Annotated in this window: 57 protein-coding genes and 4 tRNA genes (2 of these 61 running past the window's edge); 32 read left to right on the forward strand and 29 right to left on the reverse strand. The window is 68.3% G+C overall.

Annotated features, from left to right (window positions below):
* The 3 genes from DVH23_RS10440 to eis all read left to right on the forward strand — a co-directional run.
* Positions 1-218: the end of an Lrp/AsnC family transcriptional regulator gene (locus tag DVH23_RS10440; protein ID WP_114577374.1), read on the forward strand. Its footprint begins 268 nt before the window's first position; only the last 218 of its 486 coding nucleotides appear in the window; its start codon lies beyond the left edge, outside the window; it ends in the stop codon at positions 216-218.
* On the forward strand, positions 215-1,369 hold the full coding sequence (locus DVH23_RS10445; RefSeq protein ID WP_114577375.1) for an aminotransferase class I/II-fold pyridoxal phosphate-dependent enzyme: 1,155 nt from the start codon (positions 215-217) through the stop codon (positions 1,367-1,369). Before DVH23_RS10440 ends, DVH23_RS10445 begins: the two co-directional genes overlap by 4 nt.
* A gap of 144 nt (positions 1,370-1,513) precedes the next feature.
* The gene (gene eis, locus DVH23_RS10450; protein WP_114577376.1) at positions 1,514-2,764 is read left to right on the forward strand and encodes an enhanced intracellular survival protein Eis; all 1,251 of its coding nucleotides are present in this window, start codon (positions 1,514-1,516) and stop codon (positions 2,762-2,764) included.
* Between the two features lie 27 nt (positions 2,765-2,791).
* Here the strand turns inward: eis and DVH23_RS10455 are convergent, their stop codons facing one another.
* Positions 2,792-4,600 carry an asparagine synthase-related protein gene (locus DVH23_RS10455; RefSeq protein WP_114577377.1) on the reverse strand — a complete coding sequence of 603 codons (1,809 nt, stop codon included), beginning with the start codon at positions 4,598-4,600 and terminating at the stop codon, positions 2,792-2,794.
* 240 nt (positions 4,601-4,840) lie between these two features.
* On the opposite strand from DVH23_RS10455, the gene DVH23_RS10460 reads away from it, so the two are divergent.
* On the forward strand, positions 4,841-6,289 hold the full coding sequence (locus DVH23_RS10460; protein WP_114577378.1) for a GAF domain-containing protein: 1,449 nt from the start codon (positions 4,841-4,843) through the stop codon (positions 6,287-6,289).
* Positions 6,290-6,372: 83 nt separating this feature from the next.
* Here DVH23_RS10460 and purL read toward each other — a convergent pair whose 3' ends face one another.
* From purL to DVH23_RS10505, 9 genes are all read right to left on the reverse strand, one after another.
* Positions 6,373-8,538 (reverse strand): phosphoribosylformylglycinamidine synthase subunit PurL, encoded by a 2,166-nt coding sequence (gene purL, locus DVH23_RS10465; RefSeq protein WP_114577379.1) that lies wholly within the window; start codon positions 8,536-8,538, stop codon positions 6,373-6,375.
* Positions 8,539-8,777: 239 nt separating this feature from the next.
* Positions 8,778-8,851 (reverse strand) — tRNA-Thr (locus tag DVH23_RS10470).
* A gap of 11 nt (positions 8,852-8,862) precedes the next feature.
* Positions 8,863-9,414: a GNAT family N-acetyltransferase gene (locus tag DVH23_RS10475; RefSeq protein ID WP_114577380.1), complete on the reverse strand. Its 552-nt coding sequence runs from the start codon at positions 9,412-9,414 to the stop codon at positions 8,863-8,865.
* Positions 9,415-9,524: 110 nt separating this feature from the next.
* Complete coding sequence (locus tag DVH23_RS10480; protein WP_114577381.1) at positions 9,525-10,091, reverse strand: cyclic nucleotide-binding/CBS domain-containing protein; 567 nt, start codon at positions 10,089-10,091, stop codon at positions 9,525-9,527.
* An 81-nt stretch (positions 10,092-10,172) separates the two neighbouring features.
* Complete coding sequence (locus DVH23_RS10485) at positions 10,173-10,928, reverse strand: GTP cyclohydrolase III (RefSeq protein ID WP_114577382.1); 756 nt, start codon at positions 10,926-10,928, stop codon at positions 10,173-10,175.
* Positions 10,929-11,002: 74 nt separating this feature from the next.
* On the reverse strand, positions 11,003-11,323 hold the full coding sequence (locus DVH23_RS10490; RefSeq protein ID WP_114577383.1) for a DUF5785 family protein: 321 nt from the start codon (positions 11,321-11,323) through the stop codon (positions 11,003-11,005).
* 236 nt (positions 11,324-11,559) lie between these two features.
* Positions 11,560-11,958, reverse strand: coding sequence for a hypothetical protein (locus tag DVH23_RS23550; protein ID WP_157972387.1), 399 nt, complete (start codon positions 11,956-11,958; stop codon positions 11,560-11,562).
* Positions 11,959-12,270: 312 nt separating this feature from the next.
* A tRNA-Ser gene (locus DVH23_RS10500) sits at positions 12,271-12,354 on the reverse strand.
* Positions 12,355-12,377: 23 nt separating this feature from the next.
* The gene (locus DVH23_RS10505; RefSeq protein ID WP_114577385.1) at positions 12,378-13,076 is read right to left on the reverse strand and encodes a hypothetical protein; all 699 of its coding nucleotides are present in this window, start codon (positions 13,074-13,076) and stop codon (positions 12,378-12,380) included.
* Positions 13,077-13,087: 11 nt separating this feature from the next.
* Here DVH23_RS10505 and DVH23_RS24575 point away from each other — a divergent pair, with 11 nt between their 5' ends.
* The 3 genes from DVH23_RS24575 to DVH23_RS10520 all read left to right on the forward strand — a co-directional run bounded on the left by DVH23_RS24575 (position 13,088) and on the right by DVH23_RS10520 (position 15,286).
* Positions 13,088-13,483: a hypothetical protein gene (locus tag DVH23_RS24575; protein ID WP_232833743.1), complete on the forward strand. Its 396-nt coding sequence runs from the start codon at positions 13,088-13,090 to the stop codon at positions 13,481-13,483.
* 560 nt (positions 13,484-14,043) lie between these two features.
* Positions 14,044-14,229: a hypothetical protein gene (locus DVH23_RS23555; RefSeq protein ID WP_157972388.1), complete on the forward strand. Its 186-nt coding sequence runs from the start codon at positions 14,044-14,046 to the stop codon at positions 14,227-14,229.
* Between the two features lie 247 nt (positions 14,230-14,476).
* A complete protein-coding gene (locus tag DVH23_RS10520) occupies positions 14,477-15,286 on the forward strand; it encodes an MOSC domain-containing protein (RefSeq protein WP_114577387.1) in 810 nt (269 codons plus the stop codon).
* A 6-nt stretch (positions 15,287-15,292) separates the two neighbouring features.
* Here DVH23_RS10520 and DVH23_RS10525 read toward each other — a convergent pair whose 3' ends face one another.
* Positions 15,293-15,658 carry a cupin domain-containing protein gene (locus tag DVH23_RS10525; protein ID WP_114577388.1) on the reverse strand — a complete coding sequence of 122 codons (366 nt, stop codon included), beginning with the start codon at positions 15,656-15,658 and terminating at the stop codon, positions 15,293-15,295.
* A gap of 138 nt (positions 15,659-15,796) precedes the next feature.
* Here DVH23_RS10525 and DVH23_RS10530 point away from each other — a divergent pair, with 138 nt between their 5' ends.
* The gene (locus tag DVH23_RS10530; RefSeq protein WP_114577389.1) at positions 15,797-17,464 is read left to right on the forward strand and encodes a spermidine synthase; all 1,668 of its coding nucleotides are present in this window, start codon (positions 15,797-15,799) and stop codon (positions 17,462-17,464) included.
* A 76-nt stretch (positions 17,465-17,540) separates the two neighbouring features.
* Positions 17,541-19,112: a tryptophan 7-halogenase gene (locus DVH23_RS10535; RefSeq protein WP_114577390.1), complete on the forward strand. Its 1,572-nt coding sequence runs from the start codon at positions 17,541-17,543 to the stop codon at positions 19,110-19,112.
* Positions 19,113-19,116: 4 nt separating this feature from the next.
* Here DVH23_RS10535 and DVH23_RS10540 read toward each other — a convergent pair whose 3' ends face one another.
* Positions 19,117-19,383, reverse strand: a complete 267-nt coding sequence (locus DVH23_RS10540) for a zinc ribbon domain-containing protein (protein ID WP_114577483.1) — start codon at positions 19,381-19,383, stop codon at positions 19,117-19,119.
* A 165-nt stretch (positions 19,384-19,548) separates the two neighbouring features.
* Here DVH23_RS10540 and eif1A point away from each other — a divergent pair, with 165 nt between their 5' ends.
* Both eif1A and DVH23_RS10550 read left to right on the forward strand, forming a co-directional pair.
* Positions 19,549-19,833, forward strand: coding sequence for a translation initiation factor eIF-1A (gene eif1A / locus DVH23_RS10545; protein WP_224827122.1), 285 nt, complete (start codon positions 19,549-19,551; stop codon positions 19,831-19,833).
* A 105-nt stretch (positions 19,834-19,938) separates the two neighbouring features.
* Positions 19,939-21,141 carry an MFS transporter gene (locus DVH23_RS10550; RefSeq protein WP_114577391.1) on the forward strand — a complete coding sequence of 401 codons (1,203 nt, stop codon included), beginning with the start codon at positions 19,939-19,941 and terminating at the stop codon, positions 21,139-21,141.
* Positions 21,142-21,146: 5 nt separating this feature from the next.
* Here DVH23_RS10550 and DVH23_RS10555 read toward each other — a convergent pair whose 3' ends face one another.
* Complete coding sequence (locus tag DVH23_RS10555; protein WP_114577392.1) at positions 21,147-21,629, reverse strand: hypothetical protein; 483 nt, start codon at positions 21,627-21,629, stop codon at positions 21,147-21,149.
* 93 nt (positions 21,630-21,722) lie between these two features.
* Here DVH23_RS10555 and DVH23_RS10560 point away from each other — a divergent pair, with 93 nt between their 5' ends.
* From DVH23_RS10560 to DVH23_RS10570, 3 genes are all read left to right on the forward strand, one after another.
* Positions 21,723-22,658: a 3-keto-5-aminohexanoate cleavage protein gene (locus tag DVH23_RS10560; protein WP_114577393.1), complete on the forward strand. Its 936-nt coding sequence runs from the start codon at positions 21,723-21,725 to the stop codon at positions 22,656-22,658.
* A 209-nt stretch (positions 22,659-22,867) separates the two neighbouring features.
* Entirely contained in the window at positions 22,868-23,353 is a 486-nt protein-coding gene (locus DVH23_RS10565) for a DUF456 domain-containing protein (RefSeq protein ID WP_114577394.1), read from the forward strand.
* A 479-nt stretch (positions 23,354-23,832) separates the two neighbouring features.
* Positions 23,833-24,015: a hypothetical protein gene (locus tag DVH23_RS10570; protein WP_114577395.1), complete on the forward strand. Its 183-nt coding sequence runs from the start codon at positions 23,833-23,835 to the stop codon at positions 24,013-24,015.
* A gap of 22 nt (positions 24,016-24,037) precedes the next feature.
* Here the strand turns inward: DVH23_RS10570 and DVH23_RS10575 are convergent, their stop codons facing one another.
* Positions 24,038-25,762: a glutamate--tRNA ligase gene (locus tag DVH23_RS10575; RefSeq protein ID WP_114577396.1), complete on the reverse strand. Its 1,725-nt coding sequence runs from the start codon at positions 25,760-25,762 to the stop codon at positions 24,038-24,040.
* Positions 25,763-26,148: 386 nt separating this feature from the next.
* Here DVH23_RS10575 and DVH23_RS10580 point away from each other — a divergent pair, with 386 nt between their 5' ends.
* Entirely contained in the window at positions 26,149-28,485 is a 2,337-nt protein-coding gene (locus DVH23_RS10580) for a glycoside hydrolase N-terminal domain-containing protein (protein ID WP_114577397.1), read from the forward strand.
* Positions 28,486-28,530: 45 nt separating this feature from the next.
* On the opposite strand, the gene DVH23_RS10585 is transcribed toward DVH23_RS10580, so the two are convergent.
* From DVH23_RS10585 to mvk, 5 genes are all read right to left on the reverse strand, one after another.
* Positions 28,531-29,523: an alpha/beta hydrolase gene (locus DVH23_RS10585; protein ID WP_114577398.1), complete on the reverse strand. Its 993-nt coding sequence runs from the start codon at positions 29,521-29,523 to the stop codon at positions 28,531-28,533.
* A gap of 191 nt (positions 29,524-29,714) precedes the next feature.
* On the reverse strand, positions 29,715-30,764 hold the full coding sequence (idsA3, locus tag DVH23_RS10590) for a geranylfarnesyl diphosphate synthase (protein ID WP_114577399.1): 1,050 nt from the start codon (positions 30,762-30,764) through the stop codon (positions 29,715-29,717).
* A gap of 1 nt (position 30,765) precedes the next feature.
* Positions 30,766-32,115 (reverse strand): ribonuclease J, encoded by a 1,350-nt coding sequence (locus tag DVH23_RS10595; protein WP_114577400.1) that lies wholly within the window; start codon positions 32,113-32,115, stop codon positions 30,766-30,768.
* Between the two features lie 218 nt (positions 32,116-32,333).
* On the reverse strand, positions 32,334-33,083 hold the full coding sequence (locus DVH23_RS10600; RefSeq protein ID WP_114577401.1) for an isopentenyl phosphate kinase: 750 nt from the start codon (positions 33,081-33,083) through the stop codon (positions 32,334-32,336).
* The gene (gene mvk, locus DVH23_RS10605; protein ID WP_114577402.1) at positions 33,080-34,057 is read right to left on the reverse strand and encodes a mevalonate kinase; all 978 of its coding nucleotides are present in this window, start codon (positions 34,055-34,057) and stop codon (positions 33,080-33,082) included. The genes DVH23_RS10600 and mvk overlap by 4 nt, the downstream gene beginning before the upstream one ends.
* Before the next feature lie 89 nt (positions 34,058-34,146).
* Here mvk and DVH23_RS10610 point away from each other — a divergent pair, with 89 nt between their 5' ends.
* From DVH23_RS10610 to asd, 9 genes are all read left to right on the forward strand, one after another.
* A complete protein-coding gene (locus DVH23_RS10610) occupies positions 34,147-35,706 on the forward strand; it encodes a hypothetical protein (protein ID WP_114577485.1) in 1,560 nt (519 codons plus the stop codon).
* Positions 35,707-35,737: 31 nt separating this feature from the next.
* Positions 35,738-36,778, forward strand: a complete 1,041-nt coding sequence (gene cofD / locus DVH23_RS10615) for a 2-phospho-L-lactate transferase (RefSeq protein ID WP_114577403.1) — start codon at positions 35,738-35,740, stop codon at positions 36,776-36,778.
* On the forward strand, positions 36,775-37,551 hold the full coding sequence (locus tag DVH23_RS10620; protein WP_114577404.1) for a tRNA-dihydrouridine synthase: 777 nt from the start codon (positions 36,775-36,777) through the stop codon (positions 37,549-37,551). The genes cofD and DVH23_RS10620 overlap by 4 nt, the downstream gene beginning before the upstream one ends.
* Positions 37,548-38,405, forward strand: coding sequence for a triphosphoribosyl-dephospho-CoA synthase (locus DVH23_RS10625; protein WP_114577405.1), 858 nt, complete (start codon positions 37,548-37,550; stop codon positions 38,403-38,405). The genes DVH23_RS10620 and DVH23_RS10625 overlap by 4 nt, the downstream gene beginning before the upstream one ends.
* The gene (locus DVH23_RS10630) at positions 38,402-39,079 is read left to right on the forward strand and encodes a DUF447 domain-containing protein (protein WP_114577406.1); all 678 of its coding nucleotides are present in this window, start codon (positions 38,402-38,404) and stop codon (positions 39,077-39,079) included. The genes DVH23_RS10625 and DVH23_RS10630 overlap by 4 nt, the downstream gene beginning before the upstream one ends.
* A gap of 132 nt (positions 39,080-39,211) precedes the next feature.
* On the forward strand, positions 39,212-39,838 hold the full coding sequence (locus DVH23_RS10635) for a cation:proton antiporter (protein ID WP_394342628.1): 627 nt from the start codon (positions 39,212-39,214) through the stop codon (positions 39,836-39,838).
* A gap of 168 nt (positions 39,839-40,006) precedes the next feature.
* Positions 40,007-40,198, forward strand: coding sequence for a 30S ribosomal protein S17e (locus DVH23_RS10640; RefSeq protein WP_114577407.1), 192 nt, complete (start codon positions 40,007-40,009; stop codon positions 40,196-40,198).
* Between the two features lie 90 nt (positions 40,199-40,288).
* Complete coding sequence (locus DVH23_RS10645; protein WP_114577486.1) at positions 40,289-41,272, forward strand: aldo/keto reductase; 984 nt, start codon at positions 40,289-40,291, stop codon at positions 41,270-41,272.
* 105 nt (positions 41,273-41,377) lie between these two features.
* Positions 41,378-42,418, forward strand: a complete 1,041-nt coding sequence (asd, locus tag DVH23_RS10650; RefSeq protein WP_114577408.1) for an aspartate-semialdehyde dehydrogenase — start codon at positions 41,378-41,380, stop codon at positions 42,416-42,418.
* Here the strand turns inward: asd and DVH23_RS10655 are convergent.
* Entirely contained in the window at positions 42,409-42,621 is a 213-nt protein-coding gene (locus DVH23_RS10655) for a hypothetical protein (RefSeq protein WP_114577409.1), read from the reverse strand. The two genes, asd and DVH23_RS10655, sit on opposite strands and share 10 nt — an antisense overlap.
* Positions 42,622-42,889: 268 nt before the next feature.
* On the opposite strand from DVH23_RS10655, the gene DVH23_RS10660 reads away from it, so the two are divergent.
* The 7 genes from DVH23_RS10660 to DVH23_RS10690 all read left to right on the forward strand — a co-directional run bounded on the left by DVH23_RS10660 (position 42,890) and on the right by DVH23_RS10690 (position 49,509).
* On the forward strand, positions 42,890-43,411 hold the full coding sequence (locus DVH23_RS10660) for a (2Fe-2S)-binding protein (RefSeq protein ID WP_114577410.1): 522 nt from the start codon (positions 42,890-42,892) through the stop codon (positions 43,409-43,411).
* Complete coding sequence (locus DVH23_RS10665; protein WP_114577411.1) at positions 43,408-45,852, forward strand: xanthine dehydrogenase family protein molybdopterin-binding subunit; 2,445 nt, start codon at positions 43,408-43,410, stop codon at positions 45,850-45,852. Before DVH23_RS10660 ends, DVH23_RS10665 begins: the two co-directional genes overlap by 4 nt.
* On the forward strand, positions 45,849-46,736 hold the full coding sequence (locus DVH23_RS10670; RefSeq protein WP_114577412.1) for a xanthine dehydrogenase family protein subunit M: 888 nt from the start codon (positions 45,849-45,851) through the stop codon (positions 46,734-46,736). Before DVH23_RS10665 ends, DVH23_RS10670 begins: the two co-directional genes overlap by 4 nt.
* 221 nt (positions 46,737-46,957) lie before the next feature.
* Entirely contained in the window at positions 46,958-47,308 is a 351-nt protein-coding gene (locus tag DVH23_RS10675; RefSeq protein ID WP_114577413.1) for a winged helix-turn-helix transcriptional regulator, read from the forward strand.
* Positions 47,309-47,681: 373 nt separating this feature from the next.
* Positions 47,682-48,866 (forward strand): ComEC/Rec2 family competence protein, encoded by a 1,185-nt coding sequence (locus DVH23_RS10680; RefSeq protein WP_114577414.1) that lies wholly within the window; start codon positions 47,682-47,684, stop codon positions 48,864-48,866.
* Positions 48,809-49,111, forward strand: a complete 303-nt coding sequence (locus DVH23_RS10685) for a DUF3006 family protein (RefSeq protein ID WP_114577415.1) — start codon at positions 48,809-48,811, stop codon at positions 49,109-49,111. Before DVH23_RS10680 ends, DVH23_RS10685 begins: the two co-directional genes overlap by 58 nt.
* Before the next feature lie 128 nt (positions 49,112-49,239).
* A complete protein-coding gene (locus tag DVH23_RS10690; protein ID WP_114577416.1) occupies positions 49,240-49,509 on the forward strand; it encodes a HalOD1 output domain-containing protein in 270 nt (89 codons plus the stop codon).
* Between the two features lie 102 nt (positions 49,510-49,611).
* Here DVH23_RS10690 and DVH23_RS10695 read toward each other — a convergent pair.
* From DVH23_RS10695 to DVH23_RS10730, 8 genes are all read right to left on the reverse strand, one after another.
* Positions 49,612-49,683, reverse strand: a tRNA-Ala gene (locus DVH23_RS10695).
* A gap of 48 nt (positions 49,684-49,731) precedes the next feature.
* On the reverse strand, positions 49,732-50,373 hold the full coding sequence (locus DVH23_RS10700; protein ID WP_114577417.1) for a rhomboid family intramembrane serine protease: 642 nt from the start codon (positions 50,371-50,373) through the stop codon (positions 49,732-49,734).
* Positions 50,374-50,614: 241 nt separating this feature from the next.
* Positions 50,615-50,923: a 30S ribosomal protein S10 gene (gene rpsJ, locus DVH23_RS10705; protein ID WP_114577418.1), complete on the reverse strand. Its 309-nt coding sequence runs from the start codon at positions 50,921-50,923 to the stop codon at positions 50,615-50,617.
* A complete protein-coding gene (tuf, locus tag DVH23_RS10710) occupies positions 50,924-52,192 on the reverse strand; it encodes a translation elongation factor EF-1 subunit alpha (RefSeq protein WP_114577419.1) in 1,269 nt (422 codons plus the stop codon). It abuts the gene before it with no gap.
* Between the two features lie 144 nt (positions 52,193-52,336).
* On the reverse strand, positions 52,337-53,278 hold the full coding sequence (locus tag DVH23_RS10715) for a homoserine dehydrogenase (protein ID WP_114577420.1): 942 nt from the start codon (positions 53,276-53,278) through the stop codon (positions 52,337-52,339).
* Complete coding sequence (locus DVH23_RS10720; RefSeq protein ID WP_114577421.1) at positions 53,278-53,841, reverse strand: amino acid-binding protein; 564 nt, start codon at positions 53,839-53,841, stop codon at positions 53,278-53,280. Before DVH23_RS10720 ends, DVH23_RS10715 begins: the two co-directional genes overlap by 1 nt.
* Before the next feature lie 420 nt (positions 53,842-54,261).
* Positions 54,262-54,334: transfer RNA gene (locus tag DVH23_RS10725), tRNA-His, on the reverse strand.
* A 61-nt stretch (positions 54,335-54,395) separates the two neighbouring features.
* Entirely contained in the window at positions 54,396-54,989 is a 594-nt protein-coding gene (locus DVH23_RS10730; protein WP_114577422.1) for a metal-dependent hydrolase, read from the reverse strand.
* Between the two features lie 175 nt (positions 54,990-55,164).
* Here DVH23_RS10730 and DVH23_RS10735 point away from each other — a divergent pair, with 175 nt between their 5' ends.
* Positions 55,165-55,443: a hypothetical protein gene (locus DVH23_RS10735; RefSeq protein ID WP_114577423.1), complete on the forward strand. Its 279-nt coding sequence runs from the start codon at positions 55,165-55,167 to the stop codon at positions 55,441-55,443.
* Here the strand turns inward: DVH23_RS10735 and DVH23_RS10740 are convergent, their stop codons facing one another.
* Positions 55,444-55,956, reverse strand: the final stretch of a protein-coding gene (locus tag DVH23_RS10740) for a potassium channel family protein (protein ID WP_114577424.1). 693 nt of this gene lie beyond the right edge of the window; 513 of the gene's 1,206 nt are visible here — the last part of the coding sequence; its start codon lies beyond the right edge, outside the window; it ends in the stop codon at positions 55,444-55,446.

Here is a 55,956-nt window from a genome sequence, read left to right on the forward strand (position 1 = left end):
AGGTGACCGCCCTCCGACTCGTCAGCGGCGACTACGACTTCGATATGGAGGTCGAGGGCGACTCGCTGGGGGAGGTCTCCCGATTCATCAGCGAGAAGGTCGCGCCCGTCCCCGAGATCACCCAGACCGTCACCCACTACGTGATGACCTCCTACAAGGAACACGGGCTCGAACTCGGCGACGGCGACGACGACGACCGGCTCTCGTACTCGCCATGAGCTTCGAGCCGGCAGGGCGAGTGCGGGAGGTTCCACCCTCGGGGATCCGCCGATTCTTCGAGATCGCCGAGGAACGCGACGACGTCATCTCGCTGGGCGTCGGCGAGCCCGACTTCGCGACGCCGTGGGCCGCCCGCGAGGCCGCGATCGACTCCCTGGAGCGCGGCCGGACCTCCTACACGGCCAATCGGGGAATGGCCGACCTCCGGGCGGCGATCTCGGGCTACGTCGCCGACCGGTTCGACCTCTCGTACGACGCGAGCGAGGAGATCCTCGTCACGGCGGGCGCCAGCGAGGCCGTCGACCTCGCCTTCCGGGCGTTCGTCGATCCCGGCGACCGGGTCGCCGTCGCCCAGCCCTCATACATCTCCTATGAGCCCGGAATAACGTTCGCCGGCGGCGACGTTCTTCCAGTGGCGACCCGCGAGGCCGACGAGTTCCGGCTCACGCGCGAGGCCCTGGCCGAGGCCGGCGCCGAGGAGGCCGAGGCGCTGGTCTACTGCTACCCGAACAACCCGACGGGAGCGGTGATGAGTCGCGAGCAGTTGGAGCCGATCGCCGACTTCGCCCGCGAACACGACCTGCTGGTGTTCGCCGACGAGATCTACGCCGAACTCACCTACGACGGCGAGCACGCCTCGATCGCCACCCTGCCGGGGATGCGCGAGCGGACGGTCGTCTTCAACGGGTTTTCGAAGGCCCACGCGATGACCGGGCTGCGACTGGGGTACGCGCTGGCTCCCGCCGAGGCGATCGGGACAATGAACCGGATCCACCAGTACACGATGCTGTCGGCGCCGACGACCGCCCAGTACGCGGCGATCGAGGCCATAGAGTCGTGTGCGGGCGACGTCCGGGAGATGGTCGAACAGTACGACCGCCGGCGCCGGTTCGTCCTCGCGCGATTCGAGGAGATCGGGATGCCCTGTTTCGAGGCCCGCGGGGCCTTCTACGTCTTCCCGCAGGTTCCAGAGGGATGGGACGCCGATACGTTCGCCGAGGAACTCCTCACGGAGCACGGGGTCGCGGTCGTCCCCGGGAGCGTCTTCGGCTCCGGCGGCGACGGCCACCTCCGGGTGTCGTACGCGACCGGGATGGAGGAGCTCCGGGAGGCGCTCGCGCGGATCGAGCGCTTCGTCGGCGGGCGATGAGTCGGCGGGCGATGAGTCGGCGGGCGATGAGTCGGCGGGCGATGAGTCGGCGGGCGATGAGTCGGCGGGCGATGAGTCGGCGGTGACGTCCCCTGGTACCGTGGATCACGAACGTTCTTGACGCCTCCCCGAGCAGTCGGGACCATGACGGAGTACCGTCCCCTCCCCGACGACCGACGGGACGTCCTCTTCGAGTACGTCAGCTACGCCTTCAGCCCGACCGACGGCCCGCCGGAGTACGACCCCGACGAGCACGACACGCCCAGGGCGCGCATGGGGAGCCCGCGGGGGCTGTACCCCGACGGCGCGCCCGCCGAGGCCGACCCGCTCTCGGTCTGCAAACACCACTGGTTCGACGCACGGGTCCGCGGGGACCTCCACCCGGTTCCGGGGCTGTCGGCGGTCGCGACGCCCCCCGAACACCGCCGGTCGGGGTACGTCCGGGACCTCCTGGAGGGCGCCCTCGAGGAGTACCGCGACCGGAACGCCCGGTTCTCGGTCCTCTGGCCGTTCCGGTACCGGTTCTACCGCCAGTACGGCTGGGACACCGCCAACCGGACGCTCGCGATCGACTGTGAGCCCGAGGCGCTGGCGTCGGCGGCGGCCGACGGGAACGCGGGAGACGGTGGACACGGTAGGGAAGACGGCCAGTACCGGCGGATCGAGGCCGGCGACTACGACCGTCTTGAAGCCGCCTACGAGGCCGATTCGCGCCGATATGGCCTCTCGATCGATCGCACCGACAAGTGGTGGCGCCACCGGGTCTTCGAGCGCTGGGACGACGACCCGTTCGTCTACGGCTGGGAGCGCGCGGGCGAGATCCGGGGCTACCTCGTCTACCGGATCTCGGGGGAGTGGGGCGACCGGACGATGCACGTCGACGAACTCGCCGCCGTCGATAGCGAGGCCTACCGCCGACTGCTCGCGTTCTGTGGCGACCACGACTCCCAGGTGAACGCGGTCCGGTTGCGCGAGCCCGAAGACTCCCTGCTCCCGGATATCGCGACCGATCCCGACGAACTCGACTGTGAGCTCGAGGACGGCCCGATGGTCCGGATCGTGGACATCGCCCAGTCGCTATCGGCGCTTTCGTACCCCGAGACCGATCTCGACGTGAGACTCGCCGTTTCCGACCCGCTCGCCGACTGGAACGACGGCGTCTTCGCCCTCTCGATCGACGACGGCGTGGCGACCTGCGAGCGGATCCACGACGAGCCCTCGTCCGGGGACGCCGACGCCCGCCTCGACATCGCCGCGCTCTCGCAACTGGCCGTCGGCGCCCGGTCGGCCGGCCGCCTCGAGCGGACGGGCCGGCTCGAGGGGGCGCCGGCGGCGGTCGACGCCCTGGGGAGGGCGTTTTCCGAGACGGAGGTCTATCTCCGGGACGGGTTCTGAGCGGTTCGAAACCGGGTTCCCGAGGAGCTATGGTCGCTTGGAGACCGATGACCTGTCGGCTCTGTTGTCATCCGCATACGCCATCTCGACGTCCCCGTCCTCGGGCACCCAGTTGAGCGTGGAGACGAGGGTCAACAGGAGGTACTGCTGGGGGGTGCTGTACGCGCCCGACCAGGTGACCCGCTGGACGGCCTCGCCCGAGAAGCAGTCCGCGAGCGTCGATGGGATCCCCGTCTCCTCGGCGAGGGGGGTCGGGGGCGAGCCGCCCGACGAACTCCCCTCGCCGAGGAGACCCAGAACGCGCCGTTTGAGGAACGGGCGGTCCGAGAGCCAGTCGTAGCCGGCGCGTTTGACCCGATACTCCAGGGAGTCGATCGGCGTCCCGAAGTCGAAGTAGTCGACGTCGGTCGCAGCCGGCGCGAGCTCATCCAGAAAGAGTCGGTAGAGCTCCGTTCCCTGCTTCTGGTTGGGCGGGCAGGCCATCGCGTCCATGAAAAAGGGCGGGTAGTAGAAGGGGGTGGTCGACCAGACGTAGTAGCGGGTGCGGTCCTCGCCGTGGAACGACCAGTTCGGGCCCTGCTCGCGGACGACGAAGTGGACGTACCGTCCCTCGACGGTCGACTCCGGGTAGGCCTCGAAGCGCTCGCGGACCGACTCGACGAGCGCGTCTGCGTCGACGTCGACGATCTCGGTCACCTCCTCTACGTCGAACAGCGCCATCCGGTCAATCACCGCGTCCACGAGGTCGTCGACCGACTCGACGGGTTTCGAGGGCATGATATTCTTGACCGTCTTGTCGCCCCCGTCGCCGGTGACGAACATGGCTCCGGGGTGGTCGGCCGCTACCTGGTCGGCGAAATCGAGCCCGAGGGTCTGGCTCAGGCTGTTCATCCCCTGTTTGGTCTCGAGAAGCCACTCGCGGTAGCCGTCGGTCCGTTCGGCGACGTACAGCTCCCAGGGGACGTCGAGGGCGTTGGCGACCTGGCGCGCGATGTCGACCTCGCCATCGTTGCCGCCGTCCTTCCGGGCGGAGGTCGCCGCGAGCAGGGTGCCGTCGGCGTGGGTGTAGCCGGCGATCGACGCCCGCGAGTCGAGGCCGCCGCTCAGGGAGACGACGGTCTCCTCGGTTACGCTCGCGCGGTTCCGACACGACTGGATGAACTGATCGGCAAGGTGCTCTGCGTTCTCCTCGAGGCTTCGGCTCCGGTCGCCGTCGTCGAAGCGGTACTCGTGGACCGACTCCACCGTGTCCGCCCCGACGTCGATCAGCGAGCCCGGCGGGAGCTGTTCGACCCCCTCGAACAGCGTCCGCGTCCCGAGGGGGTGGCCGAACCAGAGGAACTGGCCGAGCGCGAGCGTGTTCGGTTCGAGTTCCTCGCCGGCCGACCGCGCGAGCTTCCGGATCACCTTGAGTTCGCGGGTGACGACGGTCGTCCCGCCGATGGTCGCCCGGTAGGTCGGGAGGCGCCCGAACATATCGTTCATCACCCGGGTCGAGCCGTCATCCCCGACGACGACGACGAGGAAGTCGCCGTCGCGGCCCGCCAGCCATTCCGAGAGCTCGTCGAGTCGCCCCTCCTCGACCAGCTCCGCCGCAGCCGTCAGTTCACCCTCGACTTCGTCGGTCCCGTAGAGATGGCCCTCGAGAACGACCGTATGCGAATCGGTCTCGATGACGCGTACCGGATACTCGTCGTAGCCGGTGTAGGCGACGACTCGATCGTCGTCGTCGACTACGTTCTCTCGGGTGTAGCGGTCGTCGAAACGGACCGAACGGAGGGCGTCCTCGACGGCATCGTCGTCGAGTCGGTCATGGGCGACCGTCACTCCTGGCATGGATCGCCGTATGCCACTCCAGAGGATTAACCTGTCGATACCCGGTATCGAGCCCGGCAGCCGGCAATACGTCCGATATCCTGCCTCGGCTCCGGATCGCCGACCGGAGCCGGCAGTCGGGGCGGCTCCCGACCTACGGGGTGGCATCGTTCCCCGCGGGGACGGCCGGGGGAGTGAAGTTCCACCCCCCGGATAGTAGCCACATCCGATGACTCCTCCGCGTGCGGCGGGTGATCGGGGGTGAACGACGCGCCGGAAGCGCCGCCGTCCGTCGTGGAGGCGATCCGGGACGGCGTGGTCGTGGTCGGCGGCGACGACCGGGTGCGGTCGGTAAACGCCGCCGTCGAGTGCGCCATGGGCGTCGACCGCGGGGCCGTCGTCGGTGCCTCCCTCGAGCGTCTGCTGTCGGCCGGGGAGGTCGCCCCCCGGGAGGCCGCCGAACTCCACCGGGCGATCGAGAAGCTGCGGGACGGCGGCGATCCGACCGAGATCGAGTTGACGTACACGGACGGCGAGGGACGCGAGCGCGTCGGTATCGTCCGGCTCACGGCGCTTGGGGGCGGGCCGGCGGTCGCGGCGATCGTCCGGGACGTCACCGAGCGCCGGGACCACGAGCGGATACTCGCCTCGCTCCACGGGGTGACCCGCCGGCTGGTGCGGGCCGACGACCCCCGAGAGATCTGTGCGATCGCCGTCCACGCGGGCGGCGACCTGCTCGATCTGCCGATCAGCGGCGTCTGGCTCGTCGACGACGACCACGGCAGGTTGGAGCCGGTCGCCGGCACCGCGGGCGCCCACGACGAGTTCGGGGGGCTCCCCCGATTCGCCCCCGGCGAGGGGCTCGTCTGGGACGCCTTCGAGGCCGGCGAACTCCAACTGTACGGCGACCTCCGGGAGGTCGATGGGCTCTACAACCCCGAGACGCGGCTCCGCTCGGAGATCATCGCGCCCATCGGGGCCCACGGCGTCCTGATGACCGGCTCGTTCGAGGCCCACGCCTTCGACGAGGCCGACCGCGACCTCCTGGCGACGCTCGTCGAGAACGCCCGCGCGGCCCTCGATCGGGCCGACCGGGACCAGCTCCTCCGCGAGCGCGCCGACCGGATCGCGAGCCAGGCCGATCGCCTCGAGACCGTCGCGGGCGCGCTCTCGACGGACGTCGACCGCGAACTCGAGGCGATCGAGGCCGCCCTCGCCGGGACGGACGGGGAACCCCAGGTCGGAGAGCGCATCGACCGCATCCGCGAACTCGTCGCCGACGTCGGCGCGGTCGCGGGCGAGGCGACCGGCGTCGGCCGGCGCGAGCGGGTCGAGCTCGGGGCGGCCCTCGAGACCGCCGTGGCGGAGTCGCGGGCCGATCCCGACCGGATCGTCGTGGAGAACGGGGGAAGCCTGCGGGCGGCCCCCGGCCGACTCCGGTCGCTGCTCGCGTCGGTCCTCAACGGCGCGCTCGAGCGGGCCGGCGGCTCCGAGGGGATTCGGGCCGTCCGGGTCGGAACCGTAGACGGGGACGAACGGGGGTTCTACGTCGCCGCCGACGGGGAGGACGGAGGGACCGAACGCCGAACGTGGGGAGCCGACGGGCTCGACCTCGCGGTCGCGCGGGCGATCGCCGACGCCCACGGCTGGCGGCTATCGGTCGGCGAGGGCCGCGTCTCCGTTCGGGGAGTGGCGACTCTCGAACCCTGATACGGTCGGCGGAACGTCAGTGGACCCTCGATCGCAACACGTCACCGCGGTCGATCGGTAACTCGTTTCTTCCGACCGTATGACTACTCGAGTTCGGCGGCGATCGTCGAGCGGCGCTCGCGGATCCCGGCCGCGTCGTAGGTGAGGTCGGTTTCGCCGACGTCGACCCGGAGGACCCCGTCGTCGGTTCCCTCGCCGATCCGCGCCACGGGGGCGATTCCCGCGAACGCCTCCCGGACGGCGTCAGGGTCGGTCGTCTGGACGAGGACGCGGCCGGCGCCCTCCGCGAACAGCGCGGCGGCGGGGTCCCCGGAGAGGCTGACCTCGAGACCCGCCTCATCGGAGACCATCTCGGCGAGGGAAACGGCGAGGCCTCCGTGGGAAACGTCGTGGGTCGCGAGCGTTGCGGGGTGGTCTGCGACCGCCGCGAGCGCATCGACGAACCCGGCGGGATCGTCGGGAATCGCAGGGAACCGGTCGCTCCCGCCGAACCGCGCGAGGTACTCCGAGCCGCCCAGTCGCTCCGGTCGACGGCCGATCAGGAGGAGATCGCCCTCCGGACTCGCCGAAAGCGGCGGGGCCTCGTATCCTCGCTTCGTGCCGACCATCGCGAGCGTCGGCGTCGGCGGGATCGGCCCCGTCGTGGAGTCGTTGTACAGCGAGACGTTGCCGCCGACGACGGGGACCGAGAGCTCCAAACACGCCTCCGCGAGCCCCGTGACCGTTGCCGAGAAGCCGCCGTAGACGTCGGGCTTCTCGGGGTTGCCCCCGTTGAGGCAGTCGACCGCCGCGAGCGGGCGGGCACCCTTGGCCGCGAGGTTCGTCGCGTTCTCGACGGCGATCGCGCGGGCGCCGGCCTCGGGGTCGGCGGCGGTCCAGTTGGGCGCGGCCCCCGCCGAGACCGCGAGCCCGGTCCCGGTCTCGTCGTCAGGGGTGTTCTCCCTGCCGGTCTCCCGGATCGCGACGACGGCGGCGTCGTCGCCCGGCCCCACGCTCGTGCGGACGCCGACCTCGTGGTCGTACTGGCGGTACACCCACTCCTTCGAGGCCGTGTTCGGGCTCGAGAGGACCGTCTCGAAGGCCTCCTCGATATCGGGATCGGGGAGGTCGGTCTCGGGTTCCGGCGGCGACTCCGCGGGGAGGTCGTTCATCGGGGCGCCATCTCCGAGGAACTCGGCGTCGACGTCGACGACGGTCTCTCCCTCGAAGGTACACCGGTAGTTCCCCTCGGTGACCTCGCCGATGACCGACGCGCCCAGGTCGAAGCGCGTGGCGACCGCCTCGACGCGCTCGACGTTCTCGGGGGCGACCTCGTAACACATCCGCTCCTGGGACTCCGCCAGGAGGATCTCGAGTGCGTTCATCTCCGGTTCGCGCTGGTGGACCGCCTCGAGGTCGATGTCGGCACCCAGTCCGCCCTTGGCGACGAGTTCGCTCGAGGCGCCCCCGAGGCCGGCGGCACCGAGGTCCCGAGCGGATTCGACGAGGCCCTCCTCGACGAGGACCTCGTTGGCCTCGATCAGCAGCTTTTCTGCGTACGGGTCGCCGACCTGGACCGCGGGCCGGTCCTCGGTCTCTGCGTCCTCGGCCAGATCCTCGCTGGCGAACGAGGCTCCCCCGAGTCCGTCCCGGCCGGTGGCGTTCCCGACGAGCACCAGTTTGTTTCCGGGTTTCTGGGCCACGGCCGTGACCAGCCGATCCGCGGGGAGGAGGCCGACGCAGGCGACGTTCACCAGGGGGTTGCCCTCGTAGTCAGGGTGGAAATCGACGCTGCCCCCGACCGTCGGGACGCCGATAGCGTTGCCGTAGTGGCTGATTCCCTCGACGACGCCCTCGAAGAGGTACTTGGGGTGGTCCTCGGCGAAGGGACCGAAGTACAGCGAGTCGGTCAGCGCGATGGGGTAGGCACCCATCGAGAGCGTGTCCCGCACGATGCCGCCGACGCCCGTGGCCGCGCCGTCGAACGGATCGACGTAGGAAGGGTGGTTGTGGCTCTCGATGCCGAGCGTGACGTACGTCTCGCCGGGCTCGCCCGTCTCGGGATCGGGGAGGGCGACCACCGCGGCGTCGTCGCCGGGACCGATCACGACCTGCTCGCCCTCGCTGTCGAACGCGCCCAACAGCGGGCGCGAGGAGCGATACGCACAGTGCTCGCTCCAGAGGTTCTCGAACAGCGCCGCCTCCGCCGCCGTCGGCTCGCGGCCGAGTTCGGTGGTGATCAGCTCGCGGTCCGAATCGGCAAGACTCATTCATTCTCGTGTTCAGTCGAGGACGGTAAATCGCTTTCCATGTACACGATCATGCAACCACATATCGTACTTCCGAGGAAAATCGGGCGTGTTTGGGCAGGGTTGAAGCGGAACGTGGAATGATGCGCTTCGGGAAGCGGGTTTGGTTTCAGACGAACCTTCGTGGAGTTGAAAGGCGACAGCTTCGAGAGCGACCCAGTGATCTGTCCGGTTTGAGACGAACTTTCGCCGTTGAAACGAGCCAGGGGTGGGATTCGAACCCACGAAGTCTCGATTACAAGTCGAGTGCATGAACCGCCCATGCTCCCCTGGCGCGGTCGATCCTTACCGTTCTTCCTTTGAGTGTGTGTCGTTTCCCCGGTCCTCGAGCCGTCGCTCCATCGTCACCCGCGTCTCGTGGTAGCCGTTCGCCCGGTAGAACCGCCTCGCGTCGGCGTTGTCGGCCATCGCTTCGAGCGAGAGGACGTCGGCGCCCTCCGCCCGGAGCCGGTCCTCGGCGGCCTCGAGGAGGGCGGTGCCGATCCCGCGGTCCCGATGGGCGGGCGTGACGTAGAGGTTCGAGAGGCGTCCGCGGGCGACGTCGAGTTCGAACAGTCCGTTCTCCATCGAGACGCTGGCGAAGCCGGCGATCGCGTCGTCGATCCTGGCGACGAGGAGGTCGTCGTCGAACGTATGAGCGAGCAGGACGTCCCGGATCGCCTCCCGGTTTTCCTCGGGGCGGATGTGGGAGCCGTAAGCCTCCTGTTCGCCCGCGAGGGCGATCCAGGCGGAGACGAGGGCTGGGAGGTCGTCGTCCGTTGCAGGCTCGATCAGCGGCGTGGCGTCGGTGTCGTCACTGGCAGCCGGGTCGTCGGCCCGCTCGCCGTCGTCGCTCATCGGTCACCCTCGCGTCCGGTCGGGGCCGTCGGGAGCGCCGGAACCGCCGGAGTCGATCGCGGCCGGTACACGGGCGGACCTCGTCGCCCGTCGGGGAACCTCTTTCGGTGCTACACCCGCCTGCAGTCCGCACAGAGGAGCTGGCCGTTTGCCTCCCGGAGTGCGTCGACGAGCGAGCCACAGGCTTCACAGACCCCCTGGGTCGTGTACTCGCCGCCGTTGGCCCGGAGCCGTCCCTCCTCTAAGTCGCCCGCGGTCGTCATCTCCCCGGCGAGCTCGGAATCGGGCGAGCCCTGGAACGAGCCCGTCGCGGCGATCACGTCCCGCTGGGTGAGGGCCCCGAGGATCTCCTGGTCGTCGGTGACGGCGAGGTTCCGGACGTTCTCGCGGGTCATCAGCGCGGCGGCCTCGGTCAGCGAGCGGTCGGCGCCGATCGTGATCACGGGTGTCGACATGGCGTCGCCGACGGTCGTCTCCGCGGCCGATTTCCCCTCCTCGACGAGCCCGAGGACGTCCCACTCGGTGACGATCCCGACGGGATCGGAGCCACGGACGACCAGCGCACAGCCCGTCCGTTCGGCCCGCATGAGCTCGACGGTCGCGAGGACGGTGTCGGCCTCGCTGACGCCGACGTAGTCGTTCGTCAGGACGTCCCTGACAGCCAGTGCCTGTTCCATATGGTATCGATTGGCACAATCGGCCTAAAAGCTACCTCCGGCAGACTTAAGCAAGCGGCCGGCGAACTTTTTCGACCGTTCTCAGCGGCTGAACTCGATCCGGGTTTCCTCTGCGCGGCAGATCTCGAGGGCGTGTTTGGCGTCCATCCCGGCCGCGTGGGCACTCGAACCGCTTCCGACGCCGACCTTGAGCGCGACGCCGACGTCCTCCTCGACGTGGGCGATGGCGTCGTGATAGGCGTCCTTGCCCAGTTCGGGACAGACGGCGATGATGTTGTCGCCGCCGACGAAAAACGAGAGGCTCCGGTGGGCGGTGCGCATGTAGCGCATGAGTTCGGCGTAGGCCTGTTCGATCTCGATGAAACTGTCGAAGGCGTTCAGCTCGTCGGTGTACTCGCCGGTGGCGTCGTTGACGTCGAAATGGGCGATTCTGACGTCCTCGCCGCCCGTGCCCTCCGCGACCTCGCCGCCGAGGATCTCGCGTCTGTTTCGGTCCTGGGCGCTGCCGGCATCCTGGACCAGCTCGGTCGCCTCGGAGAGTGCCTCGACGGGATCGGGGTCGGCCGCGACCCCTAGACTCAACGAGACCGGGTAGCGGTTGCCGACGGACTCCTGGAGGAGCCGGTGGTCGTCGAGATCGAGCCCGTTCGTGACGGCGATCATGTTGTCGAAGCGGGTGAAGAAGACGTAGCCATCGCGGGCGCCGACGAACTGGGAGACGTCGGCGTACAGCCGCGACTGGAGCGTCTGGAGGTCGGCTTCGCGCCTCGGTTCCGGCGTCACGGTCCAGGGCCCGTAGTTGTCGATCTGAACGAGCGTAACCTGCGTGTTCGTCACGGTATCTCCCCGTTTCCGTCGACGTCGTATAAACGATACGCAATCCAGATCCGTGATGGCCGATCCCGCTCGGCTCAGGCCGACTTGCGTTCGGGATCGGCACCGACGGGGTGGTAGGTCCAGAACCCGCCCTCGCGCATCGCCGTTCCGACCGCCCGATGCATGTCGGTGATCGTCTCGAACTCCTCACCGTCGACGTGCTCGAAGATCTCCGCCATCGAGACGACGGTCTCGGAGTTGATTCGGATCGGGTCCGCGCCGTGGGCCTCGACGAACTCGTCCCGGGAGAGGGGGAAGTCCTCGTCGTCGTCTACCTTCTTGGCGATGACCGCCATGTCGAACTTCCGCATCCCCTCGCTGCCCTCCTCCCCGTCGGGGTCGTGTGGCCAGTCCATACCCGGGGTGGGTGCGTCGGTCGCAAAAACGTTGCCCCTCGCCGCCGTCGGTCGGGTGGTATCGACGGAGCCACGGGAGAACCCGTCAGGGGAGGACGGGATTTGAACCACCTGAACGTCGGTCGTTTCGCTCGCCTGTGCGGGCTGTGACTTCTCTCGTCTACACCTATGACACGCTAGATTTCTGTTCTGAGTCCACCAGGAGAGCCATATCAACGACCCCCTCCACGAGAGCGTTAACGGAAATCCCTCGTTTCCCCGATCACCCGTTCTTCACCATCCTGTCGCCATAGCACCTCTACCACTTCGGGAAAAAGAATTTCAACGGTAATCGAATCACCCTCGATCTCGTCATCTGCATCGACGTTCGCACTGAGTTCATACCAGGGCACGGTAGCTATCTCCTCGTCGTTATAATCAACTGCCACGTTCGTAATGAACACCTCGTTAGCGGGTAGTGAATCTCCGCCCGTGTGGGTTATTGTGAGAACATCCGGAGCGTCATCATAGCCTTCATGCTCGAACTCAAAACAGGCGACTTCCGCCGAGCATGACGAGAACGTCTGACAGCCGGATAGACATACACATCCAATCAAACTCCCAGTGTGTAGTAGTTCCCGCCGAGTTCGGATCATGATGTGTTCTCTTCCCTTATCATTCTGAAATTACTATAAATTGATGCCCTCACGTACACTACATTGACGGAGACCAGTCCTGCGATTCTCTGCTCAGTTGGTCGAGGCGGGAACCCGATCGGTGAGCAATCAGACGAGCGCGTTCCGTTCTGACTCACCGGGAGGGCCGTATCAACGACCCTCTCCACAAGAGCACTCCTCGTTCCGTACTTCAAATCCCGCCGTCTCCGCTTCCCTGCTCACGTCCGTTCGTCGCGGGAACTCCGTTCCCGCGTGCGTTCACTCGCTTCGCTCGCGAACACGTCGCACAAGCGGTGGGGATGGGATTTGAACCCATGAGGCCTCCCGGCCACCTGCTCTCAAGGCAGGCGCGTTGGGCCGCTCTGCCACCCCACCACACCCTCGTCTTCCGGAGCCGCTCAAAAAGCGTTGTCGGTCGCGAGACCCAGATCGTCGACGGCGGCGGCGGTCGCCTCCGGCACGGGCCGCCCGGCGGCCCGACGCGCCTTGAGTCCGGCGACCGTCGAGCGGAGCCCCGCTTCGGTTTCGATCGTCGGGACCATCGGCGCGAAACCGATCTCCAGGCCCGCGTCGGCCGCTTTTCGAGCGATCGTCGACAGTTCCGGATCGGTGTAGGCGTCGGCGAAGTCGATCGGTTCCCCGAAGGCCGCGAGATAGACCGCGCCGTCGGGTGCCGGCCCCAGGACGGCACCGTTCCGGCGGATCTTCATCGCCACGCCGTCGACCTCCGTGCGCGAAACGAGGGCCGCGGTCGGCTCGAGGACCCCGACGCTCGTCTCCCCTTCCTCCCGAAGGAGGTGGGTGACGGTGTTTCCCGTTCGGGCCGAGCGCGTCGAGCCGACCTGGCGCTCGAAACGGGCCTCGGCGAGGTCGGCGTCGGCGAGGGCGTTGCGAGCGGCCTCCTCGCTCCCGTCGTCGCCGTCCTTCGGTTCGCGGTAGTTCACGAGCAGGTCGCCGCCGCTGTCGGCGACCGCCCCGACGACGTCGGTCGTGGCGGCCTCGTACAGCCGGCGACGGTCGGCCGGCGGAAGGAGGCCCTCGAGCCCGGGGAGGGGCGTCCGGTCGCGCGACGGGTCGATCGGGACGACGACGAGCATGGCGGGAGTCGGTGGGCGACGGCCTTGAACGCGGCGCTTCCGACGGGCTCTCGGTGCGCTCTCAGACGACCGCGACCGCGACCTTCGAGGACCGTGTGGGTCACGACCCGATCGCGGCGGTCCAGGGGGAGCGAGATGGCAGAATCGCCCCGACCGGGGTCGGATTTATCGGGTCCCGCGCCGAGGGCCGAGACATGACGCTGCTCGAACGCGCCGGGACGGCCGCCGGCCTCGCCGTCGTCGCCGGGCTGGTCGCCGCCGGTCTCTGGGGGGTTCTCGACGGCGTGCTCGGCGGCGGCTACCTCGCCGCGACGGTCGCCGCCGGATCGGTCGTCGCCGGCCTCGTCTTCTCCCTGTTCGTCCTCGGCGCGCGCTCGGATCGCTGGCTCGAAAACCCCTACTGGTAGGGCCGTTCGCGCCGGGCGAACCGTCTCCCGTCCGGTGGCCACCGGTGAGCCGTGGTTCGTCGGCTCGCGCCTTCCGACGGGTTCCTCGAGTCGGTCCCCGATTCTCTCCGCCCTACCGAAACCGTCGGGCTGGCGAGGGCGATCCACTACACGCCGAGAGAACGTGTTGCGTTCAGGCTGTGAAAAGCGCAGCATCCGCGAGCGAACGGCCGGAGGCCGCGAACCGAGGAGAGGAACGAATGTGTTTATTACCCGTTTGCCGAGCGACCGAACGCCACGAGAGAGCGCAAAAGGGTAGCTTACGGTTCATTGCGATTACACGCATCGCCCGCTACTATATATTGTATATCGAGTGACTCGTCCTCAGCAATCCTGTAGAATACCTCTGTTTGTTCGCTAACCTGCGATGCCGTGATCTCTCGAGGACCGACACGATCTTGCTTATCGACCTGCCCTTCCACTGTGAGCGTTTGGATCGGTCCATCGAACCAATCGCGAGGATCAAACTCCTTATCAGAGACGGTGCTGCCCGTTGCACTCGGTATGTCATATGTGCCCCGATGAACCGTCTCACCATCGGCCTGTACGTGGATCTCGATCCTATGTTCGGAGTCCTGATCTCCGTTGAAAATCTCGAATTTGCAAAGTGTGAAACGCTCAGGTTCGTTCTGACCTATCAGGGTGTTGCAACCGCTAAGACTACCGGCAAGCGAAGTACTGCTGAGGCAGATAACTGTCCGGCGTGATATCATGCCGCCCATAGAGTGATATCAAATCCGATTTATGAATAGCTTCTGGTGCAGAGAGATCTTTGAGAGACCTCGAGCATCGATAGTCCATGGACTGTGTTCGTCTCGATTGTGAGCATATCGATTAGAGCCGACCGACAGTCTGTATTGAACGATCACCGTCTCCGCGAATGGAGCTAAACCGCGTGCAACGTTCGCACGTCCGAAGTAACGACTTTGACGTCCCGGACCGATCGTCCACCCGATGACCGCGCCGACCCTCGAGTCGATCCGCGTCCACCCGATCAAGTCTCTCGACGCGACCGTCCGCGAGACGGCCCGGATCGTCGAGGGCGGCGGGCTGGCGTGGGACCGCCGGTACGCGATCGTCGATAGCGACGGCGAGTACGTCAACGGGAAACGGGAGCGGGCGATCCACCGGATCGGCGCGGCGTTCGATCTCGAGATGGGCCGGGTCTCGCTGCGGGTCCACGACCCCGGCCCCGGCGACCCGTCCCCGCGGGGGTTCGACCTGGAGGACGACCGAACCGCTCTCGAGGCGTGGCTCGCCGAGTACCTGGGCGACGAGGTCTCCCTCCGGCGAAACGACGAGGGCGGCTTTCCCGACGACACCGACGCCGCGGGGCCGACCGTCATCACGTCGGGAACCCTGGCGGCGGTCGCCGCCTGGTTCGGGGGGATCACGCCCGCCGAGCTGTGCCGGCGGCTCCGGCCGAACCTCGTGCTCTCGGGGGAGGCGTTCGCCGAGGACCGTCTCTACGACCGGCCGGGGACGGTCGTCCCATTCGAGATCGGCGGGGCGACGATCCACGGCGAGAGCCCCTGTGCGCGGTGTGTCGTCCCGACGCGGGACCCCGATACCGGGGCCGAGACCGAGGGCTTCCGGGAACGGTTCGTCGAGCGCAGGCGGGCAACGCTCCCCGAGTGGGCCAACGAGGCGCAGTTCGACCACTACTTCCGGCTGATGGTCAACACGCAGGTGCCTCCGGAGTCGTGGGGCGAGGCGTTCTCGGTCGGCGATCCCGTCACCGTCGGGTCCCCACGGTCCGAGTGACCTCGGTCAGTCCTCGACGATCCCGTCGTCGGCGACGTTCGGCGCGCCGACGACGAGCACCCGGCTCGGCTCGCGGGCCGACAGCTGGCGCCAGGACTCCGGGGGAACGACCAGGTAGTCGCCCGCCTCGACGGCGAGGACCTCGCGCTCGTCGTCGCGTTCGATCGTCACGTCGAAGCTCCCCTCGAGGACGACGTACAGCTCCTCCTGGCTCCCCTGTCGGTGGAAGACGTTCTCCTCGCCGGCGTCGTACTCCCAGACCGACGGGCGCATCTCCTCGGGCTGGAGGTCGATGCCGACCGACCGCAGGATCGGTGCCCCGTCCTCGAGTTCGCGGGCGTCGACGTCCTCTAAGCTGACGTGTGAGTACACGTCCGGACCGTCGTCCGTCGGGCCCAAAAAGCTCGTCCCGGCGGGACGGCCGGCGGAGGTACTCCCCGAAGGTGCCGGTGGCTGGCTCCCGTCGGGCCATCGACAACTGTAATTGTGCGCTCGGCCTAGCCGGTCCAGATGTCGGGAGTCTCCGAGCGGGTTCCGCGCGTTACGAGGCCGGAGCTGGCGGTGTTCGTCTCCGGGATCGTCAGCATGGGCCTGGAGATCCTGGCGGGACGGATCGTCGCTCCCCAGTTCGGCAGCAGCATCTACACCTGGGGGAGCATCATCGGGGTCAGTCTGGCGGCCCTCTCTCTGGGCTACCACCAGGGCGGCAAGCGGGCGGCACACACCACCCTCCGGGAGCTGACCTGGTTGTTCCTGGCGACGGCGGGCTACGTCGCCTTCCTCGTGTTCGCCCACGAGGCCCTGCTGACGACGACGGCGGCGATTCCCCTTCCCAGCCGGTATGCCTCCCTGCCGGCGATCACGATCCTCTTTGGCCCGCCAACCTACCTCCTCGGGTTCGTCAGCCCCTACGGCGCCCAGCTCTCGGGGAAGACCGGCACCGGCGAGGCCTCCGGACACGTCTACGCGCTGGGGACGATCGGGAGCCTCGTCGGCACGTTCGGGACGACGTTCCTGCTCATCCCCCGGCTCTCGATCGACCGGATCGGCCTGATCCTTGGCCTCCTGCTCGTGGTGACCGCCATCGCCATCGAGGCGCCGCAGATCCCGCGCCGGCCCGCGATCAGCGCGGCGGTCGTGACCATCTGTCTGGTCGGCGCCGTCGCCGGCGGCCCGCTCGGCTACTCCGTCCAGGGTCAGGTCGTCTACGAGACCCAGACGCCCTACCAGGAACTCGAGGTCGTCGACAGCGGCGACACCCGGACGCTGTACCTGGACGGGAAACGCCACAGCGCGATGAACAAGGACGAGCCGACCCGCCACGTCTTCGACTACACCCGCTACTTCCACATGCCGTACCTGATGGCCGACGACCCCGACGACATCGACCGGGTGCTGTTCGTCGGCGGGGGCGGGTTCACCGGTCCCAAAGCCTTCCTCGAGAACGACGACGACGTGACGGTCGACGTCGTCGAGATCGATCCCGAGGTGATCGACGCCGCCGACACCTACTTCGAGGTCGACACCGACGACGAGCGGCTCAACGTCTACAACGACGGCGGTCGAACCTTCCTCCAGGAGACCGACCGCGGGTACGACGCCATCGTCCTCGACGCCTACAGGATCGACAAGGTTCCATTCGAGCTCACGACCCGGGAGTTCATGAGCGTCGTCCACGACCGGCTCTCGGCCGACGGCGTCCTCGTCGCGAACGTGATCTCGGCGCCGGCGGGCCCCGCCTCGGAGTTCTACCGCTCGCAGTACCGGACCATCGACGAGGTCTTCGCCCAGACGTACGCCTTCCGGACCGCCGACGCGAACGTCGTCCAGAACGTCGAGGTCGTCGCCACCAAGAGCGACGACCGCCTCTCGGAGGCGGAGCTCGCGGAACGGAACGACGACCGCGATATCGGCCTCGATATGGGCGGCGAGATCGACGGCTACCTCGAGGAACCCCGGACCGACGACGTGCCGGTCCTCCGGGACGACCGGGCGACCGTCGACGACCTGCTCGACCCGATGATCGGCCAGCGATACGTCGTCGAGGAGACGAACGCGACCGGCGAAACCGACGGAAGCGAGGAGAACACCGGGAACGGCTCCGGCGGCGTCGAGTCGATCGCTCCCGGTTCGGCCGCCGGCGCGTCGGCTCCGCCGCCCCTGGCCCCGGGCACGTAGCTCGGCGTCGAGGATCCGGCCGTGGAGATCGACCGAGGGGAGGGTTTATACTGACCCCAGCTATTTTTGGTGATTGATGGGGAGTGACATTCGGTACAGGATCGACTCGATCGGGATCGTCGGCGGCGGCGACGCCGGACTGCTCACCGCGCTGGCCCTGGAGAAGGGGCTCGACGACCCGGAGATATTCGTCGTCGACGACTTCGACCAGTCGGTGCCCGAGGTCGGCAAGAGCACGCTCCGATACCTGCTTACCTTCCTCCACGACCGCCTCGAGATCAGCCCCACTCGGCTGGTTGAGGAGGTGAAACTCGGGTTCAAGAGCACGGTCTACCTGAAGGACTGGTGTGGCAAGGAGTTCCACAGCCCGCTGGGAAAGCCCCTCCCGACGGTCAGCCAGGTCGACCTGGGGAAGTGGGTCGAGCCGACGACCCGACGGGAGTCGCTGAGCCCCGAGAACGAGGCGGTGTTCGACGAGTTCCACCACCGCTACGAGGTCGGGGAGTACACCACGCTGTACAACGAACTCGCCGAAACCCCCGGGAAGACCCCGATGGTACTCGACGACGAGAACGTCTTCGACATCCAGAAGGGGCTACCGGACGCCTCCTATCACTTCAACTCCGAGAGCTTCAACCGATTCCTGCGGACGCTCTGTCGGGAACGCGGGATCGACCTGATCGACGACCGGATCGAGGCCGTCGAGAGCTCCGAGGGCTGGATCGACTCGATCGCCGGCGCCCGGGAGTACGCCGCCGACCTCTACGTCGACGCCTCGGGCTTCCGGCGGCTTCTGATGACCGAACTCGGAACGTCCCTCCGGGAGTTCGATCTTCCGGTCGACTCCGCGGTCGTCGCCACGACCGACGTCTCGTTCGACGACATCGTCTCGGCGACCGTCGTCACCTCCGGGGAAGCGGGCTGGTTCTGGCAGATCGACACGGTCGACGTCCGCGATCTCGGCTACGTCTACTCCTCGGAGCACATCGACGACGAGGCGGCGCTCGCGGAGTTCGTCGAGACCCGTGCCGAGAGGATCGACCCCGACGAGACCCGCCGCTACCGCTTCGAGTCGGGCGTCCTCGAAACCCCCTGGGCGAACAACTGCGTCGCCGTCGGGAACGCGGTCGGCTTCGTCGAGCCCCTCCAGTCGACGGCGCTTACGACCTCAGCCAAACTGGCCGACCGGCTGGCGATGTTCCTGGGGATGCACGGCCGGATCAACCACGACGGGGTCCGGGAACTGTTCAACGAGACGACGCGGGCGACCTGGGAGGAGATCTACGACTTCGTCAGCCTCTACTACAAGTACAACTCGGGCGAGACCCCCTTCTGGACCGAGGCCCGCGAGATCAACCCCGGCCCGATCGAACAGGTCGAGAGCTACCGGGCGTCGGGCTTCTGTGCGCCCGGAACGCGGGCATCGCTCACGCGGACGGCGACGGACCTGAACAACTACTATCTCTACTACCTCGTCCTCCAGGGCCTGGGCGTCGAGTCGGAGTTCCACAAGGGGATCGACCACGAGCCCGACCCGGCGGTCGTCTCCCGTGTCGAGGAGTACACCGACTCGGTCGGCGACCGGATCGACGACTTCCTCAGCTACGCGGAGTTCTACACCACGTTCCATCCCGGCTTCGAGAACTGAACCCCTATTCGCGGTCGGGCCGATCGGTCCGGTCGGTTCCGCCGGATTCGCCTTCGGAACCGGACGCTCTCGATCCCTCCTCCGGGGGAGCGTCCTCCCTTTCCGGGACCCGCTCGACCGCCTCGGCCCCACAGTGGGGACAGCGCTCCTGGTCGGTAAACACCGGCTCCTCACACGCCCGGCAGACGAACTCGGCTTGGTCCTCGCTAGCGGAGACGGCGCTCTGTTTGAACCGTTCGACCTTCTCGCCCAGGTCGCTGAAGAGGCTCATCGCCATCCCCCGGCCGCTCGCTTTCGGAGACCTCCCTCCCCCGACCGTCGATCCGTACAGTCCATGGTATCTCGTGGCGCTCGCGGAGCTTAAGCACTGGGCCGGATGCGGAACGCTCCCATCCGTCACCGATCACTTAACCGTCTGCCCCTCCTACAGTACGGTGTGAGTAACGAACGAGAGAGTCGGAACCTCCGCATGCCCAACGACGACGAGCTGTTCGCGGTGGTCACCGAACACAACGGCGGCAACCACGTCCGCGTCCGCTGTGAGGACGGGAAAGAGCGCATGGGCCGGATCCCCGGCCGGATGAAGTACCGCACCTGGATCGAGGAGGACGACGTCGTCCTCGTCGAGCCCTGGGACTGGCAGGACGAGAAGGCCAACATCGAGTGGCGCTACTCCAACCAGGACGCCGCCCAGCTCCGCCGCGAAGGCCACATCGACTAATCCGCTCCTGATCGCTCGTTCCCCCTACCAGCGACGGCTCCGTCGCGGCTGGTTTTCCGGTACCGGAACCCCGACGTACCGCCGACGGGCAGGTCCGAACGAGAGATGACCGCGACCGAAGAGACGGGAATGTCCGCCGTTCCCTGGGACTCGAGCGCGCTCTACGTCATCCTCGCCAGCTCACTGGTCGGCGTCATGGGCGTCTCGATGGTCAGCCCCGTCCTCCCCGACCTCCGGGCGGCCTTCGGCGTCAGCGACGCCCAGGTCGGCCTCGTCATCACCGCCTACACCCTCCCCGGGATCGTCCTCACCCCCTTCATCGGGCTGGTCGCCGACCGCCTCGGGCGCCGTCGCGTGATCGTTCCCCTGCTCTTCGTGTTCGGAACCGCCGGCGCGGGCGTCGCCTTCGTCGAGAGCTTCCGGGCCGTCCTCGGCCTGCGATTCCTCCAGGGGATCGGCGCGAGCGCACTCGTCACCCTCGCAGTGACGATGATCGGCGACTTCTACGAGGGCACCCGCAGGGACGCCGTGATGGGACTCAACGGGAGCACCCTCGGGACGGGCGCGGCGATCTACCCCCTGATCGGCGGCACGCTGGGCGCGATCCGGTGGAACGTCCCCTTCCTCTTTTTCGGGGTCGCCGTCGTCGTGGGCGTCGTCACCCTGTTCGTCCTCGAGGAACCCGACCAGGAACGCTCGAGCGATCTCCGGACGTATCTCCGCGGGCTTCGGGACGTCCTCCGAACCCCGGAGGCGCTCGCGATCTTCGCCGCCATCTTCGTCGTCTTCACCGTCTTTTATGGACTGGTCCTCACTGCACTGCCCCTCCTGCTCGCCGATCAGTTCGGCCTCGGCGCCGGCGCGATCGGTCCCGTACTGGCGATGGTGTCGGTCGCGAGCGCGACGGTCTCCTCGCAGTACGGCCGGGTCTCGGAGTGGCGCTCGGCGCCCGAACTCGTCGCGCTCGGTTTCGTCGCCTACGGCGCGAGCCTGATCGGCGTCCGGCTCGCGCCCTCGCCGATCTTCGTCGGGGCCGCCCTGCTCGCGTTCGGCGTCGGCTTCGGGATCGTGATGCCCTCGATCGACACGACGGTTATCACGCTCGTCTCCGATCGGCTCCGGGCGGGGGTGATGGGGCTTCGAACGAGCGTGCTCCGTCTCGGCCAGACCGTCGGTCCGACCGCGGTGCCGTTCGTCGCCGAGACGTTCTTTCCGGTGCCCGCCGAGGGCTACCGCGCGCTCCTCGTCGTCTGTGGGAGCGGAATGGCCCTTCTGGGTGCCGCCGGCTACCTGCTGCTCCGGCGGTAACCCGATTATTCGACTTCCAGGGAGTCGTCGGCCTCGACGTGTTCCTCGGACCACCGCAGCGAGAACGTCGCCGACCGGTCGGCGCCAGTACCCAAAAGCGACGAGTCGGTGTCGACGTCGACCGCAAAGTCGAGCGTCTCGGGCGGGTTGATCGTCGCGCTCTCGTTGCCGACGATGATCGTCACCCGGTCGCCCGCGTTCCGGTTCGCGGCGTTCGCGTCCGTCGTCGCGTCCGCGCCCGCGTCTCCGGCTCGATCGTCGTCGGCGGTCAGCGTGCTGTCGTCGTCGGTCAACGAGTCGTCGCCGGTCCCGGTTCCCGGCGTGCCGGCACCGCTTTCGGTCGCCGTGCGGTCGGTCCGGCCGGCTCCGGCGTCGGTTCTCGTGTCGGCCGTCCGCGAGCCCGCGGGATCGAGTTCGTCGGCGAACTCCCGGAGGTAGTCGGCGACCTCGCTTCGCGTCCGCTCTCGCTCCTGGTTCATCGAAACCATACAGTCCACATCACCGACCGACCGGGTAAAGCTACGCGTTGCAGGCGACGGAGCGGGGCGAGTACTTACGGTCCGACGGCCCCATCCCCGCGTATGCGCTCGTTCGACGACCTCGTCCTCTCGTGTGCGGTGACCGGGGCGATCCACACGCCGACGATGTCGCCTTCCCTCCCGATCACGCCCGAGGAGATCGCCGAGGAGGCGATCGCCGCCGCCGACGCCGGCGCCAACGTCGTCCACGTCCACGTCCGGGACCCCGAGACGGGCGAACCCGTCAACGACTTCGACCTCTTCGACGAGGTCGCGACCCGGATCCGCAAGGAAAGCGACGCCATCGTCCAGCCGACCACCGGCGGCGAACCCTCCTCCCCACCGAGAGAGCGGATCGGCGTCGTCCCCCGACTCGCCCCCGAGATGGCCTCCTGTAACATGGGCTCGATCAACTTCGGGCTCTACCCGCTCCTCGAGAGGTACGACGAGTTCGAACACGACTGGGAGGAGCCGTATCTCGAGGGAACCAAGGACCTCATTTTCCGGAACACGTTCGGAGACCTCGAGACGATCCTCCCGGTCTTCGACGCCCACGGAACGAAACCCGAACTCGAGTGCTACGACGTCGGCCACCTCTACAACGCGAAGCACCTGCTCGATCGGGGGCTTCTCGAGTCTCCGCTTCACCTCCAGTTCGTCCTCGGGATCCACGGCGGGATCGGTGCCGACGCCGCGAACCTGACCCACATGCACCGCGTCGCCGAGGACCTCTTCGGCGATCAGTATTCGTTTTCAGTGATCGGCGCCGGCCGCAACGAGTTCCCGCTGGGTCTGCAAGCGATCTCGATGGGCGGCCACGCCCGCGTCGGCCTGGAGGACAACCTCTACCTTCGAAAGGGGGAACTCGCCGAAAGCAACGCCGACCTCGTCGCGAAACTGGTCGATCTGGCGGCCGAACAGACGGGACGAGAGCCCGCCTCCCCCAACCAGGTCCGGGAGTTCCTCGATCTGAAGGGGCCCGACGGGACGGCTTTTTGATCTCCCGGACCACCCGGCCGGCGCCGACGGTTGCGTTCCGGCCGGATCACCGGTCGGCCCGGAACTACTCGAGGTAGCGGGAACCGACACCACCCGCCGCGTTCCGTTCGAATCACCTCGTCGGTGGCGCCGAACCGCTCGAGGCTCCGAGTTCGGGAGTGACGGACCCAGGACGGCAGGCCTTTCAGTCCTCCTCGTCTTCGGCCTCCATGGTCGATGTCGTCGCGGTCGTGGCCGTCGCCCTGCTCGTCGGCGCCGTCGTCGGGACGGTCGTCCCGATGGTCCCCGGCGGCGCGCTCTCGCTCGCCGGCCTCCTGCTCTACTGGTGGGGCTCCGGTTTCACCGAACCCGGACTCCTCCCGCTCGTCGTCCTCTCCGTGCTCGCGGTCACCACCGTACTCGTCGATCTCTTCGCGGGCGCCAGCGCCGCCCGCTACGGCGGCGCCTCCTGGACGACGACCGTGGCCGCCGTCGTCGTCTCGATCGTCCTCTTCGTCGTCACCGGCCCGATCGGCTTGCTGGTGGGTCTGTTCGGGACCGTCTTCGCACTCGAGTTCGTCCTCGGCGGCGACGTCCGCGAGAGTTCTCGATCCGCGGCCTACGCCACCGTCGGCGTCCTCGCCTCGACGGCGATCCAGGTGCTGCTGACGGCGACCGTTTTTCTCGGATTCGTTCTCTCGGTGTTCGTGCTGTAGGATGGGTTCGACCGGTCGCCCGATCAGTCGGCGGGCGTCGTGACCCTGCTCTCCTCGCGGTGACGCTCCGGACGAGCCATCTCCATCCCGAGGGCGACGGCTCCCGCGAGCCCGCCGAGCATCAACAGCCGCAGCACGTCCCAGAGATCGCCCGAGAGCGGAAGGTCGGCGTGGATTCCGAACCCGGGACGGCGACGACGAGTAGTGCATACAGGGCGCCCCAGCGCTCCGGAGCCCCCCGCATCGTTCGCCAGTTACGGGCCATGAGCCATCCGGCAACGCCCACGTGAGCCCGAGAACGGTCATGAGCTGGGGGTCCCAGTAGCCGTCGGCATAGACGACCGAGGGGATCGCCACCCCGAGGACGAGTCCGACCGCGATCGGTGCTCGATCGACCATGCGAACCGATAGTGTCGGATTGGAATAAATCCCGGCCCGGTTCCAGAAACACTGAATCCCTCCGCTCCCCTCCGAGGAGTATGGACCGGAAGTGTGCCGAGGAGGGCTGTGAGCGGCCCGCGGCCGTCGAGCTCCACCTTCCGTGGGCCGACAACCGGCTGGTCTGTGCGGCCCACGGACGGATGCTCGGCCGGGAGGACGGCGTCGTCGCCGATCCCGTAGGTGACGGCTCGTCGCTGCTGGAGGGCGACGAGAGCGAGTAACGGCAGGGTCGAACGCTCGAGCTCAGGGGTGTGCGAAGTAGGCGACCGACTCCTCGTCACCCTTCGAAACGCTGTCGAACCGCGCGAAGCCGATCCGCTCGAACTGGACGACGTCGTCGGCTTCGTACTCCGTGATTCCGGGTTCGGCCCGCCCGCGGACGTCGCCGGTCATCGTCCGGAGGCGGAGGGGAACGCTCTCGCTCGCGGGGACCCAGTGGACGACGTCGACCTCGCCCTCCCGAACCACATCGATATCCTCACCAGTGTACTGGAGGACGTCCCGGGTGAACTGGAAACAGCCCAAGCCCTTGAGCCAGATCCGTTCCTCGCGGCCGGGAACGTCGTCGGGTTCCAGCAGAACGCTGTCGACGGCCGGAATCTCGCGGACGCCCCGCTCTTCGTGGTTGGGGTGCAACGGCGGGTTCGCCTCGTCCGGCGGGCTCCCGCCGAGGGGGATCTGATTGCCCTCTCGGACCAGGAAGCGCCGGTCGGTCTCCTCGTCGATCAGGTCGCGGTTGGCGGCGTAGATCGAACTCATCGCCAGATCGACGTTCGAGGTCGAGGTCCCGAGTTCGATCATGGCATCGACGATCGCTTCTCCACGAATCCCCCGCCGACGGAGGCTCGCGACGGTCGGCGCGCGCGGGTCGTCCCAGCCCTCGAGTTCCCCGTTCTCGACGAGTTCCTTGATCCGCGAGGTGGACATCTTGACGTCGTAGGCGTCGATCTGGACGTGGCCCCAGTGGACCACTTCGGGGTACTCCCAGCCGAAGTAGTCGTAGACGAACCCCTGTCGCTTGGCGGAGTCCTGGAGGTCGATGCCACGGATGACGTGGGTGATCCCGAAGAGGTGGTCGTCGACTCCCGACTGGAAGTCGAGCATCGGCCAGCACCGGTACTGGGCGGCTTCCTCGCGTGGGTGGGGGGTGTCGACCATCCGGAACGCGACCCAGTCTCTGAGCGCGGGGTTCTTGTGTTCGATGTCGGTTCGCACTCTGAGAACCATCTCGCCCGACCCGTACTCGCCGTCGACCATCGCCTCGAACTCCTCGCGGACGGTCTCGACACCCTTCTCGCGGTGGGGACAGGCCTCGCCGGCGTTTTTCAACTTGGAGAACTCCTCGCCGCCACAGGAACAGGTGTAGGCGCCCCTGAGGTCGATCAGCTCCCTGGCGTGGTCGTAGTAGGTGTCGACCCGGTCGGACGCTTTGACGACTTCGTCGGGTTCGAATCCGAGGTACTCGATCGCTTCTATGATCTCGCCGTAGGCATCCATGTCGGGCCGTTTCGTCTCGGGGTCTGTGTCGTCGAACCGACAGAGCATCCAGCCGTCGTACCGGTCCTTGTATGTCCCGATGACGGCGGGCATCCGGGCGCTGCCGAGGTGCCAGGGGCCGTTCGGGTTCGGCGCGAGGCGCATCCGGATTTCCTCGCCCTCCTCGACGCCGGGGAGGTCGGGCAGGGGATGGTCCGCGCCCTCGTCCTCGGCCTCGAGTTCGGCGAGCTCCTCGGGGGCGAGCTCCTCGAGCCGAGCGCGTTTCTCCTCGACCGTGAGGTCGTTGACCCGGGCGACGACGCCGCCCGCCACGCCGGGCACCTGATCCCCGTGCTCGCGGAAGTCGGGGTTGGCGCCCATCAGCGGCCCCATGATCGCACCGACGTCGGCGTCGCCCCCGTGTTTGACCGCGTTCACGAGCGCGTGGGTCTCGGCCTCGCGCTCGATCCGGTCGCGTAACTCGTCGTCCATTGGCGGAGGCTATTCGGGGCCGGACCAAAACCTCCGCGGTGTCGGCTCGTCCGTCGCCGCGGCTCTCCGTCCCCACGTCCGGCCGCCTCGAAACGCGAGCCGAATCCCGCTCCGACGGAAGCCATCCGTGGCGATAGCGACACGTTCGCGCATGTTCGGCGCGGATCCGAGGGCGGCGTTCAACGGGGTGCAGGTCCTGGTGAGGGACGGCCGTCGCCTACTCTACTCGGGGGTGCCCCCGGGATGACCGGCGTCGTCTTCGTCGTCCTCCTCGCTGCGCTGGCCGCGGCCGGATCGAGGACGTCCATCCCCGACACGGGAATCGGGAGTAACGGGGTCGACCGGCGACCCGACCGCTTTTGGCGATCCCCTCGGTCTCTGGAGATATGCCAGACCGCCTCCCGCCGTCGGGCGTCGAGTCGACGCTGTGGTATCGCGAGCCCGCGTCGGGACCTCTCGAGTCGCTCCCCCTGGGCAACGGTCGCCTCGGCGTGCTGACGACCGGCGACCCCGAGGTCGAACGGATCGTCTTCAACGAGGAGTCGCTGTGGGCTGGCGACGCCTCGGGGCTCCAGAACCCCGAGGCCCTCGAGGCGCTCCCAGAGGTCCGGTCGCTGCTCGCCGACGGACGGCCCGCCAAGGCCCAGGCACTCGCCGACGACTGCATGCTTGGCGTCGAACGTCGGTTGCGGCCCTACCAGCGCTTCGGAACGCTCGAGATCGCCCTGGGTCACGAAGACGTCGAGAACTACCGTCGCGAACTCGACCTCGAGACCGGCATCGCGACGGCACGCTACGCCGTCGGCGAGACGACCGTCACGCGGGAGGCGTTCGTCTCCCGGCCCGACGACTGTCTCGTCGCCCGCGTCGAGACCGACGGTCCGGACACCCTCTCGGGAACCGTCGGACTAGAGCGCGAACGCGAAGCCCGGGCCACCGCCGTGGACGACGAACTCCTCCTTCGCGGGCAGATAATCAACCTCCCGCGGACGCCGGACGAACTCGAGGATCAGGGCGTCTCGGGATGGGGAGTTCGGTTCGAGAGCCGCGCCCGTGTGTCGGCGGAGGGCGAGGTCGCCACGGTCGAGGCCGACGGGGACCGTCTGAACGTTGCGGACGCGGAGGCCGTCGAGATCCGACTCGATGCTGCGACGAGTTTCGAGGGGGAGAACCCGACTGCGGCCTGCGAGGCCACGTTGGCCGAGACGAAAGGCCGGTCGTATTCGGAGGTTCGAGCCGGTCACGTCGCCGCCCACCGCGAGCAATTCGAGCGCGTTTCCCTCGACCTCGGCGACCCGATTGCGGAACCGACCGATGACCGCCTTGTCGCCTACGGCGAGCGGGAGGACCCCCACCTCGAGGCGCTCTACTTCCAGTACGGCCGGTACCTGCTGATGGGAAGTTCCCAGCCGGATGGCCTCCCCGCGACCCTCCAGGGGATCTGGAACTGGGAGTTCGAGCCGCCGTGGAACTCGGGGTATACGATCAACGTCAATCTCGAGATGAACTACTGGCCGGCGGAGGTCTGTAACCTCGCGGAGTGTGCCGAACCGCTCCACGATCTCGTCTATGGTCTGCGCGAGGACGGCCGCCGGACCGCCCGCGAACACTACGACTGCCGGGGCTGGGTCGCCCACCACAACACGGACCCGTGGGGCCACACGACTCCCGTAGACGGCGCCCGCTGGGGGCTGTGGCCGACGGGCGGGGCGTGGCTCTGCCGGCACCTCTGGGAACACTATCGATTCACCCGCGACGAGGCGTTTCTCCGCAGGGGCTATCCGACGATGCGCGAGGCCGCCGAGTTCTTCCTCGACTTCCTCGCCGAGGACGAAGACGGCTCCCTTGTGACGACTCCCTCACTTTCCCCGGAGAACGCCTACGTCGGTCCCGACGGCGACGAGGTAACCATGGCGGTCGCGCCGACGATGGACGTCCAGTTGCTCGCCGATTTATTCACTGACTGTGCGGCGGCCGCGGACGTCCTCTCTCGCGACGAAGAACTCGCCGAGGAACTCCGCGTCGCGGCCGACCGGCTCCCGCCGATGGAAGTCGGGGACGACGGCCAGCTCAAAGAGTGGCGGGACGACCACGAGGAGGCCGAGCCCGGCCACCGCCACATCTCCCACCTCTACGCGTCCCACCCGGGTGAGCGGATCACGCCCCGGGGAACCCCGGAGCTGGCCGAAGCAGTCGAAACGAGCCTCGAGCGCCGCCTCGAAAACGGCGGCGGCCACACCGGCTGGAGCCGTGCCTGGCTGATCAACCAGTTCGCCCGGCTTGAGGACGGCGAGGAGGCCTACGCCCACCTCCGCGAACTGCTGGTCAGCTCGACGGCGTCGAACCTCTTCGACCTCCATCCGCCCTTTCAGATCGACGGCAACTTCGGCGGCACGGCCGGCATCACGGAGATGCTCCTCGGGAGCCACGCCGGCGAGCTCCGGCTCCTGCCCGCGCTCCCCGACGCCTGGTCTGCGGGCTCGGTCGAGGGGCTGTGCGCCCGCGGGGGGTTCGAGGTCGATCTGGCGTGGACCGGGGGCACTCTCGACCGGGCGACCATCCGCTCTGCGGCGGGCAATCGGTGTCGCGTTCGGACCTCCGACGATCACACGTACGAAGTGGTGGCCGACGGCGACCCCGTTCCCGTCGAGCGGCCGGAGCCGAACGTGCTCGCCTTCGGGACGGTCCCCGGCCAGCGCCTCGAACTCCGGCCGCAGTCGTAATCTCGCCATCGTCACCGCCGGGGTCCCCGACGCCCGATCGTGGCCTCACCCGATGGTCTCCTCAAGGAACTGCCGGATCGCGTCGGGACCGGCCGGCGGAAGCTCCGGTATGAGCGGGCGGAGCGTCCCGCCCTCGGTCGCGTGGGTCGTCTCGTGGACCGACTGGGCGGGCGTCGGTTCTCCGGTCAGGAGGGCCATCGCCGTCCGTTCGGAGTCGATCGACTCGACGTCGTCGGCCCAGACGTGGTTCAGGCCGTGTAGCTCGTAGCTGACGGCGTCGACCCCGGCCTCGGCGAGCGCGTCGAAGAAGCGTCGGCTCTGTTCGACGCCGACGACCTCGTCCTCGCGGCCATGCATGAGCAGGATCGGCGGACTGTCGGCCGTGACGTGGGCCACCGGGCTGGCCCCCTCGTACCGCTCGGGGTACTCGGCGCGAGACCCGCCCATGAGCAGCGCCATCAGGCCGTCGCCGCCCTCGGCCGCCAGCCCGACGTCGGAGACGCCGTACCAGCTCACGACCGCCTGGATCGCACCCGACTCTCCGGGTGCGACCGTCCTCGTTACGTCGTCGGCATAGGCGTCGCCGAGGTCGAGAACGTCGTCGACGACGCCCGCGAGGGAAGCAAGGTGGCCGCCCGCCGACGCCCCCCACGCGGCGACCCGCTCGGCGTCGTAGCCGTAGTCGTCGGCGTGGGCCCGCAGCCACCGGATCCCGGCTTTCACGTCGACGAAGTGATCCGGGAACGTCCCTCGAGGAGTCGGGTTCGAGGGGTCGAACATCCTCGAAAGCTCGCTCCCGTCGGGGACCTCTTGGAGGCGATAGCTCACGCTCGCGATGGCAACGCCCCACTCGGCGGCGTACCGTTCGGGCTCGGGGACGTTCTCGCGCGTTTCGGCGACCCAGCCCCCGCCGTGGACATAGACGACCAGCGGCGGGTACTCGACCGGGGGGACGTAGAGGTCGAGTTTCAGTTCGTCGCCGTCGCGATCGGCATACGTGATCCCGTCGTGGACGGTGACGCTGTCGGTATCGGTCATGGGGAGCCCCTGGGCGCCGGACCGTATAGAACTCCGTCCTCCGGCATCGTCGGCCGACGGCCCGCGATCGGCACGAGCCAACCGCGAAACTGAAGGCTACGGGGTCCTCGGCTCGGACGGTCGTCGGTACCGTGGCACGTCGGTCTCCGGAGCGGTTCCCCCGCCTCGAGAACGAGGATCGGGCGAGCGGCTCAGTAGCCGCGCTCGATCAGGTAGTCCGCGAGGTCCTCCAAGAGCCCGCGGGCCTCGTTGTCGGGGAGGACTTTCAGCCGATCCTTCCCTCGGTCGGCGAGCGTCCGGGCCATCCCGTTTGCGTACTCGATCGATCCCGCCGACTCGAGTTCGGCGACGGCGTCGTCGATCTCGCCTTCGGTGACGCGGTCGACGTCCTCGGTGTCGACCAGGCCCTCGATGTCGACGCCGTGCTGGCGGGCGTGGACGGTGATCAGGGTCTGTTTTTCCTCGACCAGATCGCTGCCGCGCTGTTTGCCGAGTTTCTCGCTCGGCACGGTCAGATCGAGGACGTCGTCCTGGATCTGGAACGCACGGCCGACGTCGAGGCCGTAGCCCGACAGCGCCTCGATCGTCTCGTCGTCGGCACCCATCAGGATCGCAGGGAGGGAGGCCGAGGCCGCGTAGAGGACGGCGGTCTTCTGTTCGATCATCTCGAGGTACTCCTCGGTCGTGACCTCGCCGCGGGCCTCGAAGCTGACGTCCAGCGACTGGCCCTCGCAGATCCGGGTACAGGTCGTCGCGAGTACCTCCAGGGCCTCGACGGCCCGATCGGGTGGCGCGCCGGTCTCGAGCATGATCTCGAAGGCCTTCGAGTAGAGGGTGTCGCCCGCGAGGATCGCGGTCTCGACGTCGTACTCGCGGTGGACCGCGGGGACGCCCCGCCGGAGGTCGTCGTCGTCCATGATGTCGTCGTGGATCAGGGTGAACGACTGGATGACCTCGACGCTGACGGCGGCGGCCATCAGATCGATCGTCCTCCCGTCGAGGCCGGGAAACCGGCGGTAGGGCGTCGAGAGCGGCGAGACGTCCGCGAGGGCCTCGCCCGTCGTCAGGAGGACGGTCGGACGGAGGCGCTTCCCGCCGGCGTCGAGCAGGTATCGCGAGGCTTCATAGAGCCGCTCGGGGCGGACGATCGGGAGCTCCTCGGGGATCGCCCGGTTGACCCGTTCGCGGCGCTCGCCGACCGCCTCGAGCACCGCCCGTTCGCGCGCCTCTGGGGAGGTCATATCAGTCGACGATCGAGATCAGGTTCCCGTTGCGGGTGACGTGGATGTCCCGACCCATCTGGTAGCCCTGATTCGAGGCCAGATCGACGTACCCCGAGAAACCCTTCAGGTCCTGGTGGGCGGGGATGATGTGCTGGGGCTGGAGGGCGTCTAGCATCTCGTAGTGGCCCTCCTGACAGAGGTGGCCGGAGACGTGGATCTCGTCGTAGACGCGCGCGCCCTGCATCCCGAGGAGGCGCTCGGCCTGATAGCGCTGGCCCTCGTTGGTCGGCTCGGGGATCACGCGAGCCGAGAAGACGACCTTGTCGCCGTCGTCCAGTTCGTAGGGGGTCTCGCCTCTGGCCATCCGGGTGAGCATCGCGCGGGGTTCGCCCTGGTGGCCGGTGACGACGGGGAGGAAGTTCTCCTTGCCCTCGTTCATGATCCGTTTGAACGTGCGGTCGACGGACTTGCGGTGGCCGAACATCCCCAGATCCGAGGGGAAGTCGACGAAGTCCAGCCGTTCTGCGGTCCCGGAATACTTCTCCATCGACCGGCCGAGCAGGACGGGTTGGCGGCCGATGTCCTTCGCGAACTCGACCAGCGAGGTCACCCGCGAGATGTGGCTTGAGAACGTCGTCGCGACGATCCCACCGTCGTAGTCCTCCATGCTGTAGAGGACGTCACGGAGGTGTTCGCGGGCGACGTTCTCGCTGGGCGTCCGCCCTTTCTTGTTCGCGTTGGTACAGTCCTCGATGTAACACAGCACGCCGTTGTCCTCGCGGCCGATCTCACGGAAGCGCTTCATGTCGATCGGGTCCTGGATCACCGGCGAGTGGTCCATGCGCTTGTCGAGGCCGTAGACGATCGCGCCCTCGGGCGTGTGGAGCACGGGATTGATCGCGTCGATGATCGAGTGGGTGACGTGGACGAACTCGAGTTCGACGCCGTGGTCGCCGATGGTCATCGACTCGCCGCCGGACATCTTCACGAGGTCGTTCTCGACGCCGAACTTCTGTTCGCCCTCGATCTGCTGTTTGACCAGTTCGATCGTGAAGGGGGTCGCGACGACCGGCGCGTCGTACCGGTGGGCGAGCTTTGAGATGGCACCGATGTGGTCTAAGTGGCCGTGGGTCGGTACGATGGCCTTCACGTCGCCCTCCAGGTCGCTCATGATCCGATCGTCGGGGATCGCGCCCATGTCGATCAGATCCAGACTGTGCATCCGCTCGGTCTCGACGTTGTCGTGGATCAGAACCTGCGAGAGGTTCAGCCCCATATCGAAGATGACGATGTCGTTACCGGCGCGGACGGCAGTCATCTGCCGCCCGACTTCCTCGTATCCGCCTATCGTTGCGATTTCGATTTCCATTGGTGTAAACACACTCACCGAAACGGTCCGCGGACTCCCGGTCTCCTGGCCGGCCCGTCACCGGGACGGCCATTCGGTCCCGCTATGCGCTCGCGACCGAGCGCACTTGCCCGCGGGTCTCGATGATCGGCGCTATGCTCCCCGCGGTTAAAAACACAGTGGGTTCGCCGGCCGACGGAATCCGTCTCAGCGATCCGCGTCGTCAGCGACCTACCCGCTCAGCCGACGGTCGTCCCGACGTCCTCGCCCGCGAGAAACCCCTCGAGTCCCTCGAGCCCGAAGATCGACGCAGGCGTCTCGAGGCCGAGCAGGGTCTCGACTTTCCCCCGCATTCCGCCGGTGACGTCCGTCGACTCGCTTCCTCCGAGCACCGACTCGACGTCCGCGAGGGAGTCGATCCGATCGACGACCCTCTCGTCGTCGAGGACGCCGGGAACCGTCGAGCAGAGCCCGACGCGGTCGGCGTCGAGCCCGCGTGCGAGTTCGGCGACGAGTTCGTCGCCGCTGACGACCGTCGCGCCCCGGCCGGCGTGGGTAACCATGTCGCCCTGGACGACGGGGACGAACCCCTCTTCGAGCATCGTCTCGACGCTCTCCGTGGGGAGCGCGAGGTCGCCCCCCTGATTTCGTGCCGCGAGCGAGAGCGGGTAGACCGGGAGGGCCTCGACGCCGCGTTCGAGGAGGGCCCGCCGGACGAAGCCGTTCAGCGCCGTCATCGCGGCGTGGATCTCGGTGACGGCCCCGGCGTCGTCGGTCCCGGCCGTCGTCGTCACTCCATGAGCGTCGGCGGCGGGGTGGCCGAAGCTGCCGCCGCCGTGGACGACGACGAGTCCCCCGTCGGTTTCTGTGGAGTCCGAGACCGCATCGGCGATCGCCGCCGCGGCCCGCTCCAGGCTCTCGCCGTCTACCGTCTCCGCCCGATCTTTGTCCGTAATGACGCTCCCGCCGAGTTTGAGCACGGTCGTCATCGCCGGACCCCCTCCTCGGCGAGTTCCGCCCGGAATACCTCCTCGCAGGCGGGAGTGAGCTCGAGGGCGGTCTCGACTTCCTCCATGTGATCGAGCGCGACGATCGAGCCGCCCCCGCCCGCGCCCGTGAGCTTCGCGCCGAGGGCGCCGGCCTCCCGGGCGGCCCACACCATCGAGTCGAGCGAGCGCGCGGAAACGCCCAGCGCCGATAGCAGGCCGTGATTGAAGTCCATCAGCCTGCCGACCTCCTCGATGTTCCCGTCGGCGAGGGCGGCCTCGCCCTCCCGGACGAGGTCGCCGATCGCGCCCACGGTGTCGGAAGCGAAGCCGTACTCCTCGCGCAGCGCCCCGACGCCGGCGACGAGTTCGCCGGTCTCGCCGGCACCGCCGTCGAAGCCGACGACCAGCGGGAGGTCGGGGGCCTCGATCCGCCGGCAGTCGTCGCCCTCGACGCGGACCGCACCCCCCGAAGTGACACAGAAGGTGTCGGCGCGGGAGGCCTGGCCATCCTGGACTTCGTACTCGGTCCGGAAGGCACGCTCGGCGAGTTCCGCCCTGTCGAGTTCGTGGCCGAGCTCGCGGGTCGCGGCGTCGATCGTCGCGACGACGACCGCCGCAGAGGAGCCGAGGCCGCCACCGAGGGGGATCTCGCTCTCGATGAGGACGTCGAAGCCCGCGTCCTCGCCGGCGGCGTCTCGAGCCTGGGCGATCGCCTCGTCGACGTAGGCGGTCGCGGCCGACACCAGGCCATCGGAGACGTCGATCTCGGGGCCGTCGGTCCCGCCCGCGCCGTACTCGACGGCGAAGCCGTCGATCGTGAGGTCCGCGGCTTCGACCCGGAGGCGGTCGTCCGAGCGGCGCTCGACGGAGACAGTGGCCCGACGTTCGATCGCACAGGGGACTGCGGGTTCGCCGTAGACGACGGCGTGTTCCCCGAAGAGATAGACCTTCCCGGGGGCGGTAGAGCGAGTCATGGCCGGCCGTAGGGGCGAGGGTCGTTTATATCCCGTCGATCGGGGATAACTGCATTCAAGTCCGGCGACCGAGAGTGGCGAGTACGAAGATGCCCGGGGAGGAACTCGCGGCGCGGGTCGGGGAGGTGCTCGCGGTCGATCCCGAGGAGTACCGACGGCGGGCCGGGGCCGACGCCGACTGGATCAAAGGCGAGATCCACGACGGGACGTTCGACAACCCCCAGGCGATCGTCGGCCTCGAGTACGAGTTCTACGCTGTCGGCGCCGACGGGTGCGCTCTTCGGCGGATGCCCCGCCGACTGCTGGAGCTGATCGGCTTCGAGAAGGAACTCGGGCTCCACAACGCCGAGATGACGACCAGCCCCCAGCCGTTGAACGCCGACGGCCTTCTCGCCCAGGAAGCCGAGGTCAAGTCCCGACTCCGGACGGCCGTCGACGTCACGCGCACGGAGGGGATGGCGCTGGTCAGCGACGCACTCTGGACGATCCCGCCCGACGGCGAGACCGCCCGGGGGTACCTCACCGACAGCGTCGAGCGGACGGTCGGCGACGACGAACGCCCGATCCGGGTCGCGACGAACATGAGCGCGGCGGCACGCTACCACGCGATGGCGAACACGGATCAGGCCGAGACCGCAGGAATGCGCATCGAGGCGCCCAACGTCTCGCTTTCCGCGGACACCGTGATGCCCGAGAGCCTGATCACCTCGATCCAGCCCCACTACCAGGTCCCCCACGCCGTCGACCTCCCCGACTACTTCAACTACGCCCTGCGGATCGCCGCCCCGCTGCTCGCGCTGGGCGTCAACAGCCCCTTCTTCCCGCCCGACCTCTACGACGAGGGCGCGAGCGCCGAGGAGATCCTGGCTGAAGCGTGGATGGAACACCGGATCAGCGTCTTCGAGACGACCCTCAACGACCCCGCCGCCGGCGCCGGGAAGGTCCGGTTCCCGCGCGACCTCGAGACCGCCGCCCAGGCCGTAGACCGGATCGTCGACGACGACACCATCGTCCCGATGCCGGTCTCGGAGGGCGGGCGGTTCGACGATCGGTTCGCACATTTCCGGCGGAAACACGGCACCTACTGGCGGTGGGTCCGGCCCGTCTTCGACGGCTCGAGCCGATCGGCGGCGAACGCCCGCATCGAGTTCCGCCCGATCCCGGCCCAGCCCACGGTCAGGGATTCGATTTCCTTCCAGGCGGCGTTCGCGGGCCTGCTCGAGAGCCTCACCCGGCTCGAACACCCCGTCGTCGATCTCGACTGGGAGATCGCTCGCGAGAACTTCTACGCCGCGATGCGGGAGGGGCTCTCGGCCGATCTCGTCTGGATCACGAACGACGGCGACCGGACGAGGGATCGAAAACGGATCTACGAGGACCTCCTCGCCCACGCCGAGGACGGCCTCTCGAGCCGGGGCCTGAGCGAGGACGCCGCCGCGAAGTACCTCTACCCGCTCCGCCGGCGGGTCCGCCAGGGGGTGACGCCCGCGAGCTGGAAACGCGACCAGGTCGCCGCCCGCCTCGACGAGGGAAGCGATCTCGAGGGGGCGATCACGGGGATGCAGCGGGCGTACATCGACCGCCAGGCCGAGACCCTTCTGGAGGGGAGTTTCGCCGAGTGGATCGGCAGCGAGGGATCGGGGTCGTAACCCATTAACCGGAGCCGGCGGTAGGACCCGTATGGTAACCGTTCTCTCCGGGGGGACCGGAACGCCGAAGCTGTTGGAGGGGACCGGGTCCGGGAGAGTCGATGCTGCGGGAGGCGAAGGTCCGTTTTCCTCCGAGACCCTGACGATCGTCGCCAACACCGGCGACGACATCGAACTCGGGGGCCTGCTCGTCTCGCCGGACATCGACACGCTGCTCTTTCAGGGCGGCGACGTGCTGGATCGGGAGTACTGGTGGGGGATCGAGGGCGACACCCACCGGACGAACGAGGCGCTGTTCGAGCTCGCGAGCGAGGCGGGGCTGTCCGAGGGTCCCCAGTACCTCCCCGAGAAGGCCCAGACGGCGGGCCGGCGACTCGCCCGCTGGCGGCGCTTTTCGGGGATCGCGGAGTTCATGACGATCGGCGACCGCGACCGGGCGGTCCACATCACCCGGACGAGCCTCATCGATCGAGGGGAAACGCTGACCGAGGCGACTCGAGTTCTGGGGGAGGCCGTCGGCGCCGAAAGCGAGATCCTGCCGATGAGCGACGATCCCGTCGCGACCATCGTCCACACCCCCGAGGGAGCAATGCACTTCCAGGAGTACTGGGTCGGCCGCGAAGGCGAGCCGACCGTCGAGGACGTCGAGTTCCGGGGCAGCGAGGAGGCCGCCCCGACCGACGCCGTTCTGGAGGCCCTGACGGAGCCGGTCGTGATCGGCCCCTCGAACCCCGTGACGAGCGTCGGCCCGATCCTCTCGGTGCCGGGCGTTCGCGAGGCCCTCGCCGAAACGACGGTCGTCGCGGTCTCCCCCTTCCTCGCGGGCGAGGCCTTTTCGGGACCTGCAGCGGAGCTCATGCGCGCGACCGGCCGCGAGCCGACGACGGCGGGGCTGGCCGAGGCCTACCCCTTCGCCGACGCCGTCGTCGTCGATTCGGGCGATGGCGGTGACCTCCCGGTCCCGACGGTCGAGACCAACATCCGGATCGACGGCGAGGCGGACGCGAGGCGGGTCCGGGAGGCCGCTCTCCGCGCGATCGAGCGGGTCCGGGAAGGGGATGGGAATCGATGACCGACTTTGCCCCGCGGCTCGCGCTCGCGAGTCTCAGCGGCGAGTCCGACGCCGACTGGGCGCAGGCGGGGGGCGAGCACGCCGACGCCGCGGTCCTGGGCGGGATCGCCCTCGATTCGCCCTCGAGGGCCGCCGCCAGAAAACTGGTCGCCCGCGGGCGAAGCGAGTTCCTCCCCCGGGAGCCAGCCGCCTTCGTCGACCGACAGCTCGCTTCCCTCGAGGACGCGCCGATCCGGGCCGGGATCAACGTCCGGTCGGCGACGCCCGATCCTCTCGAGGAAGTCGCCCGGATCTGCGAGGACCGGGGCGCGTTCCTCGAAATCAACGCCCACTGCCGCCAGGACGAACTCCGCGCCGTGGGCTGTGGGGAGTCCCTGCTCGCCGACACCCCCCGACTCGCCGAGTACGTCCGGACCGCCACAGAGGCGGCGGACGTCCCGGTCGGGGTCAAGGTCCGAACCGAGGTTCCGGGGGTCGATCTCCCGGCGCTGGCGGGGGTTCTCGAGGACGCGGGTGCGAGCTATCTCCACGTCGATGCGATGGACTCGGAGGGGCTGGTCGCCGACGTCCGAGCGGCCTGCGGACTGTACCTGATCGCGAACAACGGCGTCCGCGGGCGCGAAGCGGTCGCGGAGTACCGATCCTACGGAGCGGACGCGGTCAGCGTCGGTCGGCCGAGCGACGACCCCACGGTCCTGGCGCGCGTCCGCGAGGCCGTCGATCGGGAGTTCGACCCCGAGGGGATCGAACCGCCCGCGGAACCGGAGCCATGACCCGGTCGCCCGCCGAGACCGCCCAGCTCGCCCTCCTGCTCGAGGTCAGCGCGACCCCGAAACCCGGAAACGTCGATCGCGAGCGCGATCTCTCCGGCCTCCGGTATGACCACTTCCTCGCGGGTGCCGTCGGGTCGCGGGAGGGCCTCGAGTTGGCCGGCGAGGGCGCCCCCGTCGGGAGCGCGTTCGAACGCGCGGTCGCCGGGATGGGGTGCCAGGAGGGGGGCAACACCCAGTTCGGCTCGCTGCTCCTGTTGGTTCCGCTGGTCCGGGCCGCAAGTGGCCGCGAAGTGACGCCCGCCGGCGTCCGCGAGGTCGTCGAGGGGACGACGGTCGAGGACGCCGCCGGCTTCTACCGGGCGTTCGACCACACCGACGTCCGCGTCGGCGAGCCGCCCGAGGGGATGGAGCCCCTCGACGTCCGCCGGGGCAGCGAGGCGGTCCCCGCCGTCGAGGAGCGGGGGCTCACGCTGCTCGAGGTGATGACGGCGAGCGTGCCCGGCGACGACATCGCCCGCGAGTGGACCGAGGGGTTCGAGCGCTCGTTCCGGGCTGCAGGGGTGATCGGCGGGACCGAGGGGACGCCCTCCGAGCGGGCCGCGGCCGCCTTCCTCTCCGCGCTCGCCGACCGCCCGGACACGCTCGTCGCGACCAAACACGGAGAGAGGGTAGCCGAGGAGGTCCGCGAGCGGGCGGCGGAACTCGACGAGCGCTCCGCGCTCGACACGGAGCCCGAGGCCGTCGAGGCGTTCGCCGACGACCTCGTTTCGCGGGGAGTGAATCCGGGGACCACCGCGGATCTGGTCTGTGCGGGGCTGTTCGTCGCGCTCGATCGGGGTGAGCTGGTCGTATGAGCGGAGACGATGGTGGGTGCGAGCGGGCGGACGAGGGGGTACCCGGCGAAGAAGCAGACGGGCTCGAGGGCGAGCCCTGCGAGGGGTGGCCCGTTTCCCTCGCGGGCGTCACCGAGTCCCTCGTGGCGACCCGCGGGCCGAACGGACTGTGGAACGTCGCCGCGCTCGGGCTGTTCGCCGGCGAGGCGGTCACGGCGCGCACCTGGGGGAACACCCGGACCCAGCGGAACTTTCACCGGGAGGGCGAGGGGTACGTCCAGTTCACGCGCGACCCCGTGGCCTTCGCCGACGCCGCCCTCTCGATCGTCGAGGAAGCGGAGCCGGTGATCGACGCCACGGACGCCTGGGCTCGGGTGCGCGCCGAGCGAGCGGGGTCGGGAACCGACGGCGGGACGCGGTGGGTCGAGTGGACCCTCGTGCCCGTCGAGGCCGCGATCGAGCGCGAGACGGTGGTGCCGATCAACCGCGGCTTCGGAGCCGTGATCGAGGCGACCGTCGCGGCCTCGCGCCTCGACGTCCCGGGCTACGACGAGACGGTCCTCGTCGACCGGCTCGCCCACTGCGTGTCGGTGGTCGACCGGACGGGCGGGCCACGCGAACTGGAGGCGCTCTCGCGGGTGCGTCGACACTCGACGTGGGAGCCGGCGGCCGCCGACGAACACGACTGGCTGTAGGTCGCACGACGACGGCCCGGCGGCCCACGAGATGCCACGAGGATTTTACCGCTGGGAGCCGTAGTTCGCGGTTCATGGTCGCCGTGACAGCCGAGACGGACGGCTCCGAGCGGCGGAGAGGGTGGTGAACCGGTGTCCATCCCCGTCGATCTCGATCCGCTGCTCACGCGGGTCGAACTTCCCCCCGATCCGGCGCCACAGGTGGCCCGGCTGCTCGTCCTCGCCGCGGCGGTCACCGCGTTCGCGACGGCCGATTCGGTGTTCTCGGAGGCCGGCATCGTGGCCGCGGCGACCGCGGGATTCGTCCTCGGCAACGTCGAGTTACCCCACCAAGAGAGCGTTCACCGGTTCAAGCGGGACGTGACCGTCCTCGTCCTCTCGTTCGTCTTCATCGCGCTCGCGGCGCTGCTCGAGTTCTCCGAACTGCTCGCGCTCGGCGTCGCCGGTCTCGCGGTCGTCGCGGTGGTGATGGTCGTGCTCCGCCCGCTTGCCGTCTTCGTCTCGACGATCGGCTGTGGGTTCACGGTCCGCGAGCGCCTGTTCGTCGGCGCGATCGGTCCGCGCGGGATCATCCCCGCCTTGGTCGCCACGCTGTTCGCCATCCGCCTCGAGACGGGGGCGCCTCCCTCGGATCCGGCGGGCGCGGACGTCCTGCTCGGGACGGTGTTTCTGGTCATCCTCGTGACCGTCGTCGTCGAGACGGGCTTTGCGAGATGGATCGGCGCTGCACTCGGCGTGGTTCGATCCGTCGACGAGTGATCGGGGAGACGCAGTGGATCGCCGAGTCCGAGTCACCTGGTCCGACCGCACGAACTGGCCCACGACGCCCCGGAGGCCGAACTGCGGGCGTCGAACCGGACGGCGAAGGCCCTAATCGATTCGGCAGAAATGGTGCCTATTAAGGCCCTCAGGGAGAGAGCTTCCCCCATGGCCATCAAACCTGCCTACGTCAAGAAGACGGGGAACCTGCTCCTAGAGCGGTACCCGGAGGCGTTCACCACCGACTTCGAGCAGAACAAAGACAGTGTCATGAAGCTCACCAACATCGAGTCCAAGGGCGTCCGGAACCGGGTCGCGGGCTACGTCACCCGCAAGAAGGGCAGCGAAGTCCCCGCCTGAACGCGAGTTCTCGACGAGCCCGTCCTCCGGTAGCTGAAGGACTATAGCCGTCCGGCCACAACGTCGGGTATGGACACGGCAGAGACCGATATCGACGAGCGTGCGCTCGGGACGACCGGCTACGACGTCACAGAGGTCGGCATGGGAACCTGGAACGTCGGTTCAGACTGGGGAGAGGTTAGCGAGGACGAAGGTCGAGAAGCGATCCGGGCCGCTCTCGACGCCGGTATCACCTTCCTGGACACCGCCGACGTCTACGGCGACGGCCGCAGCGAGCGACTGATCCGGGAGGTCCTGGCCGACCACGACGCGGAGCCGGTCGTCGCGACCAAGGCCGGCCGACGGCTCGACCCCCACGTCGCCGCCGACTACGACCGCGAGCATTTAGAGAAGTTCGTCGATCGAAGCCTCGAGAACCTGGGGGTCGAGACGCTGGATCTCCTCCAACTGCACTGCCCGCCGACGGACGCCTACTACCAGCCCGAGACGTTCGAGGCGCTTTCGGGCCTCGTCGACGAGGGGAAAATCGCCCACTACGGCGTCAGCGTCGAGCGCTGCGAGGAAGGGCTCAAAGCGATCGAGTACCCCGGCGTCGAGACGGTCCAGATCATCGCAAATCCATTGCGCCAGCGCCCGACGGAACTGTTCTTCCGGGAGGCCGATCGCCGCGACGTCGGGGTCATCGTCCGGGTTCCCCTCGCCTCCGGGTTGTTGACGGGCGCCCTCGACGCCGACACTGAGTTCCCCGAGGACGACCACCGCAACTACAACCGCGACGGCGACGCCTTCGACGTCGGCGAGACCTTCGCGGGAGTTCCCTACGAGGTCGGCCTCGAGGCCGTCGACGAACTCCGGCCCGCAGTACCGGAGGAGTGGTCGATGGCCCAGTTCACCCTCCGGTGGATCCTCGATTTCGATGCAGTGACGACGGTGATTCCGGGGTCGACGAACCCCGAGCACGTCCGGGCGAACGCCGCGGCCTCGAGGTTGCGGTCGCTGTCGGACGAGGAGCGGGCGACGGTGACCGAGGTCTACGACGAGTCCGTCCGCGAGCACGTCCACCACCGGTGGTGACCGCCGGTCGATAGCTGTCGGGAATCGCCGTCCGGCGCCGGCGCCGGGGAGTCGATACTGGCCCGAACCCAAACGTCTTTGCGCCACCGTCCCCGACCCCGGGCAATGACAGTACGAGTCGGCGTTCTCGGCGCCACCGGCGCGGTCGGACAGCGCCTGATCCAGCTTTTAGAACCCCATCCCGAGTTCGAGATCGCGGCCCTGACAGCAAGCGACGAGAGCGCGGGCCACCCCTACCGCGACGTCGCGAAGTGGCGCATCGACACCCCCATCCCCGAGGAGGTCGGCGAGATGACCGTCACCGCGACCACTCCCGAAGCAGTGCCCGACGACGTCCCCCTGCTCTTTTCGTCGCTGCCCTCGAGCGTCGGCGCGAAAGTCGAAACCCCGTTCTGTGAGGCCGGCTACGTCGTCTCCTCGAACTCCTCGAACGCCCGGATGGAGTCCGACGTCCCGCTCGTGATCCCGGAGGTCAACGGGGATCACTTCGAGGCCCTCGAGATCCAGCGCGAGGAGCGCGGGTGGGACGGCGCGCTCGTCAAGAACCCGAACTGCTCGACGATCACGTTCGTTCCGACGCTCGCCGCCCTCGCCGAGGCGGGTATTGGCCTCGAGACGGTCCACGTCGCGACCCTCCAGGCGGTCTCGGGGGCGGGCTACGACGGCGTCACGTCGATGGAGATCATCGACAACGCCATCCCCCACATCGGCAGCGAGGAGGCCAAACTCGAGACCGAGTCCCGCAAACTGCTCGGGGAGTTCGACGGCACCGCGCTCGCCGATCACGAAATGGAGGTTGCCGCGTCCTGCAACCGGATCCCGACGATCGACGGCCACCTCGAGAACGTCTGGATCGAGACGAGCGAGGACCCCTCCCCCGAAGAGGTTCGGGAGGCGTTTGCGGAGTACCCATCGCTTTCGCTTCACTCCTCGCCCGAGCCGCTCATCCACGTCTTCGAGGACCCCGAACGGCCCCAGCCCCGCCTCGACCGAACCGTCGGCGACGGGATGGCGATCGCCGCCGGCGGCGTCCGCGAATCGACGTTCGGCATCCAGTACAACTGCCTCGCCCACAACACGCTTCGAGGTGCTGCCGGCGCGAGCGTGTTGAACGGCGAGCTGTTGGTCGAAGAGGGCTACGTCTGAGCGTCCTGAGCGGCGGCGTACTCGAGGATCTTCGGCGTCACCGCTCCGTCGAGGACCGCGATCGCGAGCGCGACGTAGCGGGCGACGCCGTCGAGGTAGAGGATCGCGACGGCGATGATGACGATGGCTCCCGAGAGACCGATCCCGTAGCGAAAGAGCGGGTTCTCGAAGGGGTGTCCCGCTTCGGAGTCGACGGTGCCCATGGGCCGAAGTTGTGAGTTATCCGATATAATAGTTTCGGAGGCGTGCGATCGTCGAGACTGGGTCCGCGACGGCCATCAGCCGATCGCAGCCGGCAAGCGCGCCGCCGATCCATTGCAAAGAACTATAATTATATAGGTGGGGTGTAGAGTGGTGTATGTGTACAATCTTCACTGAGTTCGGAGACGCCGATGCCAAGGCCCCGAGCGAGCCGACGGTCCCCGGGAGAGCCGGCTCGAGCGAGCGACCCGAGGCGTCCCGGCCACGACCATGACCGACCACGAGATCACGCTGACGGTAAACGGGACCGACCACGAGCTCTCGGTGGAGCCACGGACCCTGCTCGTCCACGCGCTCCGGGACGAACTCGGCTATACGGGGACGAACGTCGGCTGTGAGACCACTACCTGCGGGGCCTGTACGGTCCACATGGACGGCGAGGCCGTCAAGTCCTGTACGGTGCTCGCGGTCCAGGCCGACGGCGAGCGGATCGAGACCGTCGAGGGGCTCGAGAGCGGTGACGACTACCATCCGATCCAGGAGGGGTTCCGGGAGGAACACGGCCTCCAGTGTGGCTACTGCACTCCCGGGATGATGATGACGGCGACCGATCTCCTCAGGGAGAACCCCGACCCCTCCCGCGAGGAGATCCGCGAGGGGTTAGAGGGGAACCTCTGTCGGTGTACGGGCTATCAGAACATCGTCAACGCCGTCGAGAACGCCGCCGCCGAGCTGGACGAACCGGTGGCCGACGGCGGCGAGGTCCGCTGGCCGGGGGGTGAAGGCGAGTGACGATCGACTCGATGGACCCCGAAGAGGTCGACGCCGCCGACATCCTCGGCTCGGCGATCGAACGCCGGGAGGACCCCGCGCTCATCACCGGCGACGCCGAGTACACCGACGACATCCAGCGTCCGGGGATGGCCCACATGGCCGTCGCCCGGAGCCAGTACGGCCACGCCGATCTAGAGGGCGTCGATACGAGCGCGGCCGAGGAGATGGAGGGCGTCGTCGCGACGTACACCCACGAGGACCTCCACGGAGAGGACACGCCCGAAGGCGGGTCGTTCTCGCTGCCGACCGGCTGGCTGCTCGACAGTTTAGAGCAGGTCGATCACCCGATCCTGGCCGACGGCCGCGTTCGCTACCAGGGCGATGCGATCGCGGTCGTCGTCGCCGAGGACCGCTATACGGCCCGCGACGCGGCCGAGGCCGTCTCCGTCGACTACGGCCGCCGGGACGCCGTCACCGACCCCAGGGAGGCACTCGACGAGGGCGCTCCCGCGCTCCACGGCGAGGACAACGTCGCCTTCGACTGGGAACTCGGGGATAGCGACGCGACCGACGAGGCGTTCGAGTCGGCGTCGCATACGGTCTCGATCGACGTCGAGAACCAGTTGCTGGTCCCGAACGCGATGGAGCCCCGTGCGGCGGTCGCCGACTACAGTCCCGGCTCCGAGGAACTCGAGGTGTTCATGACCTCCCAGAACCCCCACCTCCACCGGCTGCTGATGTCGGGGGTCATCGGCCACCCCGAGCACAAACTCCGGGTCAAGGCCCCGGAGGTCGGCGGCGGCTTCGGGAGCAAGATCCACCACTACGCCGACGAGGCCCTCGCCGCCTGGATCGCCAAGGACCTGGAGCGTCCGGTCAAGTGGACCGCGACACGCACGGAGACGTACGTCACCGACGCCCAGGGACGGGGCCATCGGACGGAGGCCGAACTCGCGATGGACGACGACGGGAGGATCACGGGCCTGCGGGTGGACACGAAGGCGAACCTCGGGGCCTACCTCTCGACGTTCGCCCCCGCGGTACCGACCTGGCTCTACGGCACCCTGCTCTCGGGCCAGTACGACATCCCCGCGATCCACTGTTCGGTGACCGGCGCGTTCACGAACGTTCCGCCGGTCGACGCCTACCGGGGCGCCGGCCGCCCGGAGGCCTCCTTCGTCGTCGAGCGCCTGGCCCATCTCGGCGCCCGCGAGGTCGACATGGACCCCGCGGAGTTCCGCCGGCTGAACTTCGTTCCCGCGGACGAATTCCCCTACGAGACCCAGGTCGCCGTCGTCTACGACAGCGGCGACTACGAGAAGCCTCTCGACAAGGCCCTCGAGATGGTCGACTACGACTCGTTCCGCGAGCGCCAGGAGCAAGCCCGCGAGGAAGGTCGGTATCTGGGGATCGGCTTCTCCTGTTACATCGAGGCCTGCGGGCTCGCCCCCTCGGAACTCGCCGGCCAACTGGGTGCCCAGGCCGGCCTCTGGGAGTCCAGTCTCGTCCGCTTCCATCCCTCCGGGACGGTCACCGCCTTCTGTGGCACCTCGGGGCACGGGCAGGGTCACGCGACGACGTACGCCCAGATCGTCGCCAACGAGCTCGGCATCCCCTACGACGACGTCGAGGTCGTCGAGGGCGACACCGACGAGATCCCACACGGGATGGGCACCTACGGCTCCCGGTCGGCGGCCGTCGGCGGGAGCTCGCTCGTCAAGAGTTCGGAAAAGCTCGTCGAGAAGGCAAAGGAAATCGCGGCCCACCAGCTCGAGGCCGATCCCGACGATATCGAGTTCGAGGCCGGCGAGTTCCGGCTTGCCGGCGCGCCCGACCGCTCGCTAGGGATCAAGGAGGTCGCCGAGCAGTCCTACCTCGCCCACGACATGCCCGAGGAGATGGAGCCGGGGCTCGAGGCCACCTCCTTTTACGACCCGGACAACTTCGTCTTCCCGTTTGGCACCCACGTCGCGGTCGTGGAGGTCGATCCCGACTCGGGGGAGATCGAGTTCGAGCAATACGCCGCGGTCGACGACGTCGGCAACCAGATCAACCCCAAGATCGTCGAGGGCCAGATCCACGGCGGGATCGCCCAGGGGATCGGCCAGGCCCTCTACGAGGGCGCCGAGTACGACGAGAACGCACAGTTGCTGACCGGCTCGATGCAGGACTACGCGGTCCCGAAGACCTACCACATCCCCGAGATGGAGACCGACTCCACCGTGACCGAGAGCCCGCACAACCCCCTGGGAGTGAAAGGTGTCGGCGAGGCCGGCACCATCGCGGCCCCCCAGGCCGTCGTCAACGCCGTCGCCGACGCCCTCGAACCCTTTGGCGTCGAGGGCATCGAGATGCCGCTGACCGCCGAACGGGTCTGGGAGGCGACGAACGGACGGGCGACCACGGACGGCGGGTCCCCGCCTGGCGAGGGCGACGACGAGGGAGGTGAGAAGCGATGATTCCTGACGGGTTCGACTACCACGAGCCGGAAACGACCGCCGAAGCGATCGAGCTCTTGGAGGAACACGGCGACGCGGAGACCGAGCTACTGGCGGGCGGCCACAGCCTGCTCCCGGCGATGAAAAGCGGGCTCTCGAGTCCCGACATCCTGATCGACATCGGCGGGATCGAAGAGCTCACCGGCGTCACGGCCGACGGCGGGACGCTTACCATCGGCGCGATGACGAGCTACAGCGACGTTTTAGACGCCGAAGCCGCCCGCGAGCACGCGCCCGCGCTGACCGCGGCGGTCGAGCAGGTCGGCGACCGGCAGGTCCGCAACCGGGGGACCGTCGGGGGCAACGTCGCCCACGCCGACCCCGCTTCGGACCTCCCCGGCGCGGTGCTCGTCTCGGATGCGACGATGGTCGTCCAGGGACCCGACGGCGAGCGCGACGTGCCCGCCGAGGAGTTCTACCTGGGAATGTACGCGACCGACATCGGTCCCGACGAGCTCCTGACCCGGATCGAGGTCCCCTCGGCCGCCGGCGCCGTCGGCACCTACGTCAAGCGAGCGAGCCCCTCCTCGGGGTACGCGATGGTCGGCGTCGCCGCCCTGCTTTCGGTCGAGGACGGAGCCGCCGAGACGGTCCGCGTCGGCGCCAGCGGCGTGATGGACCGGGGGGTCCGGCTCGAGGGCGTCGAGGACGCCCTGGCGGGTGGCTCCGTCGACGAGGAGACGATCGAGGCCGCAGCCGCCCGCGCGGGCGAGGGCCTCGACACGGCGCTGATGATGGACGACCTGCGAGCCTCGGGGGAGTTCCGGGCACAGCTCCTCGAGGTGTACACCGAACGGGCGCTCGCCGAAGCGAACGCCGACCTCGCGGCGCCGGCCGCCGACTGAACCCGGACCGCCGGGGAGACGACGTCCCGATCGACGGGACGACCGTCACCCGGTCGTCCGACCCAGCGCCGGGTTCTCCGGGGATCGAACGCGACCGATCGCAGTCCCGACTCCGCCGTCGTTCGTCACTGCCGCGGAAAACAGCCGTTACAGATAGCGTTCCGGCGTTGGCAACGCAAATAGCCAGAAGACCTATTATCGAGGAGGGAGTACGATGACCGATGAAACTCCGACGACCCACGGACTTCCTGATCCTGGCGGCCTTAGAGGAGACGGGACGCAACGTCGCGACGAACCTCCAGGCCCACACGGACAAGAGCCGCAAGAACATCAACACCCGCCTGCCCGTCCTCGAGGACTACGGACTGGTCAGAAAGATCGGCCCCGCCGAACGCTCGGGCCTCTACGAGATCACTCAAACGGGGAAAGCCGCGCTGGTCTACCGGGACCAGTACGACGAGGTCGACGACTTCGCGACCCTCCTCGAAGGCCCCACCGCCGACGCCGGCCAGGAAAGCGCCGAGGCCGCCTTCGTCCGCGGCGAACTCGAGGACGAGGAGACCGAGGAGTAGGCGTCCCCGCCGAAGGGGCGACGTGTACGACAGCGAACGGCCCGAGTTTTTCCGAGGGAGTCCGTCGAGAGCCGTGCGACCGGCTCGGGCTCGTCGCCGGAGCCGACCCTGAATATGCCGACCGCAGGGCTATACATCTGCTCTCCCTCGGTCGATACGCACGACCTTTCCCACCACCGTTCCCAGGGTCGTGCCGAACCGGAGATATCTGCCCGGGCGAGACGAGTTCTCCCCTTCCCCACTCCCGCCCGGCTGCGACGGTTCGTCCCGTTGGTCCCGAGAGGCCGACCCAACAGCTATCAGCACGGCCGGCGTTTCCGCCCACAGTGACGGGTCCGACGATCGGAACACACCCAACGGGACGGGAAGGGCGGTGAGCCGGATTCGAGCGGCCGGAGGATGGCTCGTCGCCGTCGTCCTCGTTGTCGTCCTTGTCGCCGTGCTCGTCGTCGGAATCGGGATCGCACCCGGAATCGGTCCAGACGCCGGTTCGGGAAGCGGCGCTCCCGAGGCCGACGATACGGACGACACGACGCCGACGGAATCGGGGGCCGACGCCGACGACGGATCGGATCTCGGGAGAGAGGAGACGCCGACCGACGTCCCCGGGGGCGAGCTTCGGATTCGCTACCTCGACGTCGGCCAGGCCGACGCGACCGTCGTCGAGTTCCCCAACGGCGAGGCGATGCTCGTCGATTCGGGCGACTGGCGCGACGACGGGAAGCGGGTCCTCACGGCCCTGCGCGAGCAGGACGTAGAGCGGATCGACCACCTCGTCTCCACGCACGCCCATGCCGACCACATCGGCGGCCACGAGGCGGTGATCGACGCCTACGAGACGGAGTACGACGGGATCGGCGCGGTCTACGACTCTGGAGTCGTCCACACCTCCCGGACGTACGAACGGTACCTGGACGCCGTCGAGCGCCACGACGTCACGCTGTACGAGGTGCGGGAGGGCGATGCGATCGACGTCGGAGCGGCGTCGGTCGAGTTCCACAACCCGCCCGCGGACACCGCCGGCGAGGACCTCGACGGAAACGGCGTCGCGCTCACCGTCGAGTACGGCGACCGAACCGCCCTCTTCACCGGCGACGCCGAGGCGGCGACCGAAGCCCGGATGGTCGAGGCCCGCGGCGACGCCCTCGCGTCCGACGTCTACCAGGTCGGCCACCACGGCTCCGCGACCTCCTCGAGCGATCCCCTCCTCGCCACCGTCGACCCGAAGGTCGCCGTGATCTCGAGCGCCCGCGATTCTCAGTACGGCCATCCACACGAGGAGGTCCTCGCTTCCTTCGCCGACCGCGGGATCGAGACCTACTGGACCGCGGTCCACGGCGACGTCGTCGTCACGACCGACGGCCGAGAGCTCTCGGTCGCGCCCGCCGAGGAGTTCTCGACCGATCCCGAGGACCTTCGGGAGGAACGACCCGACGCCGACGAGCGCCGCGAACTCGCCGATCCCACGATTGATGCCCGTGCCGTGCCTACACCTCCCCCATGGACGGGAGCTACACCGGCGTGGTCGACCGGATCGTCGACGGCGAGACAGCCGTGATCCTCATGGAGGCGGGGCCGGGGTGTGACGCGTCAAGCGAGGACGGGCCCCGAGCGATCGACCAGCTCGACGTCGCCGCCGACCGGCTCCCCCGCGAGGGTCGCTACGAGGGGGCCGTCCTCTCGGTCACGGTCGCCGACGGCGAGTTCGTGGGAGCCGACCACCGCGAGGGCGAGAGCGAGGAGCGCCGCGAGGCCGTAGACGAGCGGTTCGACCGGCTCTCCGAGCGTCTCCCCGATCGCTGACCGGTGGTTGACGAACGAACAGAACGATTAATAATCCGGTTCCGAATCCGGCAATGATCGACGAAATACGGCGATTACGTCCGGTTTTGGCGACAGATTTTTACCGAGGACCGTGATAGGACGTATCCATGGACACGGGAGAGGTCGTACGCCGGAGGATCGGCGGGGCCGAGACGCCGACGACGGCGGTGGTCACCGCGATCGCCGACGTACGTGGCGTCGAGACCGCCGACGTGACACCCCTTCACGACAGCGTCGATCCCGACGCGCTGAACGGCCTGTTCGAACCGACCTCCCGGCGCTCTCGGGCGGGCACCGTCACCTTCGACCACGACGGCCACCGCATCGAACTCTCGTTCGACGACCGGATGACCGTCGAAGTCGCAGCGCTCGAGTAATCGGGCGCTAGAAGCCACGAACGCATGTGGACTCGCTGGGAGTGAGTGAACGCGAAGCGTTTGCGAGGTACAGCGAGTCCGCGAACGAGAGAATCGAGTGAGTGGACTCGCTGGGATTTGAACCCAGGGCCTCTTCCTTGCGAAGGAAGCGATCTACCGCTGATCTACGAGCCCGCACCCGGTCGTAACCCGTGTCGCTATTTGTAGCTTGTGCTTCGATCCTTACTGGGGTTGTAACACGCCCGCACGGCCCGCGAGGAGCCCCAACAAGAAGCCGACGAAGTGAGCGACCAGCGCGACCTGGGGGGCCGCGGTCGCGACCGTCACCGCGGCGGCGAGCACCAGAAAGACCAGTACGGTCACCCACCGGGGGACCGATACCCAGGCGGCGATCCCCGAGGAGAGCCGATTGCCGGCGACGAGATAGCCGAGCAGGGCGAAGACCGCACCGCTGGCCCCCAGAACGCCCGCGTGGGCGCCGAACAGTCCCATCACCCAGATCTGGGCGAGACCAGCGACCGCGCCGGTCGCCACGAAGAAGGCGTGAAACCGAACCCGCGTCGTCGCCCGTGCGACCGGCCAGCCGAAGACGACCAGTGCGAGGCTGTTCGAGAGGAGGTGTCCGAGCCCGCCGTGGGCGTAGACGCTCGTGACGACCGTCCAGGGGTCGTTCGTGACCGGCGCCGAGAGGACGAACAGACCGGTCATCGCCCCGGCCGCGCCAGCGACGAGCTGCGCGAGGGCGACGACGGCGAACAGCCCGAGCGTCTCGAGGAGCGGACCGGCGCCTCCCACGGTTTCCGATCCCGCCGTCGCCGATCCCGACTGGGACTCCCGATCGTGTCCCGGGAGGAACTCCGACATACCGGTCCGTACGCGGGGGAGCTACAAAAGCGCACAGACCGTTCTGCTCTACGTGTGTACCGGTGGCGGGACCGCGACCGTCTAAAAGAGGTTCGCAGTCCGTATCAGCCGTTTCGGCCGTTTCGAGGACACGAGAACGGCGTCGTCGGCCGGTGCCGGCATACGGCCGGAGACGAGTCGATGCACCGTCGGTCGCAATACGGCACTGCGGCCGAACGGTCAATCGTCGTCTCCGACCGTCTCAGTCCTCGAGGACGATCTCGATCGAGACGTCGTTTGGCACCTGGATGCGCATGAGCTGGCGGAGCGCGCGCTCGTCGGCGTCCAGATCGATCAGGCGCTTGTGGACGCGCATCTCCCAGTGCTCCCAGGTCGCGGTGCCCTCGCCGTCCGGGGACTTCCGGGTCGGGATCTCGAGGGTCTTCGTGGGGAGCGGGATCGGACCGCTCAGGTTGACGCCGGTGTTGTTTGCGATCTCGCGGACGTCGTCACAGATGTTGTCTAAGTCCTGTGGGCTGGTGCCCGCGAGTCGAACGCGTGCCTGTTGCATCTATTTCTCGTTGACCGAGAGCACTTTGCCAGCGGCGATGGTCTGACCCATGTCGCGGATGGCGAAGCTCCCGAGTTCGGGGATTTCACTGGAGGGCTCGATGCTGAGGGGCTTCTGGGGTCGGATGGTGACGACCGCGGCGTCGCCCGACTGGATGAAGTCGGGGTTCTCCTCTGCGACCTCGCCCGAGGAGGGATCCATCTTCTTGTCGATGGACTCGATCGTACAGGCGACCTGGGCCGTGTGGGCGTGGAAGACGGGGGTGTAGCCCGCGGTGATCACGCTGGGGTGTTGCATGACGACGACCTGGGCCTGGAACGTCTCGGCGACGCTCGGCGGGTCGTCGGCGGGGCCACAGACGTCACCGCGGCGGATGTCGTCCTTGCCGATGCCCCGAACGTTGAACCCGACGTTGTCGCCGGGGCCCGCGGAGGGGACTTCCTCGTGGTGCATCTCGATCGTCTTCACTTCGCCGCCCACGTCGCTGGGCTGGAAGGAGACGTTGTCGCCGACGTTCATCGTCCCGGTCTCGAGTCGTCCCACGGGGACGGTCCCGATGCCGGAGATGGTGTAGACGTCCTGGATCGGGAGCCGAAGCGGCGCGTCCGTCGGCGGCTCCTTCTCGGGCAGGTCGTTGAGCGTCTCCAGCAGGGTCCGGCCGTCGTACCACGGCGTGTTCTCGGAGGACTCGGCGATGTTGTCGCCCTCGAACGCCGAGATCGGGATGAACGAGTTGTCGTCGACCTGGAAGTTGACCTGGTCGAGCAACTGGTTGACCTCGGCGACGACGTCGTCGTAGTCGCCCTGGTCGTAGTCGACGAGGTCCATCTTGTTGATCCCGACGATGAGCTTCTCGATGCCCAGCGTCCGCGAGAGGAAGACGTGTTCCTGGGTCTGGGGCGCGACGCCGTCGTCGGCGGCGACGACGAGGACGGCGTGGTCGGCTTGGGAGGCCCCGGTGATCATGTTCTTGACGAAGTCGCGGTGGCCAGGCGTATCGACGATGGTGAAGTAGTACTCGTCGGTATCGAACTCCTGGTGGGCGATGTCGATGGTGACCCCGCGCTCGCGCTCCTCGGCGAGGTTGTCCATCACGTAGGCGAACTCGAAGCCGCCCTTACCCTTCTCTTCGGCTTCCTCGCGGTGCTGTTCGATGACGTGCTCGGGAACGCTCCCCGTCTCGTAGAGGAGTCGCCCGACGAGCGTGCTCTTTCCGTGGTCGACGTGGCCGATGATGGCCAGGTTCTGGTGTGGTTTGTCCTCGCTCATTGTTGTAGCTCACGCGCGAAGGCGCTTATATCGGTCCCCTTTGCTCGTTGCGGTTAAAACCATTTCGAAACCCCCTCACGCCGATCGCCACGCAGTCCTGCGGTTTGTCCCACGATCACACGCGAGCCAGTGGCGGGGCGACCGTCAGTCGAGCCGGCCGACGTCCGCGAGCACCGCGGTCGCCGTCTCGGGGCCCCCTGCGCCACGGCCGCTGTTGTGGAGACTGCCCGCCTCGCGGGTCTCGATCTGGACGATGTTCCGGGTCCCGGTCACCGCGAGCGCGCCGTTTTCGGGCACGAGTCTGGGACCGACCCGGACGCCCTCGCGGGTCGCCTCGCCGATGAGCCGAATCGTCCGCCCGTCCTCGCTTGCGAGCTCGAGGGCACTGCCCGGCACGTCCTGAATCCCATCGACGGTCGCGTCCGCAAGGGAGAAACCGCCCCCGCCCAGGACGTTCGCCAGGATGACGAACTTGAGGGCGGCGTCGGTGCCGTCGACGTCGAAGGTGGGGTCGGCCTCCGCCACCCCGAGGTCCTGGGCCTCCGCGAGGACGTGGTCGTAGTCCAGTCCCTCCGCGGCCATCCGCGTGAGGATGAAGTTCGCGGTCCCGTTCAGGACGCCCCGAACTGCGGTGACCGACTCGGGGGTGCAGTCCTCGATCGTTGAGAGCACGGGGATGGCGCCGCCGACGGTCGCCTCGAACCGGACCGAGCCCGCGCTCGCGGCCTCCAGCTCCCGGAGTTCGTCGTAGCGTTCGGCGACGGGACCCTTGTTCGCGAGGACGACGTGGCGGTCGTCGGCGAGTGCGCGCTCGACGTGGGAGAAGCCGGGTTCCGCGTCCCCGAGGGTCGTCGGCGTCGCCTCCACGAGGGCGTCGTAGGGAGCGTCGAAGACCGCCTCCGGCTCGTGGGAGCCGAGCGGATCGCCCGCTTCCTTCCGGCCGAGCGCGGCGTCGGCCTCGATTCCCTCCTCGGCGACCGCCGCGTGCGTCGAGTCCGCGAGCGCGACGACCCGGTGGCCGTAGTCGTCCGCGAGGTCGGCGACCGATCGTCCGACCGCGCCGGCACCGAGGATCGCGAGGTCCATCACTCACCACCCCCCAGGAGCGGCTCGACGACCGAGAGGTCCTTTCCCTCGGCGACCTCCCGGACCGTCTCGAGGGCCGACTCCGCGCGGCCGGCGTCTACGGCCAGTCGGACCCGCGCGCTCGAGACCGCGTCCATCCCCTCGGGGGCCGCAAGCGAGAGGTCGACGACCGAGAGGCCGTCAGTCCCCTGGAGCGCCGACAGCGTATCCGAGAGGTCGGTCTCGACGAGGTGACCCACGAGGATCACGTTGACCTCCTCGCCGTAGCGGTCCGCGCCGGCCTGGATGACGTTGATCCCCGCCTCCCGGAGCGCCCCGACGATCTCCTCGAAGCGCTCGGGGGGGCATTCGAGGTCTACCTCGACCGGGATGTGCCCACGCGGGGTAATGTTCCCCCGCTCGTGGTGGATCGAGAGGAGGTTCCCGCCGTGGTCTGCGATCGGCTCCAGCGTCCGGAGCAGTTCGCCGGGTTCGTCGACGAGCTCGAGGCGAACGGTGTACGCCCGGACGCCGCCGTCGGGTTCGGCGTCTCCCGGCTCCTCGTCGGGGACGGAGTCAGCCATCGACCCCACCTCCACGGCACTCGGCCTCGCCGTACGCCGATTCCGACGGGCCCGTTCCAGGCCCCGCTCGAGAGGCCCGGAACGGGCGGCCTCGAGGAACGCTGGCGGAGATACTCATTGAACTATCTCGGACGCCGGGCCACCGAAAAGACATCGGTTCGCGTGCGTATTCCTGGCGAGGTTCGAAATCGGGGTGCGAGAATCGAACCGAAGCCAGACGGTCGGTCTCACTGCGTTCGGCCGTTGCGGCTGGCAGGGTTCGATCTCGGTCGGACGTTCGGCTCCTCACGTTCGTTCGTCGCCAGAAAGTCCGGGTGCGAGAATCGAACCACGGTCGTTTCGCTCGCACTGCTCGCTTCACTCCCTGATTGGATTCTCTCCCGTGGACTCGTCACTGCTCACGTTCGTTCGCAGGACGAGGTCCGGGTGCGAGAATCGAACCCGCGTCTCAGCCTCCACAAGGCTGAAGGATGGTCCACTACCCTAACCCGGACACGCACTCCGACGTAGCAGGGTAACGCTAAAATACATTACGACTCGCTCTCGGTCGGCGGTCACCGACCCGCATGCGAGCGGGCGAGGAGCCGCCTGCCGCCGACGAGGATCTCCCGTAGGACCGGTGCGCCGTCGGCGAGCCACACCAGAAAGGCACCGGCGGCGATCGCGAGCTGGAGCCGGACGTACCCCGAGGCCCCTCCGGCCAGCAGCCGGTGGCCGTAGGCGACGAGCAGCTCAGTCGTGTGGCCCACCAGCCCGTACTGGCCCTCCGGGGGGGTCCTCCGGACGGGCCAGAGCGCGAGCTCCCAGCGCGTCGGGCTCCCGGTCGCGTAGTGATAGAACACGTCCGCCGGGAGATGCGAGAGGTAGCCGATCCCGACGGCGATCCCCGCCCGTGGTCGCCCCGCCGCCCGCGCGAGCGCGCCGGCGACGAGCGCGAACGGTACCGCGAAAAAGAGGGAGTGGCCAATGGAATAGCCGCTCTCGAGGACGCCGAACTGCCAGGTCAGGGGTTTGTCGATCAGGTCCGGACCGACCGACGCGAGGACGACCGCGAACGCCGCGAGCCCGTCGGGCGACTCCCGGTAGTAGAGCCGGCAGAAAAACGAGTACGCGAGGTAGCCGACGATGGCGTGTTCCCACGGCCACATACCCTTCCCTCGGGGACGAACGGGGATTAGTTATCCGTTCCCTGCCGGCCCGTGTGATCCGGCCCCACGAGCGAGTACGGAGCCGTTATCCGGACGCCAGCGTGGGGCCGAGCGGGCAAGGAGACGCGGGGGAGAAGCCGACGCGATTTTGTACGCGCGGGCGCTACACACGTACGTGTCCGAGAACCCCGAGAACCGCCCGGATCGCCCCTCACTGGCCCGCGCGCTCGTGACCGTCGGCGCCAAGCGGAACGCGGCGATCGGCCTGCTCGCCGGGAGCCTCTTCGCCGCGGCGCTTTTTGCCGTCTTCGTCCTCCCCGGCGAGACCCAGGAGTCGTGGCTCCTCTATCTCGGACTCGCCGGCGTCGTCGCCGTCACCACGGGTATGTTGATCGCCGTCGTGCTCACCGTCCGTTCTGCCCTCCGGGTGTCCCGGGAGATCGAAGCGGGCTGATCAGACGAGTTCCTCGAGGCGGTCTGCGCCCGTACGGGTCCCCTTCGCGAGGATCACGTCCCCGGCCGCGAGTCGGGTGTCCGGGCCGGGCTGGGTCTCCCACTCGTCGTCCTCCGTGCTCGGCGAGCCCCGCGGGCGCCGGACCGCGATGATCCGCATGCCCGTGTCCGTCCGGACAGTCTGCTCGCCGATGGTCGTCCCGTCGAGACGCGACCCCTCCCCGACCGTCGAGCGAACGAGCACCTCGTCGCTCTCCAGGACCGCCTCGGCGACGACCGGGTGGGTGCCGATCCCCCGGAGGACGCCCTCGCTGATCTCCAGGGCCGCGTCGCTGATCACCTCGGTGCTGCCCGCCAGGTGGACCAGCCCCCGGAGGACGACCGGATCCGCGACGTCCGCCGCGGCCCGCAGCGTCCAGGCCTCGAAGCGCGATTCCAGCTGATCGACCTCGGCCTCGAGGGCGGCGACCTCCTCGGCGAGCTCCGTGCTATCGTAGAGGACGGCGCCGTAGGC

It is taken from the genome of Saliphagus sp. LR7 (genome assembly GCF_003344565.1).
Lineage (GTDB): Archaea > Halobacteriota > Halobacteria > Halobacteriales > Natrialbaceae > Saliphagus > Saliphagus infecundisoli.

Coding starts and splice junctions, on each gene's coding strand:
- DVH23_RS10445 (WP_114577375.1), top strand. CDS start 215: ATGAGCTTCGAGCCGGCAGGGCGAGTGCGGGAGGTTCCACCCTCGGGG.
- eis (WP_114577376.1), top strand. CDS start 1,514: ATGACGGAGTACCGTCCCCTCCCCGACGACCGACGGGACGTCCTCTTC.
- DVH23_RS10455 (WP_114577377.1), bottom strand. CDS start 4,600: ATGCCAGGAGTGACGGTCGCCCATGACCGACTCGACGACGATGCCGTC.
- purL (WP_114577379.1), bottom strand. CDS start 8,538: ATGAGTCTTGCCGATTCGGACCGCGAGCTGATCACCACCGAACTCGGC.
- DVH23_RS10475 (WP_114577380.1), bottom strand. CDS start 9,414: ATGAGCGACGACGGCGAGCGGGCCGACGACCCGGCTGCCAGTGACGAC.
- DVH23_RS10480 (WP_114577381.1), bottom strand. CDS start 10,091: ATGGAACAGGCACTGGCTGTCAGGGACGTCCTGACGAACGACTACGTC.
- DVH23_RS10490 (WP_114577383.1), bottom strand. CDS start 11,323: ATGGACTGGCCACACGACCCCGACGGGGAGGAGGGCAGCGAGGGGATG.
- DVH23_RS23550 (WP_157972387.1), bottom strand. CDS start 11,958: ATGATCCGAACTCGGCGGGAACTACTACACACTGGGAGTTTGATTGGA.
- DVH23_RS10505 (WP_114577385.1), bottom strand. CDS start 13,076: ATGCTCGTCGTCGTCCCGATCGACCCGTCGCGCGACCGGACGCCCCTC.
- DVH23_RS23555 (WP_157972388.1), top strand. CDS start 14,044: ATGAACCGTCTCACCATCGGCCTGTACGTGGATCTCGATCCTATGTTC.
- DVH23_RS10520 (WP_114577387.1), top strand. CDS start 14,477: ATGACCGCGCCGACCCTCGAGTCGATCCGCGTCCACCCGATCAAGTCT.
- DVH23_RS10530 (WP_114577389.1), top strand. CDS start 15,797: ATGTCGGGAGTCTCCGAGCGGGTTCCGCGCGTTACGAGGCCGGAGCTG.
- DVH23_RS10535 (WP_114577390.1), top strand. CDS start 17,541: ATGGGGAGTGACATTCGGTACAGGATCGACTCGATCGGGATCGTCGGC.
- DVH23_RS10540 (WP_114577483.1), bottom strand. CDS start 19,383: ATGAGCCTCTTCAGCGACCTGGGCGAGAAGGTCGAACGGTTCAAACAG.
- DVH23_RS10550 (WP_114577391.1), top strand. CDS start 19,939: ATGACCGCGACCGAAGAGACGGGAATGTCCGCCGTTCCCTGGGACTCG.
- DVH23_RS10555 (WP_114577392.1), bottom strand. CDS start 21,629: ATGGTTTCGATGAACCAGGAGCGAGAGCGGACGCGAAGCGAGGTCGCC.
- DVH23_RS10560 (WP_114577393.1), top strand. CDS start 21,723: ATGCGCTCGTTCGACGACCTCGTCCTCTCGTGTGCGGTGACCGGGGCG.
- DVH23_RS10565 (WP_114577394.1), top strand. CDS start 22,868: ATGGTCGATGTCGTCGCGGTCGTGGCCGTCGCCCTGCTCGTCGGCGCC.
- DVH23_RS10570 (WP_114577395.1), top strand. CDS start 23,833: ATGGACCGGAAGTGTGCCGAGGAGGGCTGTGAGCGGCCCGCGGCCGTC.
- DVH23_RS10575 (WP_114577396.1), bottom strand. CDS start 25,762: ATGGACGACGAGTTACGCGACCGGATCGAGCGCGAGGCCGAGACCCAC.
- DVH23_RS10580 (WP_114577397.1), top strand. CDS start 26,149: ATGCCAGACCGCCTCCCGCCGTCGGGCGTCGAGTCGACGCTGTGGTAT.
- DVH23_RS10585 (WP_114577398.1), bottom strand. CDS start 29,523: ATGACCGATACCGACAGCGTCACCGTCCACGACGGGATCACGTATGCC.
- idsA3 (WP_114577399.1), bottom strand. CDS start 30,764: ATGACCTCCCCAGAGGCGCGCGAACGGGCGGTGCTCGAGGCGGTCGGC.
- DVH23_RS10595 (WP_114577400.1), bottom strand. CDS start 32,115: ATGGAAATCGAAATCGCAACGATAGGCGGATACGAGGAAGTCGGGCGG.
- DVH23_RS10600 (WP_114577401.1), bottom strand. CDS start 33,083: ATGACGACCGTGCTCAAACTCGGCGGGAGCGTCATTACGGACAAAGAT.
- mvk (WP_114577402.1), bottom strand. CDS start 34,057: ATGACTCGCTCTACCGCCCCCGGGAAGGTCTATCTCTTCGGGGAACAC.
- DVH23_RS10610 (WP_114577485.1), top strand. CDS start 34,147: ATGCCCGGGGAGGAACTCGCGGCGCGGGTCGGGGAGGTGCTCGCGGTC.
- cofD (WP_114577403.1), top strand. CDS start 35,738: ATGGTAACCGTTCTCTCCGGGGGGACCGGAACGCCGAAGCTGTTGGAG.
- DVH23_RS10620 (WP_114577404.1), top strand. CDS start 36,775: ATGACCGACTTTGCCCCGCGGCTCGCGCTCGCGAGTCTCAGCGGCGAG.
- DVH23_RS10625 (WP_114577405.1), top strand. CDS start 37,548: ATGACCCGGTCGCCCGCCGAGACCGCCCAGCTCGCCCTCCTGCTCGAG.
- DVH23_RS10630 (WP_114577406.1), top strand. CDS start 38,402: ATGAGCGGAGACGATGGTGGGTGCGAGCGGGCGGACGAGGGGGTACCC.
- DVH23_RS10640 (WP_114577407.1), top strand. CDS start 40,007: ATGGCCATCAAACCTGCCTACGTCAAGAAGACGGGGAACCTGCTCCTA.
- asd (WP_114577408.1), top strand. CDS start 41,378: ATGACAGTACGAGTCGGCGTTCTCGGCGCCACCGGCGCGGTCGGACAG.
- DVH23_RS10655 (WP_114577409.1), bottom strand. CDS start 42,621: ATGGGCACCGTCGACTCCGAAGCGGGACACCCCTTCGAGAACCCGCTC.
- DVH23_RS10660 (WP_114577410.1), top strand. CDS start 42,890: ATGACCGACCACGAGATCACGCTGACGGTAAACGGGACCGACCACGAG.
- DVH23_RS10670 (WP_114577412.1), top strand. CDS start 45,849: ATGATTCCTGACGGGTTCGACTACCACGAGCCGGAAACGACCGCCGAA.
- DVH23_RS10675 (WP_114577413.1), top strand. CDS start 46,958: ATGAAACTCCGACGACCCACGGACTTCCTGATCCTGGCGGCCTTAGAG.
- DVH23_RS10685 (WP_114577415.1), top strand. CDS start 48,809: ATGGACGGGAGCTACACCGGCGTGGTCGACCGGATCGTCGACGGCGAG.
- DVH23_RS10690 (WP_114577416.1), top strand. CDS start 49,240: ATGGACACGGGAGAGGTCGTACGCCGGAGGATCGGCGGGGCCGAGACG.
- DVH23_RS10700 (WP_114577417.1), bottom strand. CDS start 50,373: ATGTCGGAGTTCCTCCCGGGACACGATCGGGAGTCCCAGTCGGGATCG.
- rpsJ (WP_114577418.1), bottom strand. CDS start 50,923: ATGCAACAGGCACGCGTTCGACTCGCGGGCACCAGCCCACAGGACTTA.
- tuf (WP_114577419.1), bottom strand. CDS start 52,192: ATGAGCGAGGACAAACCACACCAGAACCTGGCCATCATCGGCCACGTC.
- DVH23_RS10715 (WP_114577420.1), bottom strand. CDS start 53,278: ATGGACCTCGCGATCCTCGGTGCCGGCGCGGTCGGACGATCGGTCGCC.
- DVH23_RS10720 (WP_114577421.1), bottom strand. CDS start 53,841: ATGGCTGACTCCGTCCCCGACGAGGAGCCGGGAGACGCCGAACCCGAC.
- DVH23_RS10730 (WP_114577422.1), bottom strand. CDS start 54,989: ATGTGGCCGTGGGAACACGCCATCGTCGGCTACCTCGCGTACTCGTTT.